The following is a 57671-nucleotide window of genomic DNA, read 5'->3' on the forward strand; positions in this document are numbered from 1 at the left end:
TCGAGATCACCGGTACGCTGACGCCCAGGCCGGTCGCCAGCGGCCGCAGCGTCAATTCGGCGAGGCCGCCGGTGGCAATGCGGTCGAGCGCCTCGTCGATGATCGCATCGACGGACAGGCCAAGGGGGCGGGGGGATCGATTCACGGGCACGCCGCGCATCTATCGCAGTCACTTCTCCAACGTCGATGATATTCGGATCGCCATTGCCGTCGCCATGATCATCGTCGTCGCCATTGCCGCTATCACGACCGTCACTGCCCCCATCGTCGTTGCCGCCACCATTGCCATCACCACCGCCGTTGCCGCTACCGGGCGGCTCCATAGGCAGTGGTGCGCGCGTGCCGCCTCCATCGAACGGATGAGGCGCGCGCACTTTCCGGGGCCGGAGGAGCGGCCGGATCCGTGGCCCGGGGGAAAGCGCCGCCCGGCGAGCGGCTCTAGGTTGGGGACTCATATTCCTCCTTCGTCACCCCGGCCTTCGGGGTCCCGCTGTCTCGCCAGCGCAAGAAGCGGCGGGATCCCGGCGCAAGGCCGGGATGACGGTAGAAAATCAGATACTTGCTTGGGTTCTCAACCTAGGCGCCGCATCGAAGGATGCGAGGATTCGCGTGCGATCTCCGTCCGCTGCAGGCCCGGATAGGCCGCCATCAGCCGCACCAGATCGGCCTGCCGGTTGGTGCCGGTCTTGCGGAAGATCGCGGCCAGATGGGTCTTCACCGTGGCCAGCCCGACGCCGGCCGCCGCCGCATGGTCGAGCAGGCTGGTTCCCGCAGCAACGGCCGCCGCCAGCCTCGCCTCCGCCGGAGTCAGGTCGAAGAAGCTGCGCAGTGCCGCGATGTCGAGGCGAACGGGCCGATCGCCGTCGGACAGGATTGCCAGCGCCAGGGGGCCGGCGCCGAAAATGCACCGGTCCTGCTCGGCGAGCGGTGCGATGTTCAGTGACAGGGGTGGCCGGCCCCGGCGCGCCAGGGCGAGGGTGGCGCCGGTCCGTCCGCTGCTGCGCCGCGCATCGCCGGTCGCGTCGGCGATCGCCGCGCGAACCCGCGCGTTGGCCGCGGGAAGGCTTGCGCCGAAGCAGCCGCCGGCGGCGCGCAGCACCGGTTCCTCGCGCAGCATCCGTTCCGCGATCGGATTGGCGAAGTGTATCTTGGCCCGGGCATCGACCAGCAGGACGCCGACGCCGAGCCCGTCAAAGGCACTGTGCAGCGCGTGCACATTGCGTTGCAGTGCTTCCATCGTTCGCCCCAGTTCGAAGCTCCGCGCCATATGCGGCAGCAGATCGGACAGGAGCTGTTGCTCCGCTTCCGCAAAGGCTCCGAATTCGGGCCCGCGGATGATCCCGAGATGATAGGAATATTGCTGCCCCGCATGCAGCAGGCAGGAAATGCCGTGCTTCAGCTTCTGCGGGCGCATCCAATCGGCATAGAATTCGGTGCGTTCCAATTCCTCGATCGGGACGATCTGCTCCGACGAGAGCACCGCACTGGTTCGTGCCGTGGCCTTGCTGCCCGTCACCCAGACGTTCCGGCTCTGGAAATGATCGATATAGCTTTGTCCGAAATCGCCGAAATTGTGGAACAATGGCTGGTTGTCGTGCGGCGACGCGTGCTGCCAGCGATAGATGGTCGAAAATCCCGAGAGGGTCCGGGTCACCTGGTCCAGAAAATCCATCCATCGCCCGGAATCGAGCGCGCTCGCATAGATCGCGTCGATCAGTGGCAATTTCTTCGGATTACTGTCGGGCACGTCGCCGCTTTACGCTGAAATGCGCCGCGACCCAAGGTCCGGGACGCGACGGGAAGGCCAGGGCGGATCGGCGGCGGGCCGGTCGCCGGCTCAGCGCTGCCCCGACAGGGCGAGGCGCAGGGCGGCATAGACCCGCTCGCTTTCCATCTGCGCGACATTGAAGCGGACGAACGGAGCCGCGGATTGCGAGACGCTGAATACGTTGCCGGGCGCCAGGATCACGCCTTCGTCCATGCAGCGCCGGGCGATATCGGCGGAGTCCAGCCCTTCGGGCAGGCGGCACCAAAGGTAGAAGCCGCCGCGCGGCATGGTCCAGGGTATGATGCCAAGCTTCGCCAGACCCTGGGCCGCCCGGTCGCGCGAACGCGCAAGACGCCCCCGCAATTCGCCGATGTGCTTGCGATAGCTTCCGCCCGCCAGGACATCGGCGAGCAGTTCGGTCGCCATCGGGCTGGGGCCGCCGAAGCTCGTCGCCACCTGGAGATCGACCAGCCCTTCGATCCAGTCGGCGCGCGCCGCGATATAGCCGCAGCGCGCGGAGGCGGAGAGCGTCTTCGAGAAGCTGCCGATCCGGATGACGCGATCGAGCCCGTCCAGCATGGCGAGGCGGGGAGAGGGGGCAGGCTCGAACTCGGCGAGGATATCGTCCTCCACGATCACCAGGTCATGGGCGGCCGCGATGCGCAGCAAGCGATGCGCGGTCTGGGGCGACATGCTCGCGCCGGTTGGATTGTGGAGCGCCGAATTGGTGATGTAGAGCCGGGGGCGATGCGCCTGCAGCGCTGCTTCGAACGCGGCGGCATCCGGGCCCGACCGCGTATAGGGGATGCCGACGATCTGAGCCCGATGCGCGCGCAGCAACGCCTGGAAATTGAAATAGCCGGGATCGTCGATCAGCACCGTGTCGCCGGGGTGCAGCAGATAGCGGCAGATCAGGTCGATCGCCTGGGTGCCGGATCCGGTCAGGAGCAGCTGATCCGTGCCGGCCGCGATGCCTTCGTCCGCGAAGCGGCCAAGCAGGAACCGGCGCAGCTTCAGCGATCCGCGCGTGCCGCCATAGTCGGACAATATGGGCGCGTCGGCGCGGGCGAGCTCGCGCAGCCCGCGCCGGAGCGCGGCGTTCGGCATCCAGTCGGCGGGAAGCCAGCCGCACCCCGGCATCGCCATCGTCGCGTCGGCGTCGAGCGACTGGCGGGATACCCAGAATGGATCGACCGCGCGGTCGCGCCGCGGCCCGATCTCGCCCACCGACAAGGGCGGCATGTTCGAGCCCGTCACATAGAAGCCCGAACCGCGGCGTGCCCGGATGACTCCCTCGGCCGCCAGCCGGTCATAGGCCTCGACGACGGTGGAAGGCGATACGCCCATGGTTTCGGCGAATGCGCGCACGGATGGCAGCCGGTCGCCGGTGGCGAGCGCGCGGCCGGCAATCCTGCCGCGGATCGCGTCCATCAGCTCCTCGGTGCGCGTGCCGATGCGTCGATGCTGCTTCAATCGTTCGGTCCAGGCATCTGTATGGGGAAGTTCGTCTGTATGGGGGAGTTCGTCAATACAGTTTCCGGATATTGTATGGGATTGTTCCTGTCTTGGCCAGTAGCGGCATCCTATCCCGCCCCGCGAAAGCGAGGTGCGATGGAAAGAACTACTGCCGGTTGGGGAAGCGGCCTCCTGGGCGTCGTCATCTTCAGCGGATCCCTGCCGGCAACCCGCATAGCGGTCGCCGAGCTGACGCCGTTGTTCGTGACTTCCGGGCGCGCGGTGATCGCGGCGCTGCTGGGCGCCGCCTTTCTGCTGGGGTTGCGCCAGGACTTGCCCGGGCGCGGCGACCTTCTGCCGCTCGCCATCGTCGCGATCGGCGTGGTCGTGGGCTTCCCGCTCCTGACCGGGTTCGCGCTCCAGCACATTACCGCGGCGCATTCGGTGGTGTTCGTCGGCCTGCTGCCGCTGTCCACCGCGATCTTCGGAGTGCTGCGCGGCGGCGAGCGGCCCCGGCGCGTCTTCTGGATCTTCTCCTCGATCGGTGCCGCGACGGTCGCGGGCTTCGCGCTCTGCCAGGGCGGCGGCGGTTCGATGGCCGGCGACCTGCTGATGGTCGCCGCCATCCTGCTGTGCGGGCTCGGCTATGCCGAGGGCGCGGCGCTCTCGCGCCGTCTCGGGGGCTGGCAGGTCATCAGCTGGGCATTGCTCATTGCGCTGCCGGTGATGGCGGTGATCGCGCTTGCGACGATGCCGGCCAGCTTTGCTGGCATCGGCTGGCGCGCCTGGGCGGGCCTCGCCTATGTCTCGCTATTCTCGATGATGCTGGGCTTCGTGTTCTGGTATCGCGGCCTGGCGCTTGGCGGCATCGCGCGGGTTGGCCAGCTCCAGCTCCTGCAACCGTTCTTCGGCCTGTCGCTCGCGGCCCTGCTGCTCGGCGAGCCGGTTGCGTGGACGATGATCGCGTCGACGGTGATCGTCATCCTCTGCGTGGCGGGGGCCAAGCGCTTCGCCTGATCGCCGCGGCGCCCGCGGCCCGGGGTTGCGGCCCCGACGGACCGCGACCCCGGGGATCGCCCCCCGCGCGCCGGCTAGGCGTCGACGACCAGCTGATGCTGCTCGCCCAGGCCCGCAATCCCCAGCGAGACCCGGTCGCCCGGGTTGAGCCAGACATTGGGCTTCTGGCCAAGCCCGACGCCCGGCGGCGTGCCGGTGGTGACCACGTCGCCCGGCTGCAGGCTCATGAAGCGGCTGAGATAGGACAGGATGAAGGCCGGCCGGAAGATCATCGTCGAAGTCGAGCCGTCCTGGTATCGCTTTCCGTTGACTTCCAGCCACATGTGCAGATCGGCGAGGTCGCCGATCTCGTCCGGCGTCACCAGCCAGGGGCCGATCGGGCCGAAGCTGTCACAGCCCTTGCCCTTGTCCCATTGCGAGGATTGCAGCTGGAAGGCGCGCTCGGAGATGTCGTTGCAGACGAAATAGCCGGCGATCGCCGCCGTCGCCTCCGCTTCGTCGACATAGCGGCATTCGCTCCCGACCACGAACGCCAGCTCGACTTCCCAGTCGAGCTTGGTCGATCCCCTGGGCTTCAGGATCGGGTCGTTCGGCCCGGAGAGGGCGCTGGTCGCCTTCATGAACACGATCGGCTCGTCCGGAATGGCGGCGCCGGTCTCGGCGGCATGATCGGCATAGTTGAGCCCGATGCAGACGAACTTGCCCGGGCGCGCGACACAGGCGCCGAGCCGCGGATTGCCCTCGACCCGGGGCAGGCTCGCCGGATCGAGCGCGCGCAGCCGTGCCAGGCTCTCGGGCGTGATCGTGCCGCCATCGATATCGGCGACGATACCGCTCAGGTCGCGGATGGTGCCCGCGGCATCGAGAAGGCCGGGCCTCTCCTTGCCGATCGGGCCGAAACGCAGCAATTTCATACGCAAAGCTCCTTGGAACGCTCGGTCAGTTGGTCCAGCCCCCATCGATCACATGAATCTGGCCCGTCGTGAACGCAGCTTCTGGCGAGGCGAGATAGAGTGCCAGGGCGGCGACTTCGGAAGCCAGGCCGAGCCTCGCCATGGGCTGGCGCGCGACGAATGCCGCCAGCGCCGCATCATAGTCTCCCGTCGCGCGCAACCGCTCGTGCAGGGACGGGGTCTCGATCGTGCCCGGGCAGATCGCGTTGCAGCGTATGCCATGGCCGACAAAGTCCGCCGCGACTGCCTTGGTCAGGCCGATGACTCCGGCCTTGGTGACGCCATAGGCGAAGCGATTGGGAACGCCCTTGATCGAGCTGGCGACCGACGACATGTTGATGATGCTCCCGCCGCCCCGCGCGATCATGGCGGGCAATGCCGCGCGCACGATCCGATACATGCTCGTCAGGTTGAGGTCATGGGCCAGCGCCCAGTCGTCCGGCGCGCAATCGAGGATCGTTCCGCCCGGCACCGTGCCCGCGCAGTTGAACAGGATGTCGAGCGGGCCGGCGCGCGCGAGCGCCTCGGCGATCGACGTCGCGTCGCGCACGTCGAGCCGGGCCGTCTCGCAGCCGGCGATGCCGGCCAGGCCCGCCATATTCACGTCCGTCGCCCATACGGTGGCGCCTTCGGCGGCAAAGCGCTCGGCGGTTGCCCGGCCGATGCCTTGCGCCGCCGCGGTCACGAGCGCGGTCTTTCCTGCCAGCCGGCCAGGCTTCGTCATCCTTGTCTCCGTCAGATCCGATAGATGCGTGCCGCATTGGCACCGAGAATGGCCTTGCGCGCGCCGCTGCCGAAGGGCGCGAGCAGCGCGTCCGAGATGGCGAGCCAGTCCGCATAGCTGCCGGCCATGGTCAGGACCGGCCAATCGCTCCCCCACAATATCCGGCCGGCGCCGAACCGGCTCGCCACATGATCGAAATAGGGGGCGAGGGCGGCGGCATCGGCACCCGCGGGGGCTTCGGTGAGCAGCCCGGAGAGCTTGACCGTCGCATTGGGCGCGTCGGCCAGGGCGGAGATCGCGTCCATCCATGCGCCGCCGGGCGCGTCGCCGATCCGCGGCTTGCCGAAATGGTCGAGCACGATCGAGAGGTCGGGGTGATGCGCCGCGAGCACCCGGATCGCGGGCAGCTGCGCCGCGCGGACGAGCGCGTCGAAGACGAGTCCGTGGCTCGCCATCGCGCGCAGCGCCGGGCGGACCGCGTCGCCCAATATCCATGCCGGATCATCCAGGTCCTGCAGCATCGGGCGCAATCCGAGCAGCCCCGGCACTCCCGCCAGCGCGGCGATGCGGGCCGGCGCGTCTTCGGCCGCAAGGTCGGTCCAGCCGACGACCCCGGCGATCCAGGGATGCCGGCCGGCATGGGCGAGCAGGAACTCGGTTTCCGCCAGGCTGGGGGCGGCCTGGACGAGGATCGCCGCGTCGATGCCGTGCGTCCCCAGGAGAGGTGCGAAGTCCTCCGGTTCATAGTCGCGGTGGAGGATGCCGGCCGCCGGCGTCAGCCAGCCATAGTCCCCGCGCGCGGGCCGCCAGAGATGGAAGTGGGAATCGATGCGCATCTAGCGATCGGCCGGAACGGGTGCGGCTTCGGCGATCAGGCCGGCATCGCGCAGCGCCAGCCAGAATTCCGACGGAATGCGAAGCTGGTGGAGCTTGACCGTCTCCTCGACCTGCGCAGGCGCGCCCAGGCCGAGGATCACGCTGGCGACGGCGGGATGGGCGAGCGGGAATTGCAGCGCTGCGGCCGCGAGCGGGACCTGAAAGTCCCGGCAATGCGCCTCGAGCCGGGCGACGCGGGCCACCACGTCGGCCGGCGCTTCGCCATAGTCGTAGCGCAGGTCTCCCTTCTGCATGGTGCCGGTAGCGAGGATGCCCGAATTATAGGCGCCACCGATCACGACGGCGACCTGCCGCTCGAGGCAGAGCGGCAGGAACCGGTCCAGCGCGCCCTGTTCGAGCAGGGTGTAGCGGCCGGCGAGCAGCATCACGTCGCAATCGGCCTGCTCAAGCGCCTCGAGGCCGGCCTGCCATTCATTTGCCCCCACGCCGAAGCCGGCGATCGTCCCCTCGTCGCGCAGGCGCCGCAGCGCCTCGAAGCCCCGGCCCTGGGTCAGCTGGTCGAAATAATGCGCGTTGCGCGCGCCATGCGTCCGCGCGCCGATGTCGTGGACGAAGAGCAGGTCGACCCTGGCCAGGCCCAGCCGCTGCAGGCTGTCCTCATGCGAGCGCAGAATGCCGTCATATGTATAGTCATAATGGCCGACAAAGGGCAGGGCAGATCGGAAGCCCAGCCGTTCGGCATCGCCTCGGAGCGCGGAATCCGCGCGCAGCAGGCGCCCCACCTTGGTCGACAGCACGATGCCCGGCCGCTCGCGCAGCGTATCGCCGGTCCGCCGCTCGCTCAGGCCATGGCCATAATGCGGCGCCGTATCGACATAGTTCATCCCCGCGGTCAGCGCGAGCTCGAGCGTGATCCTTGCCTGGAGATCGGTGATCGGATGATAGAGATTGCCGAGCGGCGCGGCGCCGAAGCCGATCTCGCTGACTTCGATCCTCGCGCGGGGAATGGTCCGGCGCGGAATCACGGCGCGGGATGCTCGTCGAGCGCGAAGATCCGCGTCATCGGCAGCCATTTCGGGCCGTCGGGCGCGATCGGCCGCTGATAGGCGTTCATCTCGTCTTCCCATTGCGCCACGATCGGCTGGAGATCGGGATCGAGGGGAGCCAGGCCGGCCGGCGCGATTTCGGCGAGCATGACCAGGCGGTCCGCGGCGCGCCAGATCTCCATGTCGCGATATCCGAGCTGACGGATGGCGCGAATGACCTCCGGCCAGACGGCGCCGGGCAGGTGGCGCGCCTCATAGGCGGAGATCAGCTCCGGATCCTTCTCCAGGTCGAGCACGAACAGGGCGCGGGTCATGCGGTGTGTCCTTTGCGAAGCCGCAGCACGGCAAATGCCAGCACGCCGACAAAGGCGAGCGCCGGGACGAACATCATATGGTGCACGCCGCCGACGCCCTCGGAGACGATGCCCATGAGGGGCGGCATCAGCGCGCCACCGATGATCGCCATGACCAGGAAGGCCGCGCCGCTCTCGGTCTCGTCCTCCAGCCCTTCGACGCCGAGCGCGAAGATCGTCGGGAACATGATCGACATGAAGAAGCTGGTGAGCCAGAGCGCACCCACCGCAGGCATGCCGGTGGCGAGCGCGGCGAAGCCGCAGAGCATGATGTTCGCCGCTGCGTAGATCGCGAGCAGCCGCGCCGGCGCGACCCGCTTCTGCAGGAAGGCGCCGCTGAAGCGGCCGATCATCAGCATCCCGAGGCTTCCGGAGAGCAGGAACGCGGCGGTGCGCTCGCTCAGGTGCGGGGCCTGCGCCTTGGTGAAGTCGATGAAGAAGCTCCAGACGCCGACCTGCGCGCCCACATAGAGGAAGAGCGCGATGATGGCCGCGAGCAGGCCGCGATGGCGAAGCACCGCGAACATGGAGCGGCTGCTGCCGCGTGCCGCCTTCGCCCGATCGAGGGCCGGGAAGCGCGTGCAGGCGATCAGCAGGGCGATGAGGCAGACCACCACGCCGATCGCGACATAGGGACCCTGCACGGCCGCCGCCGCTGCGGACCGCCATGCCGCGCGCTCGGCCGGTGCCATCGCGGCGATCTGCGCCTGGGTCCGTTCGTCTGTGGAGAAGATGAACAGCCCGCCGACGATCGGGCCCAGGATCGCGCCGACGCCGTAGAAGGACTGGGCCAGGTTCAGCCTCGCCGACGCCGTCTCCCGTGCCCCCAGGATCGTTACATAGGGGTTGGACGCGGTCTCGAGGAAAGCGAGCCCGATCGCGATCACGTACAGGGCGACGAGGAACAGGCCGAACAGCTCGGTGGAGGCCGCCGGATAGAAGAGGAACGCGCCGCCCGCATAGCAGGCCAGGCCGATCAGGATGGTGTTCTTGTACCCCAGGCGGCGGATGAGCAGGCCCGCGGGAAGCGCGGCGCAGAAATAGCCGACATAGAATGCGAACTGGATCAGGCTCGCTTCCGTGCGGGTGAGGTCCAGCGCCTTCTGAAACTGCCGGATGAGCACGTCGTTGAGTGCTGCCGCCAAGGCCCAGGAAAAGAACAGCGAGGTGACGAGCGCGAACGCCACCGCATAGCGGCGCTCTATTATCGGCGGTGCTGCAAGGAACGCGCGACTGGCCATCTCAGATTTCCTCCCCCGAGGCAGAGCGGGTTGTGCTCTTTTAAATTTGCGTATTTAAAATACAAGTTCATAGAGAAAAACAATAGCAGGATAGCCCGATGATCGCGACCTCGACCAGTGATTTTCGTCTGGCGGCACGCCGGCGGCTGCCGCGCTTCCTGTTCGACTATATCGATGGCGGGTCCGGGGCGGAAACCACGCTGCGGCGCAACGAGGCTGATCTGGAAGCCCTGGCGGTTCGCCAGCAGGTGCTGCGGGACGTGCGGGACGTCGATCTGTCGTGCACCCTGTTCTCCCAGCGGCTCGCGTTGCCGATCATGCTGGGGCCGGTCGGCCTGGCGGGGATGTACGCCCGCCGCGGCGAGGCGCAGGCCGCGCGCGCGGCGGCGGATCGGGACATACCCTTTTGCCTCTCCACGGTGTCGGTCTGCGCGCTGGACGAAGTGGCTGCCGCGTCGTCGAGACCGATCTGGTTCCAGCTCTATGTCATTCGGGACCGCGGCTTTATGCGGGATCTGCTCGCCCGCGCCAAGGCGCAAGGCGTGCGCACCCTGGTGTTCACGGTCGACATGCCCGTCCCGGGGATGCGGCGCCGGGACGGGCATAGCGGCCTTTCCGGGCCATGGGGCGGGATGCGGCGGCTCGTGCAGGCGGCGGGGCGGCCCGGCTGGGCGTGGGACGTCGGCATTCGCGGGCGGCCGCACATCCTCGGCAATGTCGCCCCCGTGCTCGGCAAGGCGAGCGGGCTGGAGGATTTCATGGGCTGGCTCGCCGCCAATTTCGATCCGGCGGTCCAGTGGCGCGACCTGGAATGGATCCGCGAGGCCTGGGAGGGGGATTTGATCGTCAAGGGGATATTGGACCCCGGGGATGCCAGCGACGCGGTGCGGCTCGGAGCCGATGGCATCGTCGTTTCCAACCATGGCGGGCGCCAGCTCGACGGCGCCCTTTCGACGGCGCGTGCGCTGCCCTCGGTGGTGGAGGCGGTCGGGGATCGGCTCACCGTCCTGGCCGATTCCGGCATACGGTCCGGCGCCGACGTCGTACGCATGCTCGCGCTGGGCGCGCGCGGAGTCCTGCTGGGGCGTGCCTGGGCCTATGCGCTGGCCGCGGCGGGCGAGGCCGGCGTCGCCCGCCTGCTCGACCTGTTCGCGGCGGAGATGCGCGTCACGCTTGCATTGGCGGGCGCGCGCACGATTGCGGACGTCGACAGGTCGCTGCTGGACGTCCGCTAGGTTGGGACCCCAAACAAGTATCTGATTTTCTACCGTCATCCCGGCCTTGCGCCGGGATCCCGCTTCTTCTTGCGCTGGCGAGGCAGCGGGACCCCGGCTCAAGGCCGGGGTGACGAAGGAAGAATATGAGGCCTCAACCTAGGCGCTCGCCGACCGTGCCTCTTCAGGCCGCCTGCCCGCGGCCCGGCACATATTGGTATCGCGTAAGCGTCTCCGGCTTCATTTCGATCGAGAAGCCCGGCCTTTCGGGCGGCATATAGGCTGCCGACCGGATCACGCAGGGATCGACGAAATGCTCATGCAGATGGTCGACATATTCGATCACGCGGCCGTCGCGCGTGCCGGCGAAGCAGAGATAGTCGATCATCGCGAGATGCTGGACATATTCGCACAGGCCGACGCCGCCGGCATGCGGCCAGACGGGCAGGTCGTATTTCGCGGCCATCAGCAGCACCGCCAGAACTTCGTTGACGCCGCCGAGGCGGCAGGCGTCGATCTGCACCACGTCGATCGCATAGCTCATGATGAACTGCTTGAAGAGAATGCGGTTCTGGCACATCTCGCCGGTCGCGACCTTCACGGGGGCGATGCCGGCGCGAATATGGACGTGCCCGAGCACGTCGTCGGGGCTGGTCGGCTCCTCGATGAACAGGGGCTTCGCAAAGGCGAGGGCATTGACCCAGTCGATCGCCTGCTCGACTTCCCAGACCTGGTTGGCGTCGATCATCAGCACGCCATCGGGGCCCAGCACTTCCCGCGCGATCGCGACGCGCCGCACATCGTCCGCCTGGTCGACGCCGACCTTGAGCTTGATATGGCGGAAGCCGGCATCGACGGCTTCCTGTGCCAGGCGGCGCAGCTTCGCGTCGTCATAGCCCAGCCAGCCGGCCGAAGTGGTGTAGCAGGGATATCCCTCGGCCCGGAGCAGTTCGATCCGCGCCTCCTTGTCGGCGGCGCGGGCTTCCAGCAGGGCGAGAGCCTCTTCCGGCGTGATGCAGTCGGTGATGTACCGGAAGTCGATCGCCCGCACGAGCTCGGCCGGCGACATGTCCGCGACCAGCCGCCATACCGGCTTGCCCTCCGCCTTGGCCCAGAGATCCCAGACCGCGTTGACGATCGCTCCGGTCGCGAGATGGATGGCGCCCTTGTCGGGGCCGATCCACCGCAGCTGGCTGTCGCCGGTGATGTGCCGCCAGAACGCTGCGGGCTCGGCGCGGATCGCGTCGAGCGACTGGCCGATCACCAGCGGGCGCAGCGCTTCGATCGCCGCGACGCAAACCTCGTTGCCGCGGCCGATGGTGAAGGTGAGGCCGTGTCCGGTGAGCGCGGGCGTGTCCGTCTCCAGGATCACATAGGCCGCGGAATAGTCGGGATCCGGATTCATCGCATCCGAACCGTCCAGGGAAAGGCTGGTGGGAAATCTGATATCCAGCACACGCAGGCCGGTGATCACGGTCATTGGTTGGTTTTCTCCGTGACAGGGGAGATCATGTGTCAAGCACGGAGCCTTCCATATTCAACCGCAGTAATTTTGTATATGGAAATATGATTTCTAGATAAAATTGCGTCCCTTAAGGCCTTGACCTCCCTGCTGGCGTGCGATCGCCGGCGCTGCCCGACGGGGGCTTTCCGCATTCATCCAGGATGCCGAAGCGCATGCCGGCAAAGGCGCGCGCGTGCACGCGGCGAGCGAAGAGCGGCGGCGCTCTGCCAGTCGCGAAGGCGGAATCCCGAAATGTCTTTTCATGCGCGGCGTCGTGCCGCGCGGGGCCTAGCCGGCCTTGCGGCTTCTGCGCGGGCGCTTGGGTTCGGGCACGGAGAGGCTGGGCACCACGGGCGCCTCTTCCCGATCATACCAGCCCAGGACGGTCGATATGTCGAGCGCGGTGGCCTTCAGGAGTGCCAGCGTCTCGTCGACCGACAGATGCGGGGCATCGTCGATCGCCGCCAGGAACGGAATGGTGAGCGCCGCGACGACCTGGCCGCTGAACCCGAAGATCGGGCAGGAAAGGTCCGAGACGGCGGCCAGCCGCGAGCTGGCGATGGATTCATGTCCCTGCGCGCGCACGTCGGCCAGCCGCTTGGCGAGCTTGCGCGACGGCGCTTCGCCAAGCACATCCGGCCAGCTCGCCTCGTCCATGAACGCCAGCAGCACATGGCCCGAGCAACTGGTCTCCAGCGCGATGTCGGTGCCGAGGCGAACCGCGAATCCGGTGGGGCCCGGGCTTTCCTGGCGCGCGACGATCAGCCCGCGTCCGCCATTGACGACCACGAGATGGCAGGATTGCATCGTCGCTGCGGCCAGCGCGCGCATCCGGGACGCCGCGACATAGGTGAGCTCCTGCGCGGGCGTGGCGCGGTGCGCCAGCTCGAGCAGCTTGTAGGTGACGCGATACCGGTCGCTCGCGGCCTCCTTGTGCAGCCATCCCCGGCGATCCAGGGCAACGACCACGCGGAACAGCTCGCTGACCGAGCGCCCGAGCCGTTGGGATATCTCGGTGATGGTCAGCCCGAACGGCTCGTCGCCGAGCAGCTCGATCACATCGATGCCCTTCTCCAGCGCGGGCGCGCTATAGTTGGGCGAGGCGCTCTCCCCGGCCGATTTGGTTCTCCTGGTGGCGGGCTTGATCTGCGATGCGGGCTTCGGCGGCATCGGCCTAGGCTAGCGCAGCGCGGGCGGCTTGTCATGCCCCACGCAAGGGAGATGCCTCCATTGGCGTGCTTTCGCCGGGTTCAGTCCACCACGAGAAGATGGAAGGTCCGTGCGGCGGGCATGATCACGGCGCGTGCGTTGGCCGCGAGCGCGTCCCGGTCGACGATCTCGGGGTCCTGCACGACCACGCGAATCCGGCCGGGCCGATGCGATGTCTCGACGAGATTTGCCGCGCCGCCCAGCGCCGCCGCGATGGCGGCCGGAAGCGGAGTTCCGGCTTCCGTGTCCGGCTGCACCGGTGCCGCCGGGGCGGGGCGCCCGACGAAGTCGCGCATCTCCATGGCCAGCGTGTCCGCGATGCCGCCCACCACGACCTGAAGATTATTGTCCGCCAGCTTGAGGATCCCGCGTGCGCCCAGGGCGCGCAGCGCGGGCTCGTCGAGCGCCGACATGTCCTCGACGCGCAGGCGCAGGCGCGTCGTGCAGGCGTCGATGGTACGCAGATTGCCGGCACCTCCCAGCGCCGCGACGATCGCGCCGGCCCGGTCGCCGGCTGGCGCCACCGCCGGAGCCCCGCCTTCCTCGGCAGCCTCGCGGCCCGGCGTCTTCAGGTCGAACTTCAGGATCGCCCAGCGGAAGAGCCCATAATAGATCGCCGCATAGGCCAGGCCCACGGGAAGGAGGAGCAGGGGATGGGTGGCGCGGCCATAGTTCAGCACATAGTCGAACAGCCCGGCGGAGAAGCCATAGCCCAGCTTCACGTCGAGCAGGTGCATCACGACATGGGCCAGGCCGGTGAGCACCGCGTGCGCGACATAGAGCGCCGGCGCCAGGAACATGAAGCTGAACTCGATCGGTTCGGTCACGCCGGTGAGGAACGAAGTGAGCGCCAGGCTGAGCAGCATCCCGCCCACCGCCTTGCGCCGTTCCGGTGCGGCGGTGTGGTACATGGCCAGGCAGGCGGCGGGCAGGCCGAACATCATGACCGGGAAGAAACCGCTCATGAAGGCGCCGGCGCTGGGATCGCCCGCGAAGAACCGCGTCAGGTCGCCGGTCTTCCCGGCATATTCGCCCACGACGAAATAGGCGATGTTGTTGAGGATATGGTGCAGGCCGGTGACGATCAGCAGCCGGTTGAGCACGCCGAACGCGAACAGGCCCCAGCCGCCCGCCGCGACGACGACGCGGCTCAGCTCGTCAATGCCTCCGCTGATCCAGTCATAGGCCGGGCCGAGCAGCGCCCCGATCGCCAGGCCGACGATGCCGGCGACGATCGGCACCAGGCGCCGGCCGCCGAAGAAGGCGAGATAGTCGGGCAGCCTGGCGGTCGAGAAGCGGTTGTAGCACGCGCCGCCGACCAGCCCGGCGACGATGCCGATCGGAACCTGCAGCTTGGCGATCGTCGCGGCTTTCCATGCCGCGGAGAGCGTGGCGGCGATGGCTTCGCCCGTACCGGGAGGGATCGCTGCCGGCGGGACCGCGAGGAAAACCTGGGCGGCATTGCCGATCACCAGATAGCAGACCACGCCCGCCATGGCCGCCGCGCCGTTGCCGTCGCGCGCGAAGCCCGTCGCGACTCCGACGGCGAAGAGCAGGCCGATATGCGCGAAGATCGCGTCGCCCGCCGCGCTCATGAAGGGGAGGTCGAGCAGATCGGCCTGGCCGAGCCGGAGGAGCAGGCCGGCGATCGGCAGCACCGCGATCGGCAGCATGAGCGCGCGGCCGAGCGGCTGGAGGAAGGTGAGGGGGGACTTCATGCGGAGAGCTCCTCGGCGAACCGGCGCGCCAGTGCCCGGACCTCGGCGGCGGAGGCGCAGGCCAATGCCTGGCGGGCATGGTCGGTTGCTGCCGTGAGGGTGAGCGTGGTGACAAGGGCCTTGGTGACGGCCAGCTGCGCCGGGGGGACGGAAAGCGTGCGCACGCCCAGGCCGATCAGGATGGGCGCCGCCATGGGATCGGCGGCGAGTCCGCCGCAAACGCTGACCGGCGTCGATCCCGCCCGTGTGCAGGTCTCCGCGATCAGCCGCAGGACCGCGGGATGCAGGCCATCGAGCATTGCGGCGACCGCGGCATTGCCGCGATCCGCCGCCAGCGCATATTGGGTAAGGTCGTTGCTGCCGATCGACAGGAAATCGGCCTCGGCGGCGATGAGGTCGGCGCCGATCGCCGCGGCGGGCGTCTCCACCATCGCGCCCAGCGCCACCGCCTTGTCGCCGCGCAGCTTGTCGAGCACCGCGCGCACCGCGGCCATCTCGCCGGCGCTGGCGACCATCGGGACCATGATGCGCAGGGGCCCCGGCGCGGTCAGGCTGAGGATCGCCGAAAGCTGGGCTTCGAGTATCTCGGGGCGGGACAGCGCGACGCGGATGCCGCGAAGCCCCAGCGCCGGATTCTCTTCGGCTGGAAGTGCGAGATAGGGGGCGGGCTTGTCGCCGCCGACGTCCAGCAGCCGCACCGTGACCGGCCGTTCGGGCAGCGCGGCGAAGATGGCGCGATAGGTCGCGCTCTGCTCGTCGATATCGGGAGCGGCGGTGCGCTCGAGGAACAGGAATTCGGTTCGCAGCAGCCCGCAGCCGTCCGCGCCGGCCGCCATCGCCGCCTGCGCATCGGCGACGGAGCCGCAATTCGCCTGCACCGAGACGGGCACGCCGTCGGCCGTTGCGACGGCGGCGGCGCCGATCGTCCGGGCGCGCGCCTCGACGGCGGCGCGGCGCGCCATCGCGGTTTCCAGCCCGGCGCGGGCGTGCGCATCGGGGTCGACACGCAGGAAGCCGGCGTTGCAATCGATCAACAGGCTGGTGCCCTCGGCCACCGCTTCGAGCGGCGCGCCAAGGGCCACGATCATCGGCAGGCCGATACCGGCCGCGAGAATGGCGACATGCGCGGTGGGGCCACCCCGCACGAGCGCGATGCCCGCGATCCGGCCGGTGTCGAGCGCGGCGAACTGGGAAGGCAGCAGGTCGTCGGCGAGCAGGATCGCGCCCGCCGGGGGCTGGGCCATGTCCGCCCGGGTCCCGAGTATCGCATGGGCGATCCGCTCGCCCACGTCGAGCAGATCGGCGCCCCGTTCCGCGATCCGGCTCTCGCCGGAAGCGCGCAGGATTCCCGCCTGCGCCTCCGCCGCCGCGAGGATCGCGAATGCCGCGCCTTCGCCCAGGTCGATCCGTGCCAGCGCCGCGTCGACGAGGCTGGGGTCTTCCAGGATCGCCCGATGCGCGGTGAATATGTCCGCCACCTGCCCTTCGCCCTCGGACGCTGCCTCGAGCTCGGCCCATACCGCGCCGATCCCCCGCACCAGGTTGCTCCGCTCGGTCAGGACGCCCGCGCCCAGGCGGACCGGGGCGGGCCGATTGGCGCGCAGCCAGCAGGCAGGGCCGATCGCCATGCCCGGCGCGGCGCCGACTCCGCCGATGGCGCCTTCGGGCACGATGCTCTCCGTTCGCGCGACGGCGGCGGCGGGCAGGTCGGTATCGTGTTGCAGCACCTCCAGGACGCGCGTCACGGCCTCCCCGGCATCGGGGCCGCGCGCCACGATGGTCACCGTGGCGCCATGCCGCAGGCCCAGTCCGAGCATCGCGATCGAGCTCGCCGCGGAGGCCCGCCGCTCGCCATGCTCCAGAACGACTTCCGCCCGCAATTCGCGAAGCGCGGTGGCGATCCGCGCGGCGGGGCGGGCGTGAAGGCCGTGCGCGAGCGCGACGACGGTATCGCGTCGCGTTGCCTCGCCCGCCGCGGCCACGGGGCCGGCGCTGTCATTGGCCGCGGTGCGTGCGCCGATCCGCAGCACCGTCTCGCCGACCGCCACCATGCCGCCGGTATGTCGCGCCAGAATGTCGACGCCCGGGCCGGTCACGATGATCGGCGTGGCGGCGGCGCTTGCCCGCAAGGCCAGCCGATCGAGGTCGAAGCGGACCAGCGGATCGCCGGCCGCAACCGTGGCGCCGGGCGATACGAGGACATCGAACCCCTGGCCCGCCATGCCGACACTGTCGATCCCGATGTGCATGAGCAGCTCCACGCCCTCGGCAAGGGTGAGCGCCACGGCGTGGCCGGCGGCATGAATGGACGAGATCGTTCCCGCGCACGGAGCGTGCAGCGTGTCGCCGACCGGCTCGATCGCGAGCCCGTCCCCGACCATGCCCTGGGCGAACACCGGATCGGGAATCTTCTCCAGCGGAATCACCCACCCGGCGAGCGGCGCGCCGAGCTCGACTTCGATCATCATCGTTTCCCTTTGTCCTCGGTGCCTTTGCCCTCGGTGCCTTTGCCCTCGGTGATCGTCACCGCGCCGGCCAGGCCGCTGGTCTGGCCAGGCTCGAACCGAACCAGCAGCGCCACCGTCCGTGGCCCGTCTCCCGCGGGCCACGCCATGGCGACGGGGCCGGGCGCCGGCGCGGGCTTCGTCGCCGCAAGATTGCCGTCCACCCATATCTCCGCCTGGCCTGCGATGGCGGCGAACCGGAGCGTGCCGCCCGCGCGGCGAACGGCGCGGCGCGGCATGACGTTCGCGCGATAGACGCGCCAGCCCGCGCCGGCATCCGCCGGGGTGCGGTCTCCCGGCGAGACGAACGCCCATGCATTGTTGTCGCCGTCACGCGGGGCCAGCGCGGGATCGGGGCGCCCGGACAATAGCGGCGAGCGCCGCCAGGCCGCGATCGACTGAAGCTGTTCTTCCACCGCGACTTGCGGGCGGGGTGCGCGGGCCATCTTCTCCACCGTCGCCATCGTCGCGCGGAGCGACGCGCCCGCGGCGCGTACCAGCAGCGGCCCGGTGCCGGGATCCGCCCGCACAAGGACCTGCGCAAGCCCATGGAAGAGCGCGCGGGAAGGCGCCTTTTCGGAGGCATGGCTGTTGGGATCGCCATTGCCCACTCCGATGATCGTGCCGCCGCGCACCGTGAAATGGGCGAGGCAATCGGCATCGGGCACATGGCGCCCCAACCGGTCGACCGCGTCGAGGGTGAACGGCTGAACATCCTCGCCGTCCGCCGCCATCTTTCGCCGTGCCGGCGTCAGCCTGAGCGCGACGGGCTCGCCCACGGTCTCGTGCACGGCGTGCGCGACCTCGCGACCGCCACGGCGGGCGATCGCCTCGATCCGCCCGGGCGCATAGGGTAATGTCCATTCGTTCCCGTTGATGCGATCGACGCGCGCCTCGCCGATCGTCCGGCCATTGAGGCGCAGCTCCACGCTGTCCGCATTGCTCGTCACCAGCAGCTTCAGGGGCTGGCCTTCGCGTCCCGGCCAGGTCCAGTGGGGAGCGATCGCCACCACGGGGATGTCGTCGCGCCACTGGGCGCGGCGAATGTCATAGGCGGTCTTGGGAAAGCCGCAGAGATCGAGGATGCCGAAGAAGCTCGATGTCGTCGGCCATGCGAAGGGCGTCGGCTCGCCATGATAGTCGAAGCCGGTCCACACGAAGCCGCCCGCGACGAAGGGGCGGGCGGCGATCTCGGCCCAGCTGCGCCGATGGGTCGCCCCCCAGTCGGCCGCTTCGGTGTCGAGCGAGGACAGGACATGAGCGGCGGGATCGCTGGCAAAGGCGCCGCGCGTCATCATCGCGCTGGTGTCCTCCGAGCTGAGGATCGGCTTGCCCGGGTTCAACCGGTGGTAGCGGTCATAGTCGTTGGGATAATAGTTGAACCCCATGACGTCCACGACCTGCGACACGTTCTCGGGATCGTAGAAAGCGCCGTTCATGGCGGCGGTGGTCGGCCGATGGGGGTCGAGGCGCCGAACCGCGGCGACCATCCGGCGGACCATCTGCACGCCGGCATGGGTGCCCTGCATCGGCTCCTCGTTGAACACGGACCAGAGCATCACGCTCGGATGATTGCGGTCGCGCCGGATCATCCATTCGAGCTGGGCGAGATAGTCGGGTGCCGGATTGAACTGCCGGTTCTCGGCCATCACCAGGAAGCCCATCCGGTCGGCAAGGTCGAGCAGCTCGGCGGCGCAGGCATTGTGCGAGCAGCGGATGGCGTTGCAGCCCATGTCCTTCAGCCGCGCCAGGCGCCAGGCGAGCAGCGTGTCGGGCACGGCGACGCCAACGCCGGCATGGTCCTGGTGGAGGCAGACACCCTTGAGCTTGAGGTGCCGGCCGTTGAGCGACACGCCCAGATCGGGATCGAACGCGATCGTGCGAAAGCCGATGGCCAGGCGGCGCTCGTCGGCGGGAGCACCTGGCCGGATGACGCGGACCTCGAGAATATGAAGCGCCGGATCCTCCAGCGACCAGAGGCTCGGCCGTCCGGCGGCGAGCGTCAGCCTGGTCTCCCCGCGCTCGAGCGGAGCGATCCGCGCGCCGGCGCGTGCCTGCGCGATCTCTCGCCCTTCGGGGGTGCGCAGCACCGCTTCGACCATCGCCTCGGCCGCGTCCGGCGCGACGCTTTCGAGCATGACCGAGACGGGCAACAGCCATTGGCCGTCCTCGCCGCGCACCGGGCTGGCATGGATGCCGTCCGTCGCGATCGATACCGCCGGGCGCCGTGCCAGCCATGCATGGCGATAGATGCCGGCGCCTTCGTACCACCAGCCTTCCATCACGGTCGCGTCGACCCGCACCGCGATGACGTTCAGGGCGTCGCCGAACCGGGCAAAGGGCGTGATGTCGATATAGATGCCGGTATAGCCGGACCAGCTATGGGCGACGACATTGCCGTTGATCCAGATGGTGGCATTGGTGGCGATCGCGCCGAACTGCACTTCCAGCCGCTTGCCGCGATCCGCCTCGTCGAGCCGGAACGCGCGCCGGTACCAGCCGATGCCGCGCTTGCGATAGCCCTGGCTGACATTGGCGGTCTCGACGACGGGCTGGAACGAGGCCCAGTCGTGCGGCAGCGTGACCTGTTGCCAGTCGCTGTCGTCGAAATCGGGTGCCGCGGCGCCCGGCGCGGTGCCGGCCTTCACGCTCAGATAGGTGTCGTTGTGCGTCACCGGGGCAGCGGCCGGCACTTCGCCTTCGTGAAAGCGCCAGCCGAGATCGAAGCAGGTCCGCGACGGATCGCTCTCGGGCAGGGGCGGGGGCAGCGCATCGCTCGGCGGCGGCATGGGCGGCCCGAATTCGGCGGCGGAGACATGCAGCGCCGCCATCGCCGGGGCGCCGGCCAATGCCGTCGCGATCCCGGCCGAGCCGCCAAGCAGGGCGCGCCGCGTGCAGCTCATGCGGCGCGCCTGCCGCCGATCCAGGTCCCGCGCGGCCTGAAGTGGCGATCCAGCTGCACCCAATCGGCGCGGAGACCCGGCGCCAGCGCCCCGCGTTCCCGGTCGAGCCCCAGAAAGGCAGCAGGATTGTTCGATGCCAGGGCCGAGGCGGTCTCGCCGGCCAGGCCGAGCATCGTCACGCAGTTCGCGACGGCGCTCGCCATGTCGAGATCGGCGCCGGCCAGCGTGCCGTCATCATAATAAGCCTTGCCGTCGGCGACGCGGATCTGCCGGCCCTGGAGCACGAAGTCCTTCTCGCGCGCGCCGACCGAAGGCATGGCATCGGTGACGAGCATCATCCGCTCGGTTCCCCGTGCGCGCAGGGCGATGCGCAGCATGGCGGGCGAGACGTGCACGCCATCGACGATCAGCCCGCACCAGGGCGCGGGATCCTCGAGCGCCGCGCCCGCGATCCCGGGCTCGCGGTGATGCAGCGGCGGCATGGCGTTGAACAGGTGCGTGACTCCCGTAACGCCGGCCCCGAACGCGGCCAGCGCTTCCGCATAGCTCAGATCGGTATGGCCGGCGCTGACCCGGACTCCGGCGGCGACCAGCGCCGCGATCATGCCGGCATCCGCGCGTTCGGGCGCGAGCGTCACCATGACGACGCCGCGATGCGGCCTGGTCAGCAGCGCCACCATTTCCGCATCGAGCCGGCGGAAATGCGCGGAATCATGAATGCCCTTGCGTGCGGCGGAAAGGCACGGTCCCTCGATATGGATGCCGACGACGCCCGCTATGCCCGCGGCGATTGCCGCATCGCTCGCCGCAAGGGCCTGGGCGATGCGATCGGGGCGGTCGCTGATGAGCGTGGGAAGGAAGGCCGTGGTTCCGAAGGCGGCATGAGCGGTGCCGATCCTGGCGATGCCCTCCACGCTGGTATCGTCGTTGAACAAGGTTCCGCCGCCGCCATTGACCTGGGTGTCGACAAAGCCGGGCATCAGCCATCCGCCGTCCAGGTCGATCGTGTCGCCGGTCATTGCCCGTTGCCGCGAGAGCGCCGTGATGCGGCCCTGCGCGACATGGATCTCCGCGCCTTCCCAGGTCCGTCCGTCGACGACGATCTTGCCGTTGCCGAAGCGATAGGCGCTCATTGGGTCCGGGTGACCTTGGCGAGATAGGGGGGCTGGTCGGGATCGAGCCCGCGAGCGCGGGACAGCTGCTCGACCAGGCCGTAGAAGCTGGCCAGCTGGAGGATCGGCTCGAGCGCCGGATGCGCGGCCTCGGCGGGCAGGGGTGAAGCCGCTCCGGCGCGTGCCGTCAGCACGATCGCGCCGCGCGCCCGGAATTCCTCCGCCATCGCGGCGACGCCGTCGCCCGCGGTATCGGAGGTGGCGAACGCCAGGATCGGAAAGCCGGGGCCGATAATGGTCATCGGCCCGTGGCGGACCTCCGCGGAGCTGAACGCCTCCGCCTGGATCGCGCAGGTCTCCTTGAACTTGAGCGCAGCTTCCTGCGCGACGGCGAAGCCATAGCCGCGCCCGAGGACGAACATCTGCCGGGCCGTCGAAAGCGAAGCGACGCCGGCACTCCAGTCGAGCGCTACCGCGCGGGCCAGCGCCTCCGGCAGCGCCTCGACGCCCGCGGCGAAATCCGCGTCGCCCGACCAGGCTGCCACCAATGCTGCCATGGCCACCATGGCCGCGACGCAGGACTTGGTCGCCGCGACGGAGCGCTCCGGTCCGGCCCATAGGGGCAGCAGCGTATCGGCGCGCAGCGCAAGCGGGGATTCCGCGTCATTGACCAGCGCGGCCACCGGGATGCCGGCATCCCGCCAGGCGTCGACCGTCGCGAGCAGGTCCGGGCTGCGGCCGGACTGCGAGATCGCGATGCACAGGGCGTCGTCCGTCGCGACGCGCGCCGCGAACACCGATGCCACCGACGGGGCCAGGGACGCGACCGGCACGCCGATCATCGTCTCGATCAGATATTTCCCATAGGTCGCCGCATGGTCCGAGGATCCGCGGGCGCAGGTGCCGACGAGATGGAGCGGCCGGTTGCGCAACCGCTCCCCCAATGCGCGGAACGCCTCGCGGTTCTCCGCGAGCTGCCGGGCGGCGGTCGTCGGAATTTCCTGGGTCTCGCGCTGCATGAGGCTCGGCGCGGTCGAGATGCTGGTCGTCGTCACTGGCTAGAGATCCGTCAGTTCGGCGACGAAGTCATAGGTGTCGCCGCGATAATAGGACTGGGTGTATTCGACCGGCCGGCCGTCGCGCAGGAAGCCGCACCGCTCGATCAGCAGTCCCGGCGTGCCGGGCTCGACCCGGAGCAGGCGCGCCTGGGAGCCGGTGAACGGCACCGCGCGCAGCCGCTGCAGCGCGCGCACCGGGCGATGGCCGGTGTGGGCGAGCGCCGCGTACAGCGATTCCGAAACGTCCTCGATACCGCCCAGGCAATAGCTGGGAACGGTCGAGAACTCGACCGCCATCGGCGCGTCGTCGGCGATCCGGACGCGGTGAAAGCGCAGCACCGGCGCCCCGGGCGACAGGTTGAGCTGCATCGCCTCGGCGGGGGTGACCGCTCCCGCGGCCCGGAGGATCCAGGCGCTGCTGGCCACCTGGCCGCGGGCGGCCATCTCCTCGGAAAAGGAGCTGATCCGGGAGAAATTCTGCTCGATGCGGCGAGTCACCGTCGTGCCGGCACCCTGTTTGCGCGTGAGCAGCCCGTCTTCCGCCAGCTCGGCGATGGCCTTGCGAATGGTGATGCGCGACACGCCATATTCGGCCGCGAGGTCGCGCTCGGGCGGCAAGGCGGCACCGGCCTCGAGCCGCCCCTCCGTGATGGCCCGGCGCAGCAATTGCGCGAATTGTGCGTACAGCGGCTTGCGGTCGCGAGGTAGAAGCTCGCCCAGCCGCGCGTGCCCGCCCGGCCGGGCCAGGGGCGCTGGCGCGGTGCGCGTCCCGGCGTTCCGCAAGGCAACGCCGGCGGTCATGCCGCGATCGCCGCCGCGGGCCGGCTCGGGCGGAAAGCGCGCATCGCCCCCGGGCGGTTCGGCAAGAGACCAATTCCGCCGCCCGCGAGATCATGGCGGAAGCGCCGCGACCGCGCGATCGGGAACTGCGCAGACATGCCCGTGTCGTTCATTTTTCCTCTCATCCGGCTCGAATCGCCCGGCGCAACATCAGGGGAAATTAGGCAAATGCCATGCTTCATTTTCATACACAAAACAAATTTCCAAAAATCCATTGCGTGATTGGTTCGTTCGTGGTTACACAATGGTCCCAAGGCGCCCCGGAGCTCGGATTCGACAGAATCGGCCAGGAGAGGCGTCAGAGAGACGTTCTGTATCCGCAGGGAATCTTGGGCTGGCGCCGCCGGCCACGCGATGCAAACGAGGGGGGTTAGTCAATGAATCTACGTCTTGAGTTCCTGATCGGCACTGCGCTCACCTGCGTCGCGATGCCTGCCTTCGCGCAGGATGCCGTGCCGTCGCAGCGTGAAGACGCTGCCAGCGGCGAGATCGTCGTCAACGGTATCCGCAAGAGCCTTCAGGACGCGATCGAGACCAAGCGGCGCGCCGATTCCATCGTCGACGTGATCAGCGCCGAGGATGTCGGCAAGCTGGCCGACAGCAACGTCGCCGAGTCGCTCGCCCGCCTGCCCGGCGTGACCGTCGACCACCAGTTCGGCGAGGGCGAGCAGCTGTCGATCGCTGGCGTGGAGCCGGCGCTGAACCGGCTGACCATCGATGGCCACTCCGTCGCCTCCGCCGATTGGGGTGGCAACCCGTCCGATCGCTCCAGCCGTTCGTTCAACTACTCGCTGCTCTCGCCCACGATCATCAGCCAGGCCGTGGTCTACAAGACGCCCGAGGCGCGCCTCCAGGAGGGCGCGATCGGCGCCAGCGTCGACATCGTCACGCGCAAGCCGCTGGATCTCCAGCCGAACACCGTGGCGGTGACGGGCGGCGGCGAATATAACAGCCGGGCGAAGCGCGGGAGCTTCCGCGGCTCGGCGCTGTACAGCTGGCGCAATGACAGTGGCACCATCGGTTTCCTGGGCGCGGTCAACTACGACAAGGAGCAGCTCAGCCGGGCAGGCTCCGCGGTCTATTGGTACCGCACTGGCGACGCGCTCCTCGAGCGCTATGCCCGCGACGGCTCCGGCAACATCATCTATGGCGCGGACGGCCGCGTGCCCGGCGGCCCGACGCTGAACGGCCAACTGCCGAACGCGGCGATGATCGCCGAGTTCAGCAAGGCGCGCGTGGCGTCGTTCCTCGCGCGCGAATTCTTCCGTCAGGAGCGCGAGCGCATCGGCTTCTCCGGCGCGCTCCAGGTCCGTCCCGCCGACAATCTGACGCTCACCGCGACCGGCCTCGTCATTCGCGGCAACTACGACAATCTGTCGAACTCCGAATATACCTATGGCTATGAAGGGTCGCTCCTGCAGAGCGCGACCTATGCGAACGGGATGGTGACCTCGGCGACCTTTGCCGGCATCACCGGGAATGGCGCCACCGGCCAGCTCGACACCAATTTCCGCCGGACCCGCGTCAAGAACGACTCGCTTGCGCTGATGTTCGACTGGAAGCCGGGCGCGTGGGAGATCACGGGGAATTTCGGCGCGACCCGTGCGTCGGGCGGCAAGGATCCCGAATATCTGCTCGACTTCCGCACGCGGCAGGGCTTCACGTCCGGCACCAACGGCAGGAATACCAATGTCAACTGGCAGTTCCCGGCGAGCGACGCGTCGCGCTGGCTGAGCAATTTCACCGCGCTTGGTGGCGAGAACCAGAGTGAGCCCGCGGTGCTGGCGGCCAATGGCGGCAGGCCGTTCTTCGGCCGGCAGATCGGCGGCATCACCTTCGCCGAGAAGACGCGGGACCAGGAACTGTTCGGCCAGGTCGACGTCGCTCGCGCCGTCAATCTCGGCCCGATCAACAAGATCCTGTTCGGTGCACGCTTTGCCAGCCACACCAACAGCAGCACTACCCTTGGCGGCGCCGCGTTCACCAACCAGAACTTCACGCTCGCCGATCTGAACCCCTATGTCCTCGACGCCGAACTGTACAACGGCCTGGGCGTGAGCGGGAACGGTACGCCTTACGCCACGCTCGACAGCGACGCGATCCGGCGGACCTTGGAGAAATACGGCACGATCAACGTGAACCGCGGCTTGTCCAAGGACCAGTATTTCCGCGTCCGGGAGAATATCCTCTCCGGCTATGTGCAGGCCAATTTCGAGGCGGGCCGCTTCCGGGGCAATGTCGGCGGGCGCTACGTCTTCACGCGCGATCGCTCGCAATTCTACGTCCAGAGCGGCGGCATCTTCGCGCCGACCACCGTCACCACCGACGACAACCGCTTCCTGCCGGCGGCCAACCTGATCTTCCAGGCCGGCGAGAATGTCGTGCTCCGTGGATCGGCCGCGAAGGTGATCGCCCGCCCGCGCTATTCGGACCTCGCCGGCTCGCTCTCGCTCGATGACACCAGGCGCAGCGGCAGCGGTGGCAATCCGAACTTGAAGCCCTATGCGGCGACCAATTTCGGCCTCTCGGCGGAATGGTATTTCGCGCGCGCGAGCTATATCTCCGCCGAGATCTTTTATCGCGACGTGTCTAACTATATTGGCAACGAGACGCAGGACGGCGTTCAGATGACGAACACCGTTACCGGCCGGACTCAGACCTATTCGATCTCGCGCCCCGTCAATGGCGGCAAGGCGAAGGTCACCGGCTTCTCGCTAACGGCCAATGCCAATCTGATCTGGGGCTTCGGCATCCAGTCGAACTATACCTTCACCGATGCCGATACGGGCCTGCCGACCGGCCTGCCGTTCCTCTCGCGCGACGTCTTCACGATCGTACCCTATTTCGAGAAGGGCCCGTTCCAGGCGCGCGTCAGCTACAATCGGCGCTCGAAATATTTCTACCGCTTCGGCCGGCAGCAGTCGCAGGACTATACCGACGGCTATCGCCAGCTCGACGCGTCGGTCTCGGTCAACCTGACGGACAAGCTGCAGGTCAGTGCCTCGGCGTCGAACCTGCTCGACGAAACCTATTATCAGTATAGCTCGGATCCGAAGTTCCCGACGGCGGTGTACAAGAATGGTCGCGTGTATTCGCTGAGTGCGTCGCTGCGCATGTAAGCGCGTTACGGGCGCGGCGGCGTTGTTGCCGCGCCCCGTTTACCTGGGTGTTCCCTGATGCCGGTGTCTCTCCAAGTCTGGCATTCAACCTCGCCGCCCGCGGTACGCTGCGGGCGGCTTTTTGTGCGCTTTGGTACTCTTCGCGAAGCCCGGCGCAGCTGCAGGAAAGGATTCTTCCCGATGAATGGACGCCGTCGCGCCGATATGGTCCTGCTGGCGTCGCTGGCCCTCGGCATGCCGGGCGTGGCGGCGGCGGATCCCTTGCCGCTGGTGCCGCTGCCGGCATCGGTGGTTCCCGCCAGGGGAAGCTTCACCCTGGGCCCGGATACGCGGATCGGGGCGGAGCCGGGCGATCGGGGAGCGGCGTCCGCCGCGCGCCTGCTCGCCGCGCAGTTGAAGCTGGTGCGGGGGATCGCGCTGCTCCAGACCAACGGCAAGGCGACGGTGCGCTTCATCCGCGACCGGCGGATAAAGGGGAAGGAAGCCTATCGGCTGAGCGTGGATGCGGGCGGGGTCACCATTGCCGCATCGGGCGATGCAGGCCTGGTCTGGGGCGCGATGACCCTGGCCCAGCTGGCGAGCCCGGATGGGCGCTTCGGCCAGCCCGCCACCATCTCCGGCGTGGTGATCGAGGACAGTCCGCGCTTCGCCTGGCGCGGGTTGATGGTGGACGTCGCCCGCCATTTCCAGCCGATCGAGGAACTCTACACCATCGTCGACCAGATGGCGGCGGTGAAGCTCAATACGCTGCACCTGCACCTTACCGACGATCAGGGCTGGCGCTTCGAAGTGAAACGCTATCCAAGGCTCACCCAGGTCGGGGCATGGCGGCTGCCGCCCTCGGCCGGTGGCCCGGCGGGGAACCCGGTCGGCGGTTTCTACAGCCAGGCGCAATTGAAGGCGCTCGTCGCCCATGCCGCGGAGCGCGGCATCACGATCGTGCCGGAAATCGATCTGCCGGGGCATGCCCAGGCCCTTGTTGCCGCCTATCCCGAATTCGGCGTGTTCGGCGACCGGCCGCCGGTGAGCCATGACTGGGGCGTCAATCCCTATCTGCTCAACCCGGGTCCGGAAGGCGTTGCGTTCGTCAAGACGGTGCTCGACGAGCTTATGGCGGTCTTCCCCGGGACCTATATCCACCTCGGGGGTGACGAGGCCATCAAGGACCAGTGGCAGCGCAGCCCCGTGGTGCAGGCCCAGATCGCCGCGCTCGGCCTGAAGGACGAGAATGGCTTGCAGAGCTGGCTGATCGACCAGTTCGGCGCCTATCTCGCAAGCAAGGGGCGGCGGCTGATCGGCTGGGACGAGATATTGGAGGGCGGCCTGCCGCCTTCCGCCTCGATCATGTCCTGGCGGGGCGAGAAAGGGGCGGTGGAGGCCGCCAATGCCGGCCATGACGTCGTGCTGTCGCCCGCGCCGATCCTTTATCTGGACAGCCTGCAGAGCGACCGTGGCGACGAGCCGCCCGGCCGGATCACGATCCAGTCGCTCGAGACGGTCTATGCCTATGAGCCGTTGCCCACGGGGATCGCTCCGGACAAGGCGCGCCATGTGCTGGGCGCTCAGGGCAATGCGTGGAGCGAATATCTGGTGACGCCCTATCAGGTGCAGCACATGCTGTTCCCGCGCGCGGCCGCGATCGCGGAAATGGGCTGGACTCCCAGGCAGCGGCGCGACTTCGCGGATTTCGTGCCGCGCGTCGATGCGCAGATGGCGCGTTGGCGCCGCGGCGGAGTGGAAGTCGCCGACAGCGGTTTCGCGATCGGCTTCAAGCTCGACGGCACGCGGGGAGAGGCGCTGCGGGGGGGCAGGGCCAGGCTCTCGCTGGCGAGCCAGATCGGGTACGGCACGATCCGCTACACGATCGACGGCAGCGTGCCGCAGGCCTCGTCGCCGGCCTATGCCCAGCCGCTCGACATTGCGTTCGGCACGACGATCCGCGCGGCCGGGTTCCGCGCGGATGGCACGCCGACCGCGGCGCCGCGCAGCTTCGAGGTGACGCGTTCCGCGCTGCTCGCCCGGACCGCGTCCGAGATGGTCGCCTGTCCCAAGGGCGGGCTCGGGCTGCGCGTGCCGCTTGCTTCCGAGGCGAAGGCCAACCAGCCGGCATTCAATGTGAATCTGTTCGACACCTGCACGGCCTATCCCGCCGCGCCGCTCGACATCGCGCGCGGCTTCGTCGTCGATGTCGCGCGGCTGCCGCGCCATTACGGCTTGGCCCATGATTTCAAGGCGGTGCGCGCGCATTATAACGTGACGCCTTTCGGAGAGCTCGTGGTGCAGGTGGGTTGCACGGACAAGGATGCGAAGCCGGTGGTCGCGGCGACGTTCCCGCTCCCGGATCCGGGCACGGCGCCGCAGCGCTTCACTTTCCGTGGGGCGCTGCCCAAGGGGGCGGGCGATCGTGACATCTGCTTCCAGTTCACCGCGCCGACTTCCGGCCCCTTCTATGCCGTCGAGAAGGCGCAGCTGGTGGAGCAGGGCGAATGAAGTGGCTCGCCGCGCTCCTGCTCCTGCTGCTCCCGGCGGGAGCGTTCGCCGCACCGAAGGCGGTGACACGGCTCGACACCGGCTGGCAGGTGCGGATCGCGCCGTCGGACAAGGCAGCCGCGGCGGCGCATCCGCGCGCGGCCCGCTGGATCCCCGCGACGGTGCCCGGCAGTGTGCAGCAGGACCTGATCGCCGCCGGGCTGGTGCCCGATCCCTATCGGGGCACCAATGAGGGCGCGATCCAATGGGCCGGCCTGACCGATTGGGAATGGAAGCGGACCCTGGCGGTAACGCCGGCGATGCTCGCGGCCGGCCATCTCGACCTGGTCTTCGATGGGCTCGACACCTTTGCCGAGGTGCGGGTCAACGGCACGCTGCTGCTCGCGGCGGACAATGCCCATCGCCGCTGGCGTGCGGACGCCAGGCCGCTCCTGCACGCCGGCGACAACGAGATCACCGTGCTGGTCGCCTCGCCGATACGGCGGATGCAGCCGATGGTGCTGGCCGAGGCGCATCCGCTCCCCGGCGAATATGACAGCGCGTTCGGCGATGAGCCGAAGGGGCGCCAGACCTCGCCCTATGTCCGCAAGCCCAAATATCAATATGGCTGGGATTGGGCGCCGCGCATCGTGACCGCGGGCATCTGGCGGGAAGTGCGGCTCGAGCAATGGGACGCCGCCCGGATCGATCGCCTCCGGGTGGAGCAGGAGGCGCTTTCCGATGCCGAGGCGCGCCTGCTGGTGCGGCTCGAGGTGGTTGCGGGAACCCCGGGCGCCCAGCGGGTGCGGCTGGTGGTGACGACGCCGGCGGGCGAAACCCTGGTCGTCGAGCGCGCCATCGTCCTGGCGCCGGGCCGGAATCTGGTCTCCGTCCCGGTCACGCTCGCCGATCCGAAGCGCTGGCAGCCGGCCGGCTATGGCGATCAGCCGCTCTACCGGGTCGAAGCGGCGCTGGAAGGCGCGGACCGTGCCGCCACGCGCATCGGCCTGCGCACCGTCGAGCTGGTGCGCGAGGGCGGTGCCTTCGGTTTTCGCATCAACGGGATTCCCGTCTTCGCCAAGGGCGCGAACCTCATCCCGTTCGACAATTTCCCGGCCCGGGTATCGGCCGGGGCGATGCGGTCGATGCTTGCCGATGCGCGGGCGGCCAACATGAACATGATCCGCATCTGGGGCGGCGGCTATTATCTCGACGACGCCTTTTACGACGCCGCGGACGAGCTCGGGATCCTCGTCTGGCAGGACTTCATGTTCGGGGGGGCGGTGACGCCGCCCGATGCCGCCTTCCGGGACAGCGTGGCGAGCGAGGCCGATGAGCAAGTGGCTCGGCTGGCCAACCATGCCTCGATCGTCCTCTGGGCGGGCAACAACGAAGTGCTGTCGGGCTGGGAGAACTGGTCGGACCGCAAGGCCTTCAAACAGGCTGTCGGCCCCGAGGAGCGCGAGCGGATCGGCGTCGGCATGGCCGTGCTGTTCGACCGGGTGCTGCGCGACGCGGTGACGCGCAACGCGCCGGGGATTCCCTATTGGCCGGGCTCGCCCTCGACCGATTACCGGGGGCCCGTCGACACCGATGCGAGCGGGGACCGGCATTTCTGGGATGTCTGGTCCGGCTCCAAGCCGGTCGAACGCTATCTCGATTCCTGTCCGCGCTTCATGTCGGAATATGGCTTCCAGGCCATGCCCGGGCTCGCGACGATCCGTGAATTCGCCGGTGAAGGGCCGTTCACGCCCGACAGCCCCGTCCTCAAGGCGCACCAGAAATTCCTGGCGGGCGAGGGCAATGCCCGGCTGCAATTCTATATCGACCAGCGCCTGCGCCCCGCGCGCGACTTCGCCGATTTCGTCTATCTCAGCCAGGTGAACCAGGCCCAGGCGATCGAGATGGCGGCGCTTCACCATCGGGTTTGCCGGCCGGTGACGATGGGATCGCTCTACTGGCAGCTCAACGACAGCTGGCCGGGAATCTCCTGGTCGAGCATCGACCATGCCGGCCGGTGGAAGCTGCTGCATTTCGCCGCGCGGCGCTTCTTCGCGCCCCAGGCGATCGTGGCCGAGCACAAGGACGCGGTGACGCGCGTCACCCTGGTATCGGACGCGACCGCGCCGATCGCGGCGCGCTGGCGCGTGCGCGCGATGACGATGGACGGGCAGCCGCTTGGGGAGCGGACCGCCGAGATCAGCCTGTCGCCGCTGGCCGCGACCGAAGTCGCGCGCATCGACGATGCGGCCCTGTTCCGCGATGCGCCGGCCCGGGCCAGCTTCGCGGTGGCCGAACTGCTGATCAACGGGCAGGTCGCGCACCGCATCCTCGTCGAGCGTGCGCCGCCCGGAGAGATGGCCTATCCCGCGCCGGGCCTGCGCGCGGCCTGGAAGGGGGACAGCGTGACCCTTTCGGCCACCGGGCTCGCCCGTGCGGTGATGCTCGACTTCGGTACGGTGGCGGCCCAGCCGAGCGACAATGGCTTCGACCTGCTTCCGGGCGAGAGCGTGACCGTCACCATCGCGTCCGAGGCCAGCCGTGCGGCGCTGGCACGCGCACTGACCCTGAGGAGCCTCGCGCGATGATCTGGCTTCTGCTCGCCCAGGCGGCACCGGTGGCCCCCGATCCGGTCGTCGAGACGGTCGCGGCGATGACGCTGGAGGAGAAGGCGGCGCAGCTCCAGTCGACGGCGCCCGCCGCGCCCGATGCCGGGCTGCCGGCCTATGACTGGTGGAACGAGGGCCTGCACGGCCTGGCGCGCAACGGGCCGGCCACGGTGTTCCCCCAGGCGATCGCCCTGGCGGCAACCTGGGACCCCGATCTGCTGCGCCGCGTCGGCGACGTGGTGTCGACCGAGGCACGGGCGCGGTTCAACGCGCGGCCGGCGGGCGCCGATCGCCGCATCTATGAGGGGCTGACGATCTGGTCGCCCAACATCAACATCTTCCGCGATCCGCGCTGGGGCAGGGGGCAGGAGACCTATGGCGAGGACCCCTATCTGACCGGCAGCCTGGCCGTGGGCTTCATCCGCGGCCTGCAGGGCCCCGATCCGCGCGCGCCCAAGGTGATCGCCACGCCCAAGCATCTCGCGGTGCACAGCGGCCCGGAGGCGGGCCGCGACGGCTTCGACGTCGATCCCTCGCCGCGCGACCTCGAGGCGACCTATCTCCCCGCGTTCCGGAGGGCGATCACCGAGGGCAAGGCGCGTTCGGTGATGTGCGCCTATAACGCCGTGCACGGCGTCCCCGTCTGCGCGCTGCCGTCGCTGATGGTGGAGCGGGTCCGGCGCGACTGGGGGTTCCAGGGCTTCTCCGTCTCCGATTGCGATGCCGTCGCCAACATCCATCTTTTCCACCATTATCGCCTGGGCGGCGCGGCGGCCTCCGCGGCCGCGCTCAAGGGCGGGACCGACCTCAATTGCGGCTCCGCCTATGGCGCGCTGCCCGCCGCGGTGCGCCAGGGCCTGCTGCGCGAAGACGAGGTGGATGCCGCGCTGGTCCGGGTCCTTTCGGCGCGGCGCGACCTGGGAATAGCCTTTGGCGCGCGCTCGCCCTGGTCCGCCATCCGGCCCGGGGAAGTCGCGACGCCGGAACACCGCGCGGTGGCGCTGGAGGCGGCGCGCAAGTCGATCGTGCTGCTGCGCAACGAGCAGGGGCTGCTGCCGCTCGATCCGCGCACCCGGCTGGCAGTCATCGGCGCCAATGCCGACGATCTGGGTGTGCTGCAGGGCAATTATCACGGCACCGCCGTCGATCCCGTCACGCCGCTGGCCGGCCTGAGGAAACGCTTCGCCAGCGTCTCCTATGCGCAGGGCTCGATCCTCGCGGAAGGCGCGCCGGTGGTGATGCCGGGCACTTCGCTCCAGGATCTGCACGCCGAATATCAGGTGGACGGCAAGACAGTCCTGGCGCGCACCGAGCCCAGGATCGACCTGGACCTAAACCGGGCTGCGCCGGGGCCGGGCGTCCCGGTGATCGGCTGGCGCGGCCGCTGGACCGGGCGCTTCGTGCCGCCGGGCCCCGGCCGCTACCGCCTGGTCCTCGACCAGGCCCAGTGCTGGAAGGACTGCACGCTGCACGACATGGTCACGCTCACCCTGGGCGGGCGCGTGCTCCATGCCGGCATGCTGCCCAAGGGGCGGGTGGAACTGACGATCGACAGCGACGGATCGGCCCAGCCGATCGCGCTCGAGCTCGATCATCGCAGCGAGGACGAGAGCCTGCGCCTCCTCTGGCTGCCGCCCGCCGAGCCGTTGCTGGCCGAAGCGGTGGCTGCGGCGAAGGCGGCGGACGTGGCGGTGGTGGTCGTCGGCCTCTCGCCCGATCTCGAGGGCGAGGCGCTCCAGGTCCAGGTGCCGGGCTTCGTCGGCGGCGATCGTACCGACATCGCGCTGCCCGCCCCCCAGGCGCGCCTGGTCGAGGCGATCCGGGCGACGGGCAAGCCGATCGTGCTCGTCCTGGCGAGCGGCAGCGCGGTGTCGGTCGATTCGGGCCAGGCCGATGCGATACTCGCGCTCTGGTATCCGGGCGAGGCGGGGGGAACGGCGCTGGCCGATACGCTGGCGGGCGCGAGCAATCCCAGCGGGCGCCTGCCGGTGACCTTCTATCGCGCGACCGGCGACCTGCCTGCCTTTATCGACTATGGCATGAAGGAGCGCACCTATCGCTACTTCACCGGCCAGCCGCTCTGGGGCTTCGGCCATGGCCTGAGCTATACGCGGTTCAGCTATTCCGGCGCCGCGGTCCGCGCCGGCGGGACCGGCGAACCCGTGACCCTGACGGTCCGGATCGCCAATGCCGGAAGCCGCCCGGGCGAGGAAGTGGCACAGGCCTATGTCGTGCCGCCCGCCGATGGCGAGGCGCCGGTGATGACCGATCCCATCCTGCAACGGCAGCTCGCCGGCTTCACGCGCGTGCCGCTGGCGCCGGGCAAGGAACGGACGGTGTCCCTCGCGATCGATCCGCGCGACCTGTCGAGCGTCGCGCGCGATGGCACCCGGCGCGTCCTGCCGGGGAAGTATCGCTTCTGGATCGGCGGCGGCCAGCCCGGCGACGGACCCGGGCAATGGGTCGAGGCGACCTTGCCGGGCAGCGCGCTGGAACTTCCGAAATGATGGACCGGCGCGGCATGCTCACCGCCGGGCTGGCGTTGGCGGCGGCGCGCCCGGCATGGGCAAGCGCTCCGGCCTTTGCCTCGCAGCGCCCGCCCATAGGCGAGCGGCGCTTCACCAGCCCGGCGGTGGAGCGCGAGATCGCGCGCGTGTCGGCCAGGATCGGCGACCCCAAGCTCGCCTGGATGTTCGCCAATTCCTGGCCCAACACGCTGGACACGACGGTCTTGCGGGCCGGCGAGCAGGACAGCTTTGTCGTGACCGGGGACATTCCCTGCCTCTGGCTGCGCGATTCGTCTGCGCAGATGAAGCCCTATCTTCATCTGGCCCGGGAGGATGCCCGGCTCGCCATGCTCCTGCGCGGCCTGATCGCGCGGCATGCCCGCTCGGTGCTGATCGATCCTTACGCCAATGCGTTCATGGAGGACCCGCTGGCGCGGACGAGCCTTTCCTGGGCCATCGGCGACGATACCGAGATGAAGCCGGGCGTCGCGGAGCGGAAATGGGAAGTGGATTCGCTTTGCTACGTTATCCGCCTGGGCCATCAATATTGGCGCGCGACCGGGGATGCGCGCCCCTTCGATGCGACCTAGGCGGAGGCGATGCGCGTGATCGTGCGAACCTTTCGCGAGCAGCAGCGCAAGGCAGGGCCGGGGCCCTATCGCTTCCGCCGCAATGCCCCGCAGCCGACCGAGACCTTGTTGTGGAGCACCGGCAATCCCACGCGGCCGACCGGGCTGATCCATTCCGGCTTCCGCCCGTCGGACGATGCCTGCCTCTATCCCTTCCTGATCCCGTCCAACCTGTTCGCGGTTACTGCGCTGCGCGAGCTGGCGGAGCTATGTTCCGAAGCGCGGCCCGATCCCGCGCTCGCGGCCGAAGCCATGGCGCTCGCCGGGGAAGTGTCCGCCGCCTTGCGCGCGCATGGCACGATGCGCCTGCCCGGCGGCCGGCGCGTCTGGGCCTATGAAGTCGACGGCTATGGCAATGCGGTCTTCCTGGACGACGCCAATGTCCCGTCGCTTTCCGGCCTGGCCTATCTGGGTTGCGTGAAGCCGAGCGACGCATTGTGGCGCAGGACGGCGGATGCGGCGTGGAGCGATGCCAATCCCTGGTTCTTCCGGGGGCGCGCCGCCGAGGGCATTGGCGGCCCCCATGTCGGAAGCGGCCAGATCTGGCCGATGTCGCTGATCGTCCGGGCGCTGAGCGCCGGCGACGACGCGACGATCCGGCGATGCCTGAAGACGCTCCGCGACACCGATGCCGATACCGGCTTCGTGCACGAGGCCTTCGACAAGGACGATCCCGCGATCTTCACCCGCAAATGGTTCGCCTGGGCCAATGGGCTCTTCGGGGAGTTGATCGTCCATCTGGCGGACGTGCGCCCCCATCTATTGAAGGAACCGCTATGAACCTGTCGCGTCGCCAGCTGTTTGCCGGCAGTGCCCTGGGCGCAGTCGCTGCCGCCCTGCCGCCCGCGGGGGCGATCGTGCCGGCGGAGCCGAACCTGTTCGTCGGCACCGGCGGGGACGGCCATACCTATCCGGGCGCGACCCTGCCGTTCGGCATGGCCCAGCTCTCGCCGGACACCGATGTCGAGCGCTGGGACACCTGCTCGGGCTATCATCGCAGCGACACCTCGATCATGGGCTTCAGCCACACGCACCTGTCGGGCACCGGCATCGGCGACATGCTCGACGTGCTGGTGGTGCCGACCCGGGGGCCGCTGCACCTGTTGCCGGGGCCGCTCGCCGATCCGGACGCCGGCTATCGCCAGCGCTTCACCGCCGAGCATGCCGAGCCGGGCTATTACCGGGTGACGCTGGAGAGCGGCGTGCAGGCGGAGCTGACCGTCACCGAGCGCACCGGCTGGCATCGCCACAGCTTCCCCAAGGGACCGGGCCATATCCTGATCGACCTGTCGCATATGATCCGCGACAAGTCGGACCAGGGGTGGCTCGTCGACGATGCGCATCTCGCCATCGATGCCGATGGCACGCTCACCGGCGGCCGCCGCGTGTTCCGCTGGGCCAAGGGGCGGCGGATCTTCTTCGCCATGCAGTTCTCCCGGAAACCCGATCGCATCGCATTCTATGGGGACGAAGATGCCGAGCAGCCTGCCGGCGCCGAGCGCGTCGCCGGAAAGCGAGTCAAGGCGGCGCTGTTCTACGACGATGCCGGCGCGGCGCCGATCCTGATCCGTTGCGGCATCTCGGCGGTGGACGTCGCCGGGGCGCGGGCGAACCTGGCACCGCACGCGACGCACTGGAATTTCGACCGGGTGCGGAATGCGGCGGCGGCGCGGTGGAGCGCAGCCCTGGGTGGAGTCGCGGTCGAGGGCGGCACGCCGGATCAGCGCGTGATCATGGCTTCCGCATTCTATCACGCGCAACTGGCCCCGACCCTGCTTTCCGACGTCGATGGGCGCTATCCGGGGCTCGACGGGAAGATCCAGCAGGTGCCGGCCGATGCCGCCGCCTATAGCAGCTATTCGCTCTGGGACGTCTATCGCGCGCAGCTGCCGCTGCTCACGCTGGTGGCGCCGGAGCGGAGCAAGGCCTTTGTCGACGACCTGATCCGCCAGACGGCGCAGTCGCCCTTCGGTCCGCTGGTCTGGCCGCTCCAGGGCAAGGAGACCGGCACCATGATCGGCTGGCACGGCGTGGTGCCCCTTGCGGAGGCGCAGGCCAAGGGCATCCCCGCCGACTATGCCGCGGCCTGGCCGGCGATCCGCCGCCGGAGCTTCGATTTCTCCGCGCCCGACAAGGACAACAGCCTTGGCCGCGACCTGTACGACGCCAAGGGATATGTGCCGGCGGACAAGGTGTTCGAGAGCGTGAGCCGGACGCAGGAATATGCCTATGACGACTGGGCGTCCTCGCACCTGGCGCGCGCGGTGGGGGCGGGGGAGGATGCGGAGCGGCTGCGCAAGCGCTCCGCGAACTGGCGCAACGTGATCGACGGCAAGATCGGCTTCGCGCGCCCGCGGTTCGACGATGGCAGCTGGTGGGCGCCCTATGATCCGATCCAGCTCGGGCACATGCCCAAGCCCTGGTGGCGCGACTATACCGAGGCGAATGGCTGGCAGGCGACGTTCCTCAACCAGCACGACGTCTATGGGCTGATCGCGCATATGGGGGGCGATGCCGCGTTCGAGGCGAAGCTCGATGCGCTGTTCAGCGCGCCGTCGACCCTGCCGGCCAATGCGCCGCCCGACATTGCGGGGCTGGTCGGGCAATATGCCCATGGCAACGAGCCGGACCAGCATGCTCCCTATCTCTATGCGTTCACGGGCGCGCCCTGGAAGACGCAGGCGATGGTTCGCCGGCTGTGCACCGAGATGTACCAGAACGCGCCGAAGGGCATCATCGGCAACGATGACTGCGGCCAGATGAGCGCCTGGTTCGTGTTCTCGGCGCTGGGCTTCTATCCGGTGGACCCGGTCGAGGCCGTCTATGTCTTCGGCTCGCCGCTCTTCACGCGCGCCAGTGTTGCCCTGGCACAGGGACGCAGGCTGACCGTCGAGGCGCCCGGCAACTCGGCGGCGACGCCCTATGTCCATGCCGTCAGCTGGAATGGTCGCCCCTGGTCGAAGAGCTGGATCTCGCACGCCGATCTCGTCCAGGGCGGGACGCTGCGCTTCACGATGAGCGCGCGGCCCAACCCCGCGTTCGGCCGCGCGCCGCAGGATCGTCCGCCGTCCGGGGGCCGGTTCCCGGCATGAGCCCGGACCCCGGCTTCGTCCCGCACTTGCCCGCGCCATTCTCGAAAAGGCCCTGACTGATGATCGAGCTTACCCGCCGCGGCTTTGCCGGCATGGGATTGGTGATGGCGGCGGTGCCTGCCCGGGCGAGGGGCCGGGTCGCGCCGCCCGCGCCCTGGGGAGCGACGCCGTCGCCGCGCCAGCTCGCCTGGCACGCGCACGAGATGTTCGGCTTCGTGCATTTCTCGATCAACACCTTCACCGACAAGGAATGGGGCTATGGCGACGAGAGCCCGAGCCTGTTCGATCCGTCGGGTTTCGATCCGGATCAGATCGTCGCGGCGGCGAAATCGGCGGGGATGCGCGGCCTGATCCTGACGGCGAAACATCATGACGGCTTCTGCCTTTGGCCGACGATGCTGACCGAGCATTGCATCCGCAACGCGCCGTACAAGGGCGGCAAGGGCGATATCGTCGGCGAGCTTGCCGGCGCGGTCCGGCGGGCGGGGCTGAAGTTCGGGATCTATCTCTCGCCCTGGGACCGGAACCATGCCGAATATGGCCGGCCGGCCTATATCGACTATTTCCGCAAGCAGGTGGTCGAGCTGTGCACCCGCTATGGCGAGCTGTTCGAATTCTGGTTCGACGGGGCGAATGGCGGCGACGGCTATTATGGCGGCGCCCGCGAAACCCGGAAGATCGATGCGCCGGCCTATTACGACTGGCCCTCGATCGTCGCGCTGGTGCACCGGCATCAGCCGATGGCCTGCACCTTCGATCCGCTGGGCGCGGATGTGCGCTGGGTAGGCAATGAGAAGGGCGTTGCCGGCGATCCGTGCTGGCCGACCATGCCCGATCACCCCTATGTGCAGGCGGAGGGGAATTCCGGCGTCCGGGGTGCACCGCTCTGGTGGCCGGCGGAAACCGACGTCTCGATCCGGCCGGGCTGGTTCTATCACGCCGACGAGGACGGCAAGGTCAAGGATCCGGAGCGGCTGATCCGCCTCTATGACGAGTCCGTCGGTCGCGGCACCAATCTCAACCTCAATATCCCGCCGGACCGGAGCGGGCGGATTCCCGCTGCCGACCAAGCGTCGCTGCGCGCCTTTGGCGACGCCATGCGCGCCACCTTCGCGCGCGACCTGGCCAGGGGCGCCGTTGCGCATGCCAGCGACGAGCGGGGCGCGGCCTTCGCTGCCGGCAAGGTGCTCGATGGCGACCGGAACAGCTATTGGTCGACCCCGGACGCCGCGAAGACCCCGAGCCTTGTGCTCGATCTCGTGCCCGGCACCCTGCTCGACCTCATCCGGCTGCGCGAATATCTGCCGCTCGGCGTCCGCGTGACCAGCTTCGCGGTCGATGCCGAGATCGACGGGCGCTGGCGGACGCTCGCGACCCATAGCTGCATCGGGGCGCAGCGCCTGATCCGGCTTCCCGCGCCGATCCGGCCGCGGCGCCTCCGGCTGCGCATCCTCGACGCGCCAGCCTGCCCGGCGATCAGTGAAGTCGCGCTCTTCCGCCAGGTCGCGCCGTCGCGGCTCGCGACCGTCGTGCCGAGCGATCCGTCGATCCTGCCGCGCGCGCGCTGGACGATCGTCCGCGCGAGCGCCGGCGGTGATCCCCGGCACCTGCTGGACGACGATGCGACGTCGCTCTGGACGGTCCCCGCGCCGGTGCCGGGCCGCCCGGTCGAGGTCGTCATCGATCTGGGTGCAGTGCAGCCGCTCGCCGGCTTCACGCTGACGCCTGCCCGCGAGCCGGACGCCGATGCCGCCCCGCCCCGGGGCTATCGCGTCGAGACGAGCCTCGACGGCCGCGCCTGGGACGCGGGGGGCGAGGGGGAATTCTCCAACATCGCCTATGCGCTCGCGACGCAGCGGATCGCGCTATCGAGCGCCCGGCCGGCGCGCTTCCTTCGCCTCGTCTTCGATGCGGTGGCGGTGCCGGCCCGTGACCTCGCGATCGCGGACATCGGCGCGTTCGGCAAGCGATGACCGTCACGTTTACCGGGCGGGGCCGGCGATGAACGCGCTGCTGGAAATCTGTGTGGACGACGCGGCCGGTATCGACGCCGCGGTGGCGGGCGGGGCCGATCGCCTCGAGCTTTGCGCCAGCCTCGAGCTGGGCGGGCTGACGCCGTCCGCCGCGCTCGTCGAGCGGGCTGTCGCGACGGGATGTCCGGTGCACATGATGATCCGGCCGGTCAGCGGTGATTTCGTGCTCGACGGCGCGGCGATCGCGTTGATGCGCGAAGAGATCCGCCTGGGCGCGTGGTGTGGCGTCGCCGGCGTGGTCCTTGGCGCCACCCGGCCGGAGGGCGGGCTCGATTATGACGCGCTTGCACGCTTTCGCGAGGCCGCGCGTGATGTCCAGCTCGTGCTGCACCGTGCGATCGATCTTGTCGCGGATCCGGTCGAGGCGGTGCGTCGCGTCGCGGCGCTCGGCTATGACAAGGTTCTGAGCTCGGGCGGGGCGTTACGCGCCGTCGACGGAGCAACGACGCTGGCGGGGATGGTCGAGGCGGCCGGAAACGGGCTGTCGATCATTGCCGGATCCGGGGTGACCGCGGACAATGTCGCCTGGCTGCTCGATCATACCGGGGTCAGGGAAGTCCATGCGTCGGCGAGTTCTCCGGGGCCGGCGCCGCACCCCGATGCCATCGGTTTGGGTTTTGCGCGCGGACCGCGGAACAGGACCGACGCCGGTCGCGTGCGTGCGCTGCGCGAAGCGATCGCGCAGTGGAAAAATGCCACGCGAACGGTCGCACCTCATGACCTGCGGCAGGGCGCGGCGCGGAATCGTGGCCTGACCATCTGACGCCGGCGATCTGACGTCGGCTATGCCCGCGCGGCAGTGATGCGGGATCGACCGTCGGGAGGCGAAAGGGTGGCTGTCGTCACGGCTATCGCCGCCGCATCGGTCGATAGCGATGCGCCCTGGCCGTCGACGAGAAATGGCCAGAGCGCGAAGAAAAAGGCTTCGGGATCGATCAGTTGCTCGGGCGTTGCGACGCCGGATCGCTTGATCATCCTCGTGACGATCATGTCGGCCGCGATCACGGCGGGCAGCGCCGTCAGGAAGCCGGTGCCGCCGGGGATCGTGCCGTTCAGCGCCGCGCCGACGACCATTCGCTTTCGCCCCTGCCAGCCTTCCGCCACCGCGCCGAGCGGCGGAAGCCATTTCTTGCCTCGAAGCGCGTCCGAGACGCCGTGATAGACATAGGCCATCGCATCGCCGGGCCTGAAGCGGCCGCGCCGCTCGTCCAGCGATGCGGCGAGCCGGGCCGCGGCCTCGTCGATCGTCAGGCCGTTGGTGCGGACGTCGCGGGCGGCTCTTTCCAGCGCGGCATTCACATAGCCCGAGAAATTCATCACGTTGAGGCATTCCTGCAGCGACGGATATTTGCGCGGCAGCGTGACCGCTTCCGGGTGGCCGACGAGGCGCGTGGAGACCCGGCCTATTCCCGGATAGTCGATCTCGACCCGATCGAGCGGCCGGGCGCTGACGATCCCGCCATCGCGCCAAACGGGGATCGGCATGCTGATCTGTTCGACCCAGTGGCGGAGCGCCGCGGTCACGCCGTTGCCCAGGCTTTCCTTTTCCTCGCCATGACTGCCCCAGAAGGTGAGCAGGCGGTCGGTCCGTTCGAGCTGTGCGGTCGCGTGCACGGCCAGCAGGTTCGAGATGCCGGGACTGGCGCCGCAGCCGATGATGGCGGTGACGCCGGCCGCCCCGGCCGCCGCGTCGAGCGCCAGCATGTCGAGCGTGGGCAGGGGATCGTCGGTCACGTCGACGAAATGGCATCCGGCGGCGATGACTCGCCGCAGCAGCGGCACCGCGAAGCGGCTCGCGGGGCCGATCGTCGATACCACGATGTCGTGCCGGCGCAGTATCGCCTCCAGCGCCGCCGCGTCCTCGATGTCCACCTTCATGCCGCGCGCGCCGCACAGGGAGGCCGCCCGCGCCGCCGCCTCTTGCGACAGGTCCGCGATGGTGACGTCGGAGAAGCCGTGGAAGAGTCTGACGGCCTTTGCAAAGGCCTGGCCGACTTCGCCGGCACCCAGAACAAGCAGTCGCAATTTTCGTCCCCTATTGTCAGGACATGAGAGAGTATGCGCTCGCCGCGAGCGGCGGTCCGGGCGAGCGTGTCGATGCCGTGATCATCGTTGGATCGGCAGGGTTGCGGGCAGGGCCTCGCCCGCGCGCAATGCCGCCACTTCGCTCGGGTCGGGCTGCCGGACGAGCCGGCTGAACCGAGGGGCGAGCCAGCGTTCGAGCGCGTCGATCGCCTCGTAGACGACGGGCACCAGCACCAGCGAGAGCGCGGTGGAGGAGATCAGTCCGCCGATCACGGCGACGGCCATGGGCTGGCGGAATTCCGATCCCTCGCCAATGCCCAGGGCCGTCGGCACCATTCCGGCCGCCATGGCAACGGTCGTCATCACGATCGGCCGGGCGCGCTCGTGGCAGGCTTCAACCAGCGCGGCACGGCGCGGTACGCCGTCCCGTTCGCGCTCGATCGCATATTCCACCAGCAGGATCGAGTTCTTCGCGGCCAGGCCGAGGAGCATCAGGAACCCGATCATCGCCGGCAGCGACAGCGCGAACCCGCCCAGCAACAGCCCCGCGAACGCGCCGCCGACCGCGAGCGGCAAGGCGGTAAGGATCGTGACGGGCTTGAAGAAGGAACGGAACAGCAGGACCAGCACCGCGAAGATCATGCCGATCCCCGCGATCATGGCGCCGATGAAGCCACCGAACAGCTCGGACATCGCTTCGCTGTCGCCATAGAGCTCCTGCCGCACGCCGGCCGGCAGCGCCTTCATGCCCGGCAGCGCCGCTACCGCGTCGGTCGCCTGGCCGAGCGTCAGGCCCGAGAGATCCGCCTGGATCGTCGCCCGGCGCGCGCGGTCGATGCGTTCGATGCGGCCGGGGCCGGTCTCGAAGCCGATATCGGCGACCGCGTCCAGCCGCGTGGTGCCGCCGCCTTCGACCGGCACCCGCAGCGCGGCGATCGTCGCGGGATCCAGGCGCGCGGCGGCCGGCAGCAAGGCGCGGGCCGGGAGGTTGCGCCCGTCGATCGGCAATTTGGCGAGATTGGCGTCGACATCGCCGATCGTCGCGATCCGGGCGGTGTCGGCGATGGCTTCGGCGGTAACGCCCAGGCGAGCCGCCTCGGCGAGGCGCGGCCGGATCACCAGCTCGGCGGAAGCGGGCGGTTCGGCGGGGCGCACGTTGCGCAGCCCGGCGATGCCCTGCATCTCGCGCTGGACGCGCCGGGCGGCGGCCTCCAGCGCGGCCGGCTCGCTGCCGACCAGGATGACCTCGAGATCGGCGGCACCGCCGCCCTGGCCCGCCGGCGTGATGCGAACGTCGCGAACATCGCGCAGCGCGGGCGCCATCCGCCGCTTGAACGCGGCCGCCGTGCCGGCGCGATCCTCCCGGAAGACGACGGTCAGCGCGCCATTGTTCATCATTTCCCCGCCGAAGCGGACAAAGACCGATGCGACGTCCGGATCGCCCTTCAGGATCCGCGTCGCCTCGCCGCTGGCCCGGTCGAGGTCCGCGCGGGTCGATCCCGGCGCGGCGACCATGTTGAACACCATGTTCTTCGGATTGCTCTCCGGGATGAAGGCGGTCGGCAGCAGCGAAGCCAGGCCCAGCGATCCGGCGAAGAACAGGAAGGCGAGCAGGATGGACATGCCGGGATGATCGAGCGCCCAATCGAGGATGCGGCGATACCAGCCGGCCATCGGCGGGCGCGCGTGCGGGGTCCGCGCCGGCACCAGCAGATAGGCGCACATCAGCGGCGTCAGCAGGCGGGCGACCAGCAGCGAGAAGAGCACCGCCACCGCGACCGTGATGCCGAACTCGCGGAAATACTGCCCGACGACACCGCCCATCAGCGAGACCGGCAGGAAGACGACGACGATCGCGAAGGTGGTGGCGATGACGGCAAGGCCGATCTGGTCCGCCCCGATCATCGAGGCGCGATAGGGGCTCTCGCCACCTTCGATCCGCTTCTCGATATTCTCGATCTCGACGATGGCGTCGTCGACGAGGATGCCGATCACCAGCGTCAGCGCCAGCAGCGAGACCATGTTGAGCGTGAACCCGAGCGCCAGCATGACGGCGAAGGTGGGCAGGAGCGAGATCGGCATGGCGACGGCCGCGATCAGCGTCGATCGCCAGGTGCGCAGGAACAGCCAGACGACCAGCGCCGCCAGCGCCATGCCCTCGACCAGCACCTCGATCGTCGCGGAGAATTCGGCGCGCGTCTCGTCCGCGCTGGACACGATCCGGGTAAAGCGCACGCCGCGGCCCTCGCGCGCCAGCTTCTCGATCGCGGCATTCGCCGCGTCCTCGACGCTGATGTCGCTTGCGGGCTTGGTCTTCATGACCTCGAAGCCGATCACCGGCCGCCCGTCGAGCCGTGCGAAGGATCGCGGTTCGGCGGCGCCGTCACCGATTTCCGCCACGGCGGACAGCGGCACGCTGCGCCCCTCGCCGAGCGGCAGTTCGACGGCACGGAGCGCTTCGGCGCTGCGCGGCGATGCGAGGACGCGCACCGTCTCCTCGCGCTCGCCGAGCTCCACCCTTCCGCCGGCATTGTCCCCCAGCGTGGCGCGCAGCGCCTGGCTGACCTGCGCGGCGGTCAGGCCATGGGCGGCCAGGCGCTCGGGCAGCAGCGAGACGGTGATCTCGCGGTTGACGCCGCCCAGCCGGCGGATCGACGAGACGCCCGGCACCGCCTGGAGCGTCCGGGCGACGCGATCGTCGACATACCAGGACAGGTCGACGTCGGACATCGGCGCGGCGACCGCGAAGGTCAGCACCGGAACGGCATCGATATCGACTCGTTCCACCACCGGCGGATCGATGCCGCGCGGCAGATCGGCCCGGATGCGGTCGATCGCGGTGCGAACTTCGTCGATCGCCTTTTGCTGGTTCTCGCCGATCCTGAACTCGACAAGGGTGGCCGAATGGCCGTTGGTGACGGTGGAGAAGACGTGCTTCACGCCCGGAATGCCGGCGACCGCATTTTCGGCGACACGGGCGACCTGGGTCTCCAGCTCCGCCGGAGCCGCGCCGCTCTGCGTCACGTTGACGGCGACGATCGGGAAAGAGGTGTCGGGCAGCTGTTTCACCGGCAGCGCGAGATACGCCCAGATGCCGGCCAGGGTGAGCAGCGCGAAGAGGACGCAGACCGGAATCGGGTTGCGGATCGACCAGGCGGAGACGGCGAGGTTCATGGCCGGCCTTCCACCGGCTTGACGATCTGGCCGGGCACGACCAGGGCGCTCCCGCCGAGCAGGACCGCGGTGCCCGGAGGCGGCCCGTCCAGCAGCTCCACCATCCCGCTGCCCCGCGCGCCCGTGCGCACCGGCACGCGCGCGACGCGGCCGGCCTTGTCCACCGTCATCACCGACGGCCCGCCCTCATAGGAAAGCGCGCGCTGCGGGACGGACCGGACGGCCCGCGCCTCGCCCGCGATCGAGGCGGTCGCGAAACCGCCGAGGCGCAGACCCGGATGGAAAGGCAGCAGAATGCGGACCCGGCCGAGGCGCGTAGCGGGGTCGATCCGTTCGCCGAGCCGCCGGACGGTGCCCGTCAGCTGCCTGCCGGATGCCAGGGTCACTGCGGCCGCCGTGCCGGGTGCGAGCCTGGACAGGAGATGCTCGGGTGCTTCGGCATCGAGCTCGAACAGGCCGTCCCGGGCGATGCGGAAGGGCGGCTCGGTACCGGTTCCCGCAACGTCGCCGGGGCGCAGGGAGCGCTGGACGATGATCCCCGATACCGGGCTGCGCAGCGTCAGCCGGCCGCGGCGCACGACGATCTCGCGCAACGCCGCCTGGGCCGATTGCAATTGCGCCTGCGCGGCGCGTGCCTCGAAGCCGCGCTGCACGATCGTCTCGTCGGCGATCACGCCGCGGCCGGTGAGATCGGCAACGCGGAGATGCTCGGATCGCGCCCGCTCTGCGGCGACCTGCGCGCTGGTGCGTTGCGCCTTAAGGCGGGCTTCCTCGCTGGCCAGCAGCGCGCCGTCGAGCAGCGCCACTGGCTGGCCGCGACGCACCTGGTCGCCCTCTTCGGCCAGGACCCGCAGCACGCGATAGCCCGACAGCTCGGGCAGGATCGCGGCTTCCTCGCGCGCGACGATGGTTCCCGAGATATCGACGGCCGCGCTGACCGGCCGGAGCGCCACGCGCGTGATGCCGACGCTCGGCGGCGCTTCCGGCTCGTCGGCGCGGGGCGGCTCCTTCGCGCAGGCGGAGAGCGTCAGCGCGATGGCGGTGACGAATATGGGCCGTTTCATCATCATTCCCCGGAAGGTGGCGCGGCACCCGGCGAGGCCTGCCAGCCGCCGCCGAGTGCACGGAATACGGTGACGGCGCGGCGGAGTGTCTCCGCGCGCGCCGTGGCGGTGGCGAGGTGCGCGGCGCTGCGGGCGCGCTGCGTCTCGAGCAGCGTGGGAAGATCGTTCAGTCCGTGCGCGAAGCGCAGCCGGTCGGCCGCATAGGCCTCGTCGGCGCGAACTTCCGCGCGCGCCAGGAGGGCGAGGCGGGCACGATCTCCCGCCAGCCGGATCAGGGACTGGTCGGCTTCGGAAAAGGCCGTCTGGACCGCTTGTTCATAGGCGATGACGGCCTGTTCGGCGCGGGCGCCCTCGGCGCGCATCTGGGCGAGCAGCCGGGCCCGGTCGAGGATCGGCATCGTGAGCCCGGCGCCCAGCGTCCAGAAGGCGCTGACGGCATTCAGGCCGCCGCCGCGCGTGGCGGTGAGCCCTGCGCCGGGGTTGAGCGTCAGGCGCGGAAAGAGCTCCAGGCGCTGGAGTTCGGCGCGCGCGCTCGCGGCGCGAAGGCGCTGCTCGGCTTCCCGCACGTCGGGGCGGCGTTCCAGCAACATGCCGGGAAGGGCCGCGGGCGGCTGGGGCGGGAGATCGAGGCGGGCATGGATCGGCAGGGTATCGAGCGGCTTGTCGGCTTCGCCCAGCAGGACCAGGATCGCGCGCTTCGTCGCGGCGAGCTCGGCCTCCAGCTGGGTGGCTTGCGCCTCGGCCTGCGCGACATCGGCGTCGATCCGCGCCACATCGGCGTTCGCGGCAAGGCCGCGCTCGGCGCGCGTGCGCATAGCCGACAGGATCCCCTGCTGGATCGCCAGCGTCTCCCGCGCCGCTTCGGCCTGCGCGGCGAGGCCGCGCGCCGCGAACAGGGCATCGGCCAGGTCGGCGGCGAGCTTCGCCCGCGTCCCTTCCTGCACGAAGCGGGCGGCTGCGAGATCGGCGTCCGCCGCAGCCCGGGCGACGCCGCGCCGACCGAGCAGATCCAGCTCCCAGGAGAGATTGAAGGTTGGCGACGCAGCCGCGACCGTCGCTCCCGAGGTTACCGATGTGCCGCCGGGGCCGCCGATCAGCACGTCCGGACCGGACAGGCTCTCGCTGCGCTGCACCCCGCCGGTAACCTGCAAATCCCCCTGGACCCGGAAGGGGGCGAGCGCGGCCCGGCGGATCGCCTGGGCTTCGCGCAGGCGCGCCAGGCCGAGCCGGACATCGGCGTTGGCGCGCAGCCCGCGCGCGACGAGATCGTCCAGCTGCGCGTCGCCGAACATCGTCCACCACCGATCCAGCGCCGCCGGCTCCGGAGCGGGATCCGCAGCCATGGCCTCGAAGCGCGCGGGCAGGGGCGCGACGGGGCGCCCGATCTCGAGGCTGGGCGCACATCCCGCCGTCGCGAGGACGGCGGGAAGCAATACCGACGGGATGCGGCCGCCCTGCATCAGAAGGCCTGGCGGATTCCGAGCATCGCGGACCAGCCCGACAGGCGCGGACGGAATTCCGTCTTGGTCGTGCCGTTGAAGCCGTCGAAGCGCAGCGACGAGGTTCGGGAATAGCGCGCACCCAGCTCGATGGTGGTCGACTGGGTGGCCGCGATGCCGACGCCGGCGTCGAGGTGCCAGTTGAAGCCCCAGTCCTTGTCCGAATAGCGGCTGCCGGTGGCGGGCGAACCGCTCAGGCGGCTCAGGCGCGAGCTCACGCGCGACAGGCCGACGCCGCCGCCGACATAGGGCGCCACATGCGCGCTCATCGGAATGTCGAAATAACCCGCCGCGCCGATGGTGAGCGCCTTGGTCCGGCCGTCCGCGGTGAAGCCGCCGGTGGACGCCTTCTTCTTGTCGACGCCAGCGGTGGTGTAGCCGACCGTGCCTTCGAGGCGGAACGGACCGGCGTCATAGCCGATGCCGAGCTCGCCGTTGAAGCCGCGCTTGTAGTCGGTGTCGCGCTGGATGGTGGTCCCGGCGGTGGGGTTGTTCCGCAGGCGGGCGTCGGTGTCGATGGACAGGCCCGCCCGCGCCACGCCGTAGATGCCGGTCGACTGGTCATCCTGCGCGGCCGCGGGAGTCACGCCGGCCGCGGCGATTGCGAGCGCGGCGATCGCGCAGTGACGGAAAGCGGGTACCATGAAAATCTCCTGTCTGCCGAGGCGGCATGATCGCCGCGTCGCAATCCTCTCTCCGGCAGATCGATGGAGCCTTATGGAGGATTCGATGGAGGCTTGATGGAGGGACGCGAGTCAGGCGGTTGCCGTCTCCACGGGACCTACATAATCGGCGACTATGACCAGCCGCAGGAGGTACGATGAGCGGCAGGATATTGATCGTCGAGGACGAGCGGGAGATTGGCGACATACTGGCGCTCTATCTCGACAAGGGCGGCTATCAGACGCAGCGCGCCTTCTCGGTGTCCGAGGCGATCAGGCTGCATGCGCAGTTCCGGCCGGACCTGGTGCTGCTCGATATCGGGCTTCCGGGCGGCGACGGCCTGGAGGTGCTCACCACCATCGGCAATCGCGCGGGCACGCCGGTCATCATGGTCACCGCGCTCGATGACGACGGCTCGAAGCTGTCGTCGCTGCGGATGGGCGCCGACGACTATGTGGTGAAGCCGTTCAACCCGGCCGAAGTGGTCGAGCGCGTGCGTGCGGTGCTCCGCCGCGCGCAGGGGACGAGCCCGAGCCGGACGATCAGCATCGGCAGCCTGGTCGTGGACCTCAACGCCCATGCCGTGCTGCGCCGGGCGGATGACGGGAGCGGGCTCGAGCGCCTGCCGCTGACGCCCACCGAGTTCCAGATCTTCGCGCACATGGCGCGCCAGCCGCGCCGCGCCTTCACCCGCATGGAATTGCTGGACGCGGCATCGCCCGACAGCGACGCCTATGACCGGGTGGTGGATTCGCACCTGTCGAAATTGCGGGCCAAGCTGAATGCGGTCGGATGCGGCGACATGATCGAGCCGGTGCGCGGGGTGGGATATCGCCTGTGGCCCGAGCGCTGAACCGCATCGTCACGCGCGTCTGGCTGCTTGCCGGCATGATGACGCTCATCACGATCGTGATGAGCGTCGCCGTCTATTACGGCGCCACCGTCCTCCGGCTCCACCAGATCGGCGACAGCATGCCGCCCAAGGCGCGCGCGGAGTTCGAGCGGCTGGTCCGCACGGGACAGACCGACAGCGATCGGTTCTTCGATCTCCACGAGCAATATTCGGGTGCGCTGATCCTGCCGAGCGACTGGCTGTTCTTGGCGTTGATCGGCATCGTCTCGACCAGCGTCGGCGGCGGCATCGCCTATGTCTTCGCGCGCAGGATCAGCGCGCCGATCAGCGCGGTCAGCCTTGCCGCGAGCCAGGTGGCGGAGGGCGAGCGCGGCGTGCGGGTGGCGGCGGCCGGCCTGGCGGGGGAGACTGCCGAGCTGGTCGACAGCTTCAACCGGATGGCTGCCGATCTCGAGGCCTATGAGCGCGAGCGCAAGATCCTGACCGCCGGCATCGCGCACGAGCTGCGGACGCCGCTCACCATCCTCAAGGGGCGCCTCCACGGGCTGAGCGACGGCTTCATCGATCCGAGCACGGACGAGCCGGAACGCCTGCTGCGCCAGGTCGAGCAATTGTCGCGCATCGTCGAGGATCTTCGCACGCTGGCCCATGCCGATGCCCATGTCCTCGAACTGGATCTGCGGGTGATCGACCTTGCCCGGGTCGCGCAGCTCGCGATCCTCGACCTTGGCCCGGAAGCCGAAGCGGCGGGGCTGACGATCGGCGAGGCCTGCCGGCCCGTGCGGGTCCGGGCAGACCCGGTGCGGATGCGCCAGGTCGCGATGAACCTCATCAGCAACGCCATCCGCCATGGCGCGGACGGCGACCGGATCGAAGTGGCGGTGATGATCGAGGGCGGCGTCGCCGTCCTTCGCGTTTCCGACGAGGGCAGGGGCTTCGAGGAAGGCGACGAGCACCGTCTCTTCATGCCCTTCTGGCGGGCGGCAAGGTCCCAGGTCGCGGTGCGCTCCGGCAGCGGTCTCGGGCTGGCGCTCACCGCGAAGCTGGTCGAGGCGCATGGCGGGCGCATCGTCGCGGCGAACCGATCCGATCGCTCGGGAGCATGTTTCATCGTCCATCTGCCGCTGCACGACGGATCGCCGGGCGCCGGCTAATGGAGCATGATCGCTACCTGCTCGGCGCGGGGCAGCTTCGGCTTGCGTGCCGCGGCAAGGGCGAATGCGCAGAGCGTGGCGTAGCACAGCGCGGGGACGACGAACGCCGTCGCATAGCTGCTGCGCTCCGAGACCAGGCCGACGAGCAGGGGCAGGAAGGCCCCGCCGACGATCGCGGTGCAGAGCAGGCCCGAGGTGGCTTCCTCGCTTGCGGTGGAACGTTCGAGCGTGAGCGTGAAGATCACCGGGAACATGATCGAGTTGAACAGGCCGATGCTCAGCGCGACGAAGCCGGCGGTGACGCCGCCGACCGCGAAGACATAGAGGCACATCGCGGCGGCAATGGCGGTGAACAGCGCCAGCAGCCGGTGCGCCTTGACCAGGATGAGCAGGACCGAGCCGATCAGGCGGCCGACCATCGCGCCGCCCCAGTAGAAGGCGACGGCCTTGCCGGCTTCCTGGAGCGAGACGCCCGGAATGCCGTCGCTGCCCATCGTATAGCCGAGCAGCGGCACCCCGAACGCGGCGTCAGAATGGCCCCACACCGCGTTGGAATTGAGGAACAGCGCCATCTGCGTGCCGATCGCCACTTCGGCGCCGACATAGAGGAAGATCGCGATGCCGCCGAACATCGCCCAGCGCGACGAGAAGGCGTCGGCGATCAGGCTGCCGATCCCCCGGCGCCCGGCCGTGGAGAGCGGCGGCGCCGCTCCGGCCACCACGCTGCGGCTCAGCCAGAAGAACAGCGTCAGCGCAGCGATCAGGCCGCAGATCCAGAAATAGGCGGAGTCGATCCCGGCCAGCGCGCTCGCGCGGACCTCCTTCGTGACGATCGCCCCGTCCTTCACTTCGATGCCGGCCAGGAACAGGTGGGCTCCGAGCAGCGGCCCGATGAACGTCCCCAGCGAGTTGAAGGTCTGGCTGAGCGTCAGGCGCAGATGGCTATGGCGCGGATCGCCCAGCGCCGCCGCGAGGGGGTTGGCCGCGACTTGCAGGATGGTGATGCCGCTCGCCAGGATGAAGAGCCCGAGCAGGACCAGCGTGAACACCGCGAGATTGGCGGCCGCGAGCATCACCAGGCATCCGGCGATCATCATGCACAAAGCGGCCAGGATGGTCGGGATCGGCTTCAGGCGCGCGAGCAACGCCGCGGCCGGGAACGACATCACGCCATAGGCTGCGAAAAAGGCGAAAGCCGCCGCCTGGGCCTGGAAGTCGGTCAGGGTGAAGATGCCCTTCACCGCCGCGACCAGCGGGTCGATCAATGAGGTGATGAACCCCCAGGCGAAAAACAGGCACGTCACGATGGCATAGGCCGCCGTCACGCCAACCGATTGCTTCGTCGTCATGTATTCTCCCCCGAATTCCTGTTTCTAGCGTATGCCGGCCAGGCTGTCGGACGGCAGCAGCTGGGTTTTGCCGGAGAGCCGGGTCACGGCGTAGGTAAAGCCCGGCAGCAGCGCATAGGCGCCCACTTCGCCGGCCGCGCTCAGTGCCAGGAAGCCGACCTGCAGCCCCTGGATGGCATCGCCGCGCAGGCGGGCGATATACTCGACCGCCTCCCGGCAGGCGGCCTGGGGCGAGAGGCCGGCGCGCATCGACGCGACCACGCGCGCGGTGCCGACGATGCGAGTGACTTCCTCGCCCACGCCGGTGGAGGTGGCGCCGCCGACGCCGCGCTCGACATAGAGGCCATGCCCCGCGAACGGCGAATCCCCGACGCGGCCGTGCATCTTATAGGCCATGCCGGAGGTCGTGCAGGCGCCCGCCATGCGCCCGTCCGCCGAACGCGCGAGCAGGCCGAGCGTGTCGTGGTTCAGCGCCGAGCCCGGCGGCCCCGGCAGCTGGTTCTCGATATTGGCCTGGGGCTTGTACTGCGCGGTCTTCAGCCATTCGCGCCATGCCTTCTCGGCCTCGGGCGTCAGCAGCTTCGCCGTCTTCATCCCGTGCTCGATCGCAAGGCGCCGCGCGCCTTCGCCCACCAGCATCGTATGCGGCGTCTTCTCCATGACCAGCCGGGCGACGGAGATGGCGTGGACGATGTCCTCGAGCGCCGCCACCGCGCCGATATGGCCCGCATCGTCCATGATGACGGCATCCAGCGTCACGCGCCCGTCGCGGTCGGGATAGCCGCCGAGGCCGACCGAGTGGTTCGCCGGATCCGCCTCCGGCACCCGCGCGCCGGCCTCGACCGCGTCGATCAGCGATCCGCCCGCATTGAGGCGGGCGAGCGCCGCCGCGTTCGCCGCGGCGCCGAAGTCCCAGGTGGAGACCATCGCGACCGGGTCGCTTCCCCGCACAAAGGCGGAGCTTGCGCCGGCAAAGGTCGCGGTCGTCACGCCGATGGCCATGGCGGTGCGGCGAGTCACTGCTGTCGTCATGCGCTCTCCTCGATGGCGGCGCGCAGCCGGCGGATCAGGGCTGCGCTGGTTCTGCGCCGGGGGCCGGCCGAAAAGCCCATCGCCACGCTGCGTGGATCGGGACGCCCCGGCTCGCTCGCGGAGCCGTGCACCTCGCGCACGCCGCTCACGCGCGCGATCCGTGCCACATTGTCGGGAGTGAGGCCCGAGCCGGCGATGACGGACAGCCTGCCGTCCGCCGCGTCCACCATCCTCGCAAGCGTGAGGGCACCGGCCAGCGCGGTCGCTTCCTGGCCCGAGCTGAGGATCTTGTCGAAGCCCAGCGCGCAGGCTTCCTCGACCGCGGCGATCGGATCGGGAACGAGGTCGATCGCCCGGTGCAGCACGAGCGCGGCATCGCGGGCGACCATGCGGAACCGGGTGAGCGCGCGCGAATCCAGCGTGTCGTCCGGGCGCAGCGCCCCGACCACCACGCCGGCGGCACCGAGCGCGAGCGCATGCCGAATGTCCTCGGCCATCAGCGCCAGCTCGTCCGTATCATAGACGAAGTTTCCGGCGCGGGGGCGGATCATCGCATGGACCGGAATGCCCGTCGCCACGGCGCGTTCGATCAGGGCCGGGGAGGGCGTGAGGCCGCCCAGCTCGAGCGCGCCGCACAGCTCGATCCGGTCGGCGCCGCCCATAGCCGCCGCGGCGATGCCCGCGGCATCGTCGACGCAGATCTCTAGCGTGACAGCCATCAGCGCTTGCCCCGGCCGCTCATCGAGAAGGGCGCGGCGCCGGGGCCGGTGCCCCATGCCTGGTTCGGCCGCGGCCCCATCTCGAAGCGCAGCGTGCCGCCGGCCATGATCTCGTCATGGCCCAGCCAGGTGCGGTTCAGCGGCTGGCCATTGAGCGTGGCGGACTGGATATAGACGTTCGCGGCGCTGTTCCCCGGAGCCTCGATGGTGAAGGTCCGGCCATTCTCCAGCGCCAGCGCGACATGGCGGAACAGGGGCGAGCCGATCACATATTGGTTCGCGCCCGGCGTCACCGGATAGAAGCCGAGCGCGCTGAACACATACCAGGCCGAGGTCTGGCCATTGTCCTCGTCGCCCGGATAGCCGTCGGGCGCGCTCGAATAGAGCTTGCGCATCACTTCGCGGACCCGTGCCTGCGCCTTCCAGGGCTGGCCGGCATAATTGTAGAGATAGATCATGTGCTGGATCGGCTGGTTGCCATGGGCATAATTGCCCATGTCGACGATCTGCATCTCGCGGATCTCGTGGATCGTGAAGCCGTAATAGCTGTCGTCGAACTTGGGCGGGCTGTCGAACACGCTGTCCAGCTTCGCGGCAAAGGCCTGGTCGCCGCCCATCAGCGCGATCAGACCCTGCACGTCCTGGAACACCGACCAGCTATAGTGGAGGCTGTTGCCCTCGGTGAAGGCGTCGCCCCATTTGAGCGGGTTGAAGGGAGACTGGAAGCTCCCGTCCCGGTTGCGGCCGCGCATCCACCCGCTCTCGGCATCGAACAGCTTGCGATAGTTCTGCGCCCGGCTCGCGAACAGGGCGGCGTCGCGGGGCTTGCCGAGTGCCGTCGCGAGCCGCGAGATGGTGAAATCGGCATAGGCATATTCGAGCGTGCGCGCGGCATTCTCGTTGATGCCGACATCGTAAGGGACGTAGCCGAGCCGGTTGTACCAGTCGACGCCTTCGCGGCCGACCGAGCTGATCGTCTTGCCTTCTCGCGACTTCGGCCGGCCCTGGTCGGTGTCGGCATTCTTGCGGATCGCTTCGTAGAGCTTGGCGATGTCGAAGCCGCGAATGCCCTTGAGATAGGCGTCGGCGATGTTCACTGCCGAGTTCGAGCCGATCATCACGTCGCGGTGGCCGGGGCTGGCCCATTCGGGCAGCCAGCCCGATTCGTCATAGGTGTTGGCGAGCCCCTGCATGATCTGGCCGTCAAGCTCGCGGTGCATCAGCGCGAACAGCGGGAAGACCGCGCGGAACGTGTCCCAGAAGCCGTTGTCGGTGAACATCGGGCCGGGATGCACCTTGCCGTCATAGGGGCTGTAGTGGATCGTCCGTCCGTCCGCGTCGACCTCGTGGAACATGCGCGGAAAGAGCATGGTGCGATAGAGCGCCGAATAGAATGTGCGCTTGGCGTCGATATCCGGGTCCTCCACCCTGTACCGGCCGAGCAGGGCGTTCCATTGGTCCCTGGCCTTGGCCTCGGTGGCCTCGAAGCTGTCCTTGCCGATCTCGCGCTCCAGGTTGAGCACGGCCTGTTCGGGGCTGACGAACGAGGAGGCCACGCGAACATGGACCTGCTCGCCCTTGCGCGTCTTGAACCCGATGATCGCGCCGACATGCTGCCCCTCGGCCTGGGGGACGCCGGGGTTGCGCTTCCAGCCGTCCCCCCAGGTCTCGGCGACGTCGAAATCGTGATCGAACTCGGCGACGAACCAGTTGTGGAAATTGCCCGGAACGCCGCCATGGTTGTTGCGCGCATAGCCGATGATCCGGCGTTCCCCGGGCAGGATCTTGACCATCGAGCCCATGTCGAACCCGTCGAGCAGGATCCAGCTCTGCTCGCTCTTGGGGAAGGTGAAGCGGAAATGCGCCGCCCGCGCCGTCGCGGTGACCTGGGCCGTCACGTCGTAGTCGGCGAGATACACGCCGTAGCGATAGGGCCGCGCCGTCTCCGCCTTGTGCGAGAACCAGGATTGGCGCTCGTCTTCCTTGAACTTGAGCGGACCGGTGAGCGCCATCAGCGAGAAGGCGCCGTAATCGTTGAGCCATGGGCTCGGCTGATGGGTCTGCTTGATGCCGCGGATCTTGTGGTCGCCGTAGCGATAGGTCCAGCCGTCGCCCATCTTGTTGGTCATGGGCGTCCAGAAGTTCATGCCCCATGGCACGGCGATCGCCGGATAGGTGTTGCCATAGGACAATTCGAAGGACGAATCGGTCCCGGTGAGCGGGTTGGCGAGATCGGCATAGTCAGGTGCCTGCTGTGCTCCGAGCGGAACCGGAAGCAGGGCCAGGGCAAGCCCCAGCATAGGTATCGCAACTCGCCCCATCCGCATCGTCTCCCTATCCTTTCGCATCGGGGCCTTGCTCACCGGCGCGGGAGCCGGGTTCGCGCCTCGGCCCAGAAGGCGGGGGTGAACATCTGGCCCGCGCCGACAATGGCCGCGTCTTCGGTATTCTCGTGGATCAGGATCGGTATGGCCACCTCGCATGCGGCGAGCCCCTGGCGCAGGGTGGGCGCGAAAAGGTCGAACGCCCCGGCGATGCGCCCGCCGAGCATGATCGTCTCCGCACCGAACCCGCGCGCCCAGGGCGCGACGATCGCGGCGAGATTAGCGCCATATTCCGCGAAGATTCCCCGCAGGGCTTCGTCCTGTCGCGCCTCGGCGGCCATTCTGGCCACGCTTTCCTGGGGCCGGCCGCTCTGCCTTGCCGCCTCGGTCAGAAGCCAGCGGGAGGAGACATAGTCATCGGCGATCCCGTGCTTGAACGGCATGTTCCAAAGGCATCCGCCGGGGGGCACCGCGCCCGGCTCCTCCTCGATCACCGGGATGCCGCGATCGAGGAACGCCGCGCCGAGCCCGGTGCCGAGCGTGATCGCGAGCACCCGCGCGCTGTCTCCCGTCGCGCCCATCGCCACGCAGCCGACCGCGAAGGCAGTCGCGTCGTTCAGGAAGCGGATTTCGCGCGAGGCGGGCAGGCGGCGCTGCAGCTCTTCGCGCACATTGACGCCGTAGAGGCTCTGGAACTTGCCATTGCCTTCGAAAAAGGCGGTGCCGGTGCGATAGTCGAACGGGCCCGGCATCGCGATGCCGACGCCGGTGACCTGATCGGTGTCCGGCGCGATCGTGGTGATCAGGTGCGCCCAGGCATCGAGCAGTTCCGCGCTGGCGGCGCCGCTGCGCGTCTCGCTATGCCGGTAGCTCTTGACGAGGATCCCGTGCCCCTGCCGGTTCAGCAGCGCGCCGGCGACGTGGTGACCGCCGATATCCAGTCCGACGATCATGCCATGCCTCTCCCCCCTGGACCCGTTGTGCCGCGCGACGCGGTCGTTGCGCGAAATGTAATCCATTACATCTTGCGAGGCCAGCCTTATTTGCGGGCAGGTGGTCGAAATGGCTGCGGGCGGTGCCCGGACGGGCTTTCGGCACCATAAGCGGGTGCCGGCGCGTTCATCCGCTGCTCTCGCGCACGACCAGGGTATGCGGAAGAATGTGCACGGCCTCGTCCCGTGCCTTGTCCTCGATCCAGTCGATCAGCAGCTCGCAGGCCTTGGCGCCCATTTCGGCGGCCGGCTGGCGGACGGTGGTGAGCGCCGGCGTGGAGTGGGCGGCGAAATCGATGTCGTCGAAGCCGGTGACCGCGATGTCCGAAGGGACGGAGACGCCGAGCGCCGCGAGCGCCTGGATCGCGCCGATGGCCATTTCGTCGTTGATGCTGACGATCGCGGTGGGGCGCGGAGTCATTGCGAGAATCTCGCGCGCGGCCTCGAAGCCGGACTGCATCCTGAAGCTGCCATGGAGGACGAGCGCCGGATCGAAGGCGATGCCGGCCGCCTCGAGCGCCTGGCGATAGCCCTTGAGGCGATCGATGGCATGGGCATTGGCCTGCGGCCCGCTGATCGCCGCGATCCGGCGATGGCCGCGGGCGATCAGGTGCGCAACGACTTCGCGCATCGCGCCGACATTGTCGATCCGCACCGACGGCGCTTCCGTCAGTTCGCAGCCACAGGCATGGACGATGGGATAGGGCGCCCGGCGGCTGTCGGCCGGCGCATAGTCGGGGCTGAGCTGGATCACGCCGTCCGCCAGCCGCGTCTCGACCAGCCGGGCATAATGTTCCTCGCGCTCGGCCGAATCGCGCGTATCGCCGAGCAGCACCGAATAGCCGCGCTTCCACGCGGTCGCCTCGATGCCGGCGGTGACGTTGGCGAAGAAGGGATTGGCGATGCCCG

General features: G+C 69.1%; 39 protein-coding genes and 1 pseudogene (2 of these 40 cut by a window edge). 12 read left to right on the forward strand and 28 right to left on the reverse strand.

Features of this window, described 5'->3' with window-relative positions; translation table 11 throughout:
• From ACIQCS_RS16150 to ACIQCS_RS16160, 3 genes are all read right to left on the reverse strand, one after another.
• On the reverse strand, positions 1 to 145 hold the beginning of the coding sequence (locus ACIQCS_RS16150; protein WP_345847177.1) for a TetR family transcriptional regulator. Its footprint begins 1055 nt before the window's first position; 145 of the gene's 1200 nt are visible here — the first part of the coding sequence; it begins with the start codon at positions 143 to 145; its stop codon lies off the left edge, out of view.
• A 426-nt stretch (positions 146 to 571) separates the two neighbouring features.
• Positions 572 to 1747, reverse strand: a complete 1176-nt coding sequence (locus tag ACIQCS_RS16155; RefSeq protein ID WP_345847174.1) for a hypothetical protein — start codon at positions 1745 to 1747, stop codon at positions 572 to 574.
• Positions 1748 to 1837: 90 nt separating this feature from the next.
• Positions 1838 to 3241 carry a PLP-dependent aminotransferase family protein gene (locus ACIQCS_RS16160; RefSeq protein WP_345847173.1) on the reverse strand — a complete coding sequence of 468 codons (1404 nt, stop codon included), beginning with the start codon at positions 3239 to 3241 and terminating at the stop codon, positions 1838 to 1840.
• Between the two features lie 138 nt (positions 3242 to 3379).
• Between ACIQCS_RS16160 and ACIQCS_RS16165 the strand changes: the two genes are divergently transcribed.
• Entirely contained in the window at positions 3380 to 4240 is an 861-nt protein-coding gene (locus ACIQCS_RS16165; RefSeq protein WP_345847171.1) for a DMT family transporter, read from the forward strand.
• Between the two features lie 74 nt (positions 4241 to 4314).
• On the opposite strand, the gene ACIQCS_RS16170 is transcribed toward ACIQCS_RS16165, so the two are convergent.
• Genes ACIQCS_RS16170 through fucP form a run of 6 tightly spaced genes read right to left on the reverse strand, consistent with a single transcriptional unit; the run spans position 4315 to position 9394 of the window.
• The gene (locus tag ACIQCS_RS16170) at positions 4315 to 5154 is read right to left on the reverse strand and encodes a fumarylacetoacetate hydrolase family protein (protein WP_345847168.1); all 840 of its coding nucleotides are present in this window, start codon (positions 5152 to 5154) and stop codon (positions 4315 to 4317) included.
• Between the two features lie 25 nt (positions 5155 to 5179).
• On the reverse strand, positions 5180 to 5917 hold the full coding sequence (locus ACIQCS_RS16175) for an SDR family oxidoreductase (protein WP_345847167.1): 738 nt from the start codon (positions 5915 to 5917) through the stop codon (positions 5180 to 5182).
• Between the two features lie 11 nt (positions 5918 to 5928).
• Entirely contained in the window at positions 5929 to 6753 is an 825-nt protein-coding gene (locus tag ACIQCS_RS16180; protein WP_345847166.1) for an amidohydrolase family protein, read from the reverse strand.
• Complete coding sequence (locus tag ACIQCS_RS16185; RefSeq protein WP_345847164.1) at positions 6754 to 7779, reverse strand: aldo/keto reductase; 1026 nt, start codon at positions 7777 to 7779, stop codon at positions 6754 to 6756. It abuts the gene before it with no gap.
• A complete protein-coding gene (locus ACIQCS_RS16190; RefSeq protein WP_345847161.1) occupies positions 7776 to 8114 on the reverse strand; it encodes an L-rhamnose mutarotase in 339 nt (112 codons plus the stop codon). Before ACIQCS_RS16190 ends, ACIQCS_RS16185 begins: the two co-directional genes overlap by 4 nt.
• Positions 8111 to 9394: an L-fucose:H+ symporter permease gene (gene fucP, locus ACIQCS_RS16195; protein ID WP_345847160.1), complete on the reverse strand. Its 1284-nt coding sequence runs from the start codon at positions 9392 to 9394 to the stop codon at positions 8111 to 8113. Before fucP ends, ACIQCS_RS16190 begins: the two co-directional genes overlap by 4 nt.
• 98 nt (positions 9395 to 9492) lie before the next feature.
• Here fucP and lldD point away from each other — a divergent pair, with 98 nt between their 5' ends.
• Positions 9493 to 10629 carry an FMN-dependent L-lactate dehydrogenase LldD gene (gene lldD, locus ACIQCS_RS16200; protein ID WP_345847158.1) on the forward strand — a complete coding sequence of 379 codons (1137 nt, stop codon included), beginning with the start codon at positions 9493 to 9495 and terminating at the stop codon, positions 10627 to 10629.
• Between the two features lie 163 nt (positions 10630 to 10792).
• Here the strand turns inward: lldD and ACIQCS_RS16205 are convergent, their stop codons facing one another.
• The 8 genes from ACIQCS_RS16205 to ACIQCS_RS16240 form a co-directional block, all read right to left on the reverse strand.
• Positions 10793 to 12088, reverse strand: a complete 1296-nt coding sequence (locus tag ACIQCS_RS16205) for an L-fuconate dehydratase (RefSeq protein ID WP_345847157.1) — start codon at positions 12086 to 12088, stop codon at positions 10793 to 10795.
• Between the two features lie 312 nt (positions 12089 to 12400).
• Positions 12401 to 13282 (reverse strand): IclR family transcriptional regulator, encoded by an 882-nt coding sequence (locus tag ACIQCS_RS16210; RefSeq protein WP_345847154.1) that lies wholly within the window; start codon positions 13280 to 13282, stop codon positions 12401 to 12403.
• An 80-nt stretch (positions 13283 to 13362) separates the two neighbouring features.
• Positions 13363 to 15039 carry an N-acetylglucosamine-specific PTS transporter subunit IIBC gene (gene nagE / locus ACIQCS_RS16215; protein ID WP_345847152.1) on the reverse strand — a complete coding sequence of 559 codons (1677 nt, stop codon included), beginning with the start codon at positions 15037 to 15039 and terminating at the stop codon, positions 13363 to 13365.
• Entirely contained in the window at positions 15036 to 17504 is a 2469-nt protein-coding gene (ptsP, locus tag ACIQCS_RS16220; protein WP_345847150.1) for a phosphoenolpyruvate--protein phosphotransferase, read from the reverse strand. Before ptsP ends, nagE begins: the two co-directional genes overlap by 4 nt.
• Positions 17504 to 20446 carry a beta-galactosidase GalA gene (gene galA / locus ACIQCS_RS16225; protein WP_345847148.1) on the reverse strand — a complete coding sequence of 981 codons (2943 nt, stop codon included), beginning with the start codon at positions 20444 to 20446 and terminating at the stop codon, positions 17504 to 17506. The genes ptsP and galA overlap by 1 nt, the downstream gene beginning before the upstream one ends.
• Positions 20443 to 21579 carry an N-acetylglucosamine-6-phosphate deacetylase gene (nagA, locus tag ACIQCS_RS16230; RefSeq protein WP_345847147.1) on the reverse strand — a complete coding sequence of 379 codons (1137 nt, stop codon included), beginning with the start codon at positions 21577 to 21579 and terminating at the stop codon, positions 20443 to 20445. The genes galA and nagA overlap by 4 nt, the downstream gene beginning before the upstream one ends.
• Entirely contained in the window at positions 21576 to 22613 is a 1038-nt protein-coding gene (locus tag ACIQCS_RS16235) for an SIS domain-containing protein (RefSeq protein WP_345847145.1), read from the reverse strand. The genes nagA and ACIQCS_RS16235 overlap by 4 nt, the downstream gene beginning before the upstream one ends.
• Before the next feature lie 3 nt (positions 22614 to 22616).
• A complete protein-coding gene (locus ACIQCS_RS16240; protein WP_345847144.1) occupies positions 22617 to 23417 on the reverse strand; it encodes a GntR family transcriptional regulator in 801 nt (266 codons plus the stop codon).
• Between the two features lie 416 nt (positions 23418 to 23833).
• On the opposite strand from ACIQCS_RS16240, the gene ACIQCS_RS16245 reads away from it, so the two are divergent.
• From ACIQCS_RS16245 to ACIQCS_RS16280, 8 genes and pseudogenes are all read left to right on the forward strand, one after another.
• Positions 23834 to 26575 (forward strand): TonB-dependent receptor, encoded by a 2742-nt coding sequence (locus ACIQCS_RS16245; RefSeq protein ID WP_345847142.1) that lies wholly within the window; start codon positions 23834 to 23836, stop codon positions 26573 to 26575.
• 180 nt (positions 26576 to 26755) lie between these two features.
• Positions 26756 to 29065: a family 20 glycosylhydrolase gene (locus tag ACIQCS_RS16250; RefSeq protein WP_345847141.1), complete on the forward strand. Its 2310-nt coding sequence runs from the start codon at positions 26756 to 26758 to the stop codon at positions 29063 to 29065.
• Positions 29062 to 31632, forward strand: coding sequence for a glycosyl hydrolase 2 galactose-binding domain-containing protein (locus ACIQCS_RS16255; RefSeq protein ID WP_345847140.1), 2571 nt, complete (start codon positions 29062 to 29064; stop codon positions 31630 to 31632). Before ACIQCS_RS16250 ends, ACIQCS_RS16255 begins: the two co-directional genes overlap by 4 nt.
• Positions 31629 to 34160 carry a glycoside hydrolase family 3 C-terminal domain-containing protein gene (locus ACIQCS_RS16260; protein ID WP_345847137.1) on the forward strand — a complete coding sequence of 844 codons (2532 nt, stop codon included), beginning with the start codon at positions 31629 to 31631 and terminating at the stop codon, positions 34158 to 34160. The genes ACIQCS_RS16255 and ACIQCS_RS16260 overlap by 4 nt, the downstream gene beginning before the upstream one ends.
• Positions 34157 to 35569 (forward strand): annotated as a pseudogene (locus ACIQCS_RS16265) (glycoside hydrolase family 125 protein). The gene ACIQCS_RS16260 and the pseudogene ACIQCS_RS16265 overlap by 4 nt, the downstream one beginning before the upstream one ends.
• Positions 35566 to 37881 carry a GH92 family glycosyl hydrolase gene (locus ACIQCS_RS16270; protein ID WP_345847135.1) on the forward strand — a complete coding sequence of 772 codons (2316 nt, stop codon included), beginning with the start codon at positions 35566 to 35568 and terminating at the stop codon, positions 37879 to 37881. The pseudogene ACIQCS_RS16265 and the gene ACIQCS_RS16270 overlap by 4 nt, the downstream one beginning before the upstream one ends.
• 59 nt (positions 37882 to 37940) lie before the next feature.
• On the forward strand, positions 37941 to 39854 hold the full coding sequence (locus ACIQCS_RS16275) for an alpha-L-fucosidase (protein WP_345847134.1): 1914 nt from the start codon (positions 37941 to 37943) through the stop codon (positions 39852 to 39854).
• A gap of 28 nt (positions 39855 to 39882) precedes the next feature.
• Positions 39883 to 40677, forward strand: coding sequence for a copper homeostasis protein CutC (locus tag ACIQCS_RS16280; RefSeq protein WP_345847133.1), 795 nt, complete (start codon positions 39883 to 39885; stop codon positions 40675 to 40677).
• Positions 40678 to 40697: 20 nt separating this feature from the next.
• Here ACIQCS_RS16280 and ACIQCS_RS16285 read toward each other — a convergent pair whose 3' ends face one another.
• The 5 genes from ACIQCS_RS16285 to ACIQCS_RS16305 all read right to left on the reverse strand — a co-directional run bounded on the left by ACIQCS_RS16285 (position 40698) and on the right by ACIQCS_RS16305 (position 48320).
• The gene (locus ACIQCS_RS16285) at positions 40698 to 41939 is read right to left on the reverse strand and encodes a saccharopine dehydrogenase NADP-binding domain-containing protein (RefSeq protein ID WP_345847132.1); all 1242 of its coding nucleotides are present in this window, start codon (positions 41937 to 41939) and stop codon (positions 40698 to 40700) included.
• A gap of 81 nt (positions 41940 to 42020) precedes the next feature.
• Complete coding sequence (locus tag ACIQCS_RS16290) at positions 42021 to 45113, reverse strand: efflux RND transporter permease subunit (protein WP_345847130.1); 3093 nt, start codon at positions 45111 to 45113, stop codon at positions 42021 to 42023.
• Entirely contained in the window at positions 45110 to 46177 is a 1068-nt protein-coding gene (locus ACIQCS_RS16295) for an efflux RND transporter periplasmic adaptor subunit (RefSeq protein WP_345847128.1), read from the reverse strand. The genes ACIQCS_RS16290 and ACIQCS_RS16295 overlap by 4 nt, the downstream gene beginning before the upstream one ends.
• 2 nt (positions 46178 to 46179) lie before the next feature.
• The gene (locus ACIQCS_RS16300; RefSeq protein WP_345847127.1) at positions 46180 to 47637 is read right to left on the reverse strand and encodes a TolC family protein; all 1458 of its coding nucleotides are present in this window, start codon (positions 47635 to 47637) and stop codon (positions 46180 to 46182) included.
• Complete coding sequence (locus ACIQCS_RS16305; protein WP_345847124.1) at positions 47637 to 48320, reverse strand: outer membrane beta-barrel protein; 684 nt, start codon at positions 48318 to 48320, stop codon at positions 47637 to 47639. Before ACIQCS_RS16305 ends, ACIQCS_RS16300 begins: the two co-directional genes overlap by 1 nt.
• 176 nt (positions 48321 to 48496) lie before the next feature.
• Here ACIQCS_RS16305 and ACIQCS_RS16310 point away from each other — a divergent pair, with 176 nt between their 5' ends.
• Together ACIQCS_RS16310 and ACIQCS_RS16315 are read left to right on the forward strand one after the other, a co-directional pair.
• On the forward strand, positions 48497 to 49192 hold the full coding sequence (locus tag ACIQCS_RS16310) for a response regulator (protein WP_345847123.1): 696 nt from the start codon (positions 48497 to 48499) through the stop codon (positions 49190 to 49192).
• A complete protein-coding gene (locus ACIQCS_RS16315; RefSeq protein WP_345847121.1) occupies positions 49177 to 50346 on the forward strand; it encodes a HAMP domain-containing sensor histidine kinase in 1170 nt (389 codons plus the stop codon). The genes ACIQCS_RS16310 and ACIQCS_RS16315 overlap by 16 nt, the downstream gene beginning before the upstream one ends.
• Here ACIQCS_RS16315 and ACIQCS_RS16320 read toward each other — a convergent pair.
• From ACIQCS_RS16320 to ACIQCS_RS16345, 6 genes are all read right to left on the reverse strand, one after another.
• A complete protein-coding gene (locus tag ACIQCS_RS16320; protein ID WP_345847120.1) occupies positions 50343 to 51695 on the reverse strand; it encodes an MFS transporter in 1353 nt (450 codons plus the stop codon). The genes ACIQCS_RS16315 and ACIQCS_RS16320 overlap by 4 nt on opposite strands.
• 24 nt (positions 51696 to 51719) lie before the next feature.
• Positions 51720 to 52727 (reverse strand): N(4)-(beta-N-acetylglucosaminyl)-L-asparaginase, encoded by a 1008-nt coding sequence (locus ACIQCS_RS16325; RefSeq protein ID WP_345847118.1) that lies wholly within the window; start codon positions 52725 to 52727, stop codon positions 51720 to 51722.
• Positions 52724 to 53446, reverse strand: coding sequence for a copper homeostasis protein CutC (locus ACIQCS_RS16330; RefSeq protein ID WP_345847116.1), 723 nt, complete (start codon positions 53444 to 53446; stop codon positions 52724 to 52726). Before ACIQCS_RS16330 ends, ACIQCS_RS16325 begins: the two co-directional genes overlap by 4 nt.
• Positions 53446 to 55794, reverse strand: a complete 2349-nt coding sequence (locus ACIQCS_RS16335; RefSeq protein WP_345847114.1) for a GH92 family glycosyl hydrolase — start codon at positions 55792 to 55794, stop codon at positions 53446 to 53448. Before ACIQCS_RS16335 ends, ACIQCS_RS16330 begins: the two co-directional genes overlap by 1 nt.
• Positions 55795 to 55805: 11 nt before the next feature.
• A complete protein-coding gene (locus ACIQCS_RS16340; RefSeq protein WP_345847112.1) occupies positions 55806 to 56723 on the reverse strand; it encodes an ROK family protein in 918 nt (305 codons plus the stop codon).
• A gap of 166 nt (positions 56724 to 56889) precedes the next feature.
• Positions 56890 to 57671 carry the 3' portion of a LacI family DNA-binding transcriptional regulator gene (locus ACIQCS_RS16345; protein WP_345847111.1) on the reverse strand. It continues 199 nt past the right edge of the window, so 782 of the gene's 981 nt are visible here — the last part of the coding sequence; its start codon lies off the right edge, out of view — the gene reads right to left on this strand; the stop codon is at positions 56890 to 56892.

It is taken from the genome of Sphingomonas sp. NPDC092440 (assembly GCF_044754985.1).
GTDB lineage: Bacteria > Pseudomonadota > Alphaproteobacteria > Sphingomonadales > Sphingomonadaceae > Sphingomonas.

What these genes read in the sequence shown, in the direction of transcription:
- ACIQCS_RS16165 (WP_345847171.1), top strand. Translation starts at nt 3,380, where the DNA reads ATGGAAAGAACTACTGCCGGTTGGGGAAGCGGCCTCCTGGGCGTCGTC.
- ACIQCS_RS16170 (WP_345847168.1), bottom strand. Translation starts at nt 5,154, where the DNA reads ATGAAATTGCTGCGTTTCGGCCCGATCGGCAAGGAGAGGCCCGGCCTT.
- ACIQCS_RS16175 (WP_345847167.1), bottom strand. Translation starts at nt 5,917, where the DNA reads ATGACGAAGCCTGGCCGGCTGGCAGGAAAGACCGCGCTCGTGACCGCG.
- ACIQCS_RS16180 (WP_345847166.1), bottom strand. Translation starts at nt 6,753, where the DNA reads ATGCGCATCGATTCCCACTTCCATCTCTGGCGGCCCGCGCGCGGGGAC.
- ACIQCS_RS16190 (WP_345847161.1), bottom strand. Translation starts at nt 8,114, where the DNA reads ATGACCCGCGCCCTGTTCGTGCTCGACCTGGAGAAGGATCCGGAGCTG.
- fucP (WP_345847160.1), bottom strand. Translation starts at nt 9,394, where the DNA reads ATGGCCAGTCGCGCGTTCCTTGCAGCACCGCCGATAATAGAGCGCCGC.
- lldD (WP_345847158.1), top strand. Translation starts at nt 9,493, where the DNA reads ATGATCGCGACCTCGACCAGTGATTTTCGTCTGGCGGCACGCCGGCGG.
- ACIQCS_RS16205 (WP_345847157.1), bottom strand. Translation starts at nt 12,088, where the DNA reads ATGACCGTGATCACCGGCCTGCGTGTGCTGGATATCAGATTTCCCACC.
- ACIQCS_RS16210 (WP_345847154.1), bottom strand. Translation starts at nt 13,282, where the DNA reads ATGCCGCCGAAGCCCGCATCGCAGATCAAGCCCGCCACCAGGAGAACC.
- nagE (WP_345847152.1), bottom strand. Translation starts at nt 15,039, where the DNA reads ATGAAGTCCCCCCTCACCTTCCTCCAGCCGCTCGGCCGCGCGCTCATG.
- ptsP (WP_345847150.1), bottom strand. Translation starts at nt 17,504, where the DNA reads ATGATCGAAGTCGAGCTCGGCGCGCCGCTCGCCGGGTGGGTGATTCCG.
- galA (WP_345847148.1), bottom strand. Translation starts at nt 20,446, where the DNA reads ATGAGCTGCACGCGGCGCGCCCTGCTTGGCGGCTCGGCCGGGATCGCG.
- nagA (WP_345847147.1), bottom strand. Translation starts at nt 21,579, where the DNA reads ATGAGCGCCTATCGCTTCGGCAACGGCAAGATCGTCGTCGACGGACGG.
- ACIQCS_RS16240 (WP_345847144.1), bottom strand. Translation starts at nt 23,417, where the DNA reads ATGACCGCCGGCGTTGCCTTGCGGAACGCCGGGACGCGCACCGCGCCA.
- ACIQCS_RS16245 (WP_345847142.1), top strand. Translation starts at nt 23,834, where the DNA reads ATGAATCTACGTCTTGAGTTCCTGATCGGCACTGCGCTCACCTGCGTC.
- ACIQCS_RS16250 (WP_345847141.1), top strand. Translation starts at nt 26,756, where the DNA reads ATGAATGGACGCCGTCGCGCCGATATGGTCCTGCTGGCGTCGCTGGCC.
- ACIQCS_RS16255 (WP_345847140.1), top strand. Translation starts at nt 29,062, where the DNA reads ATGAAGTGGCTCGCCGCGCTCCTGCTCCTGCTGCTCCCGGCGGGAGCG.
- ACIQCS_RS16260 (WP_345847137.1), top strand. Translation starts at nt 31,629, where the DNA reads ATGATCTGGCTTCTGCTCGCCCAGGCGGCACCGGTGGCCCCCGATCCG.
- ACIQCS_RS16270 (WP_345847135.1), top strand. Translation starts at nt 35,566, where the DNA reads ATGAACCTGTCGCGTCGCCAGCTGTTTGCCGGCAGTGCCCTGGGCGCA.
- ACIQCS_RS16275 (WP_345847134.1), top strand. Translation starts at nt 37,941, where the DNA reads ATGATCGAGCTTACCCGCCGCGGCTTTGCCGGCATGGGATTGGTGATG.
- ACIQCS_RS16280 (WP_345847133.1), top strand. Translation starts at nt 39,883, where the DNA reads ATGAACGCGCTGCTGGAAATCTGTGTGGACGACGCGGCCGGTATCGAC.
- ACIQCS_RS16290 (WP_345847130.1), bottom strand. Translation starts at nt 45,113, where the DNA reads ATGAACCTCGCCGTCTCCGCCTGGTCGATCCGCAACCCGATTCCGGTC.
- ACIQCS_RS16295 (WP_345847128.1), bottom strand. Translation starts at nt 46,177, where the DNA reads ATGAAACGGCCCATATTCGTCACCGCCATCGCGCTGACGCTCTCCGCC.
- ACIQCS_RS16300 (WP_345847127.1), bottom strand. Translation starts at nt 47,637, where the DNA reads ATGCAGGGCGGCCGCATCCCGTCGGTATTGCTTCCCGCCGTCCTCGCG.
- ACIQCS_RS16305 (WP_345847124.1), bottom strand. Translation starts at nt 48,320, where the DNA reads ATGGTACCCGCTTTCCGTCACTGCGCGATCGCCGCGCTCGCAATCGCC.
- ACIQCS_RS16310 (WP_345847123.1), top strand. Translation starts at nt 48,497, where the DNA reads ATGAGCGGCAGGATATTGATCGTCGAGGACGAGCGGGAGATTGGCGAC.
- ACIQCS_RS16320 (WP_345847120.1), bottom strand. Translation starts at nt 51,695, where the DNA reads ATGACGACGAAGCAATCGGTTGGCGTGACGGCGGCCTATGCCATCGTG.
- ACIQCS_RS16325 (WP_345847118.1), bottom strand. Translation starts at nt 52,727, where the DNA reads ATGACGACAGCAGTGACTCGCCGCACCGCCATGGCCATCGGCGTGACG.
- ACIQCS_RS16330 (WP_345847116.1), bottom strand. Translation starts at nt 53,446, where the DNA reads ATGGCTGTCACGCTAGAGATCTGCGTCGACGATGCCGCGGGCATCGCC.
- ACIQCS_RS16335 (WP_345847114.1), bottom strand. Translation starts at nt 55,794, where the DNA reads ATGCGAAAGGATAGGGAGACGATGCGGATGGGGCGAGTTGCGATACCT.
- ACIQCS_RS16340 (WP_345847112.1), bottom strand. Translation starts at nt 56,723, where the DNA reads ATGATCGTCGGACTGGATATCGGCGGTCACCACGTCGCCGGCGCGCTG.